We start from the raw sequence: 55,925 nt of genomic DNA on the forward strand, positions 1-55,925 counted from the left end.
GGTCTGATCGTCGGCGCGCTGGGCCGGCTGGTCGTGCCGGGCCGGCAGAACATGCCGATGTGGCTGCACATGGTGATCGGTGTCGGCGCCGCGCTGCTGGGCACCGTCCTGGCCCGCGCGCTCGGCATCGCCACGCAGACCGCCGGCATCGACTGGGCCGAGCTGGCCGTGCAGGTCGTGCTCGCCGCCATCGCCGTGGCCCTGGTGGCCGGCGTCGGCCGCCGCCGCAGCGTCTCGCGTTACTGATCGACGCATCACGCGCCTCGACGGGCGCCCGGCCTCACGGCCGGGCGCCCGTCGGCGTATTCGGCGCATTGAACCCTGTCGGTGCGCCGGGTCCGCCCGCCGCGCCGGGTTTCGGGGAGAAGCAGCAGGTCAGGGTACGTCTGAACAATTCGTCATCGGAGTCGGTTTGGATTTCCGGGCGGTCGGGAACTTAGCGATCACGACAGTAACCACACAAAAACGTGTGACCGGATCTTAAGGAGGAGGGCGACCATGGAGCTCACCGTTTGGGGCATCATCACGGCGCTGGTCGTTGGTCTGATCGTCGGCGCGCTGGGCCGGCTGGTCGTGCCGGGCCGGCAGAACATGCCGATGTGGCTGCACATGCTGATCGGCGTCGGCGCCGCGCTTCTGGGCACGATCGTGGCCCGGGCCTCCGGCTTCGCCGAGACCGCCGGTATCGACTGGCGCGAGCTGATGCTGCAGGTGCTCTTCGCCGCGATCGGCGTGGCCCTGGTGGCCGGTGTCGGCCGTCGCCGCGGCGTCTCGCGCTACTGACCCCGCACCACGCGCCTCGACGGGCGCCCGGCCTCACCGGCCGGGCGCCCGTCGGCGTATGCGGGTCCTGAACTGCCCGGACGGCATCGATGTCGGCCGGGCCTCCGGCTGCGATACGGTCGCCTGTGCCCTCCGTCACGAACACCCCCTGTTGTAAAGGAAATTTTCCTACTAAGGTGCGGCGGAGAAGGTTAGTGCCAAACGGCCCTGAGGGAGATATGGCGTGAACAGGTGGAAGCGGCTGGCTCCGGTCACCGCCATCGTGGCGTCGGCTGCGTTGGTGCTGACCGCGTGCGGTGGCTCCGGCGACGACGACAAGGCCGCCGACAACAGCAAGCTCACTGTGTGGATGATGGGTGAGGGCGGCGACGCCCAGACCAAGTTCCTCGACAGCGTCGAGGCGGAGTTCAAGAAGAAGCACCCCGAGACCGACGTCGTGGTGCAGTACATCCCCTGGCTCGAGGCGCCGAAGAAGTTCCAGGCCGCGCTCGCCGGTGGGGAGGGCCCGGACGTCACGGAGCTGGGCAACACCGAGACCCAGGGCTGGGCCGCGCAGGAGGCCCTGGCCGACGTCTCGGACAAGTTCAACGGCTGGTCCGAGGGCAAGGACATCCTGCCCGACCTGGTCAAGAACGCCCAGCTCGACGGCAAGCAGTACGGCGTGCCGTGGTACGCCGGCGTGCGCGCCGTCTACTACCGCACCGACTGGTTCGCCGAGGCGGGCGTGAAGACGCCGACGAACTGGGACGAGATGGTCGCCGCCGCGAAGGCCGTGCAGGCCAAGAAGCCGGGCACCTACGGCATCGCCCTGCCCGGCAACTCCGAGCTGCCGTTCTACTCCTTCCTCTGGGGTGCCGGCGGGGAGATCGCGACCAAGGAGGGCGACAGCTGGAAGTCCGGCTACAACACCCCCGAGGCGCAGAAGGCGGTCAAGTTCTGGACCGACCTGGTCACAGTGCACAAGGTCGCCCCGCCGGCCGCCGCCGGGTGGAACGAGGTCGACGCCCGTACCCAGTTCGCCACCGGCAAGGCCGCCATGGCGTTCGCCGGTAGCTGGCAGGGCGGCGCGATGAAGAAGGACAACCCCGACATCGAGAAGGTGTGGGGCACGTTCCCGATCCCCGGCCCGGACGGCAAGCCCGCCCCGGCGTTCGCCGGCGGCTCCGACATCGCCATCTGGAAGGACAGCGAGCGGCAGGCGCTGGCCTGGGACTACATGACCGTGCTGCTGAGCAAGCAGAAGGACAAGGAGTTCGCCAGCAGCCTCGGCTTCTTCCCGGTCTACCAGGACCTGGTCAGCAGCGGCGACTACGCCAACGACAAGGTGATGGCCGCGTTCGCCACCGCCATCCAGAACACCAAGCTGACCCCGCTCACCCCGAAGTGGGTCGAGGTCAGCCGCACCAAGACGGTGACCCAGGCGATGAACAGCTCGGTCATCAAGGGCCAGAAGACGGTCGAGAAGGCCACCGCCGACGCGGCCACCGAGATGGAAGGCATTTTGAACAGCAAGTGAGCCTACTGACAAAGAGCCCCGGCGAGGCCGCCGCGCGGGAGACCCCCGCGCGGCGGCGCCGTCGCCGGGTGGACCACCTTCCGTACCTGCTCCTCCTGCCCTGCCTGGCGATCATCGCCGTGCTGCTGCTCTGGCCGCTCGGCCAGGTCGTGTGGATGTCCTTCCACAAGCTGGACAGCGTCCGGCAGCTGCGCGGCGACCGCGAGTGGCCGTGGGTCGGCCTGGCCAACTACGCGCAGATCCTCGGCGACCCGTTCTTCCGTACGGTGCTGCGCAACACGGTGCTGTTCGCGCTCGCCAACGTGGCGCTCACGATGATCCTCGGCACCCTGGTCGGGCTGCTGCTCAACCGCCTGGGCAAGAAGATGGCCACGTTCGTGGCGAGCTGCGTGATGCTCGCCTGGGCCACCCCGGCGCTGACCGGCACGATCGTCTGGAAGTGGATCTTCGACGATACGAGCGGCCTGGTCACGTGGCTGTTCAACAAGCTGCCGGACGGGCTGTCCACCGCCCTGTTCGGGCGCAGCGACTGGACCGGGTACGGCTGGTTCAACGACCCGCTGCTGTTCTTCGCCATCCTGACGCTCGTGGTGGTCTGGCACTCGTTCCCGTTCATCGCGGTGAGCGTCCTGGCCGGGCTCAAGAGCGTGCCGACGGAGTTGCAGGAGGCGGCCCGGGTCGACGGCGCCGGGCCGTGGAAGGTCTTCTGGTCGGTGACGTTCCCGGTCCTGCGGCCGGTCTTCGGCATCCTCGTGGTGCTCTCCACGATCTGGGACTTCAAGGTCTTCACCCAGCAGTTCGTGCTGGCCGGCGGCACCCAGGACCGGTCCACGTTCATGCTGTCGATCTACTCGTACGCGGAGGCGTTCTCGCCGCCGCCCAAGTACGGCCTCGGCTCCGCAATCGCGGTCATCCTCACCGTGATCCTGCTCGTGGTGACCGCCCTGTACGTCCGCATGGTGCTGCGGCAGGAGGACGAATGATGAAGAAGATCGCCCTCAACGGCGCGGGCCTGCTGGTCGCTCTCTTCGCCGCGTTCCCGGTCTACTGGATGGTGGCGACCTCGCTGAAGCCCAACCGGGAGATCTTCTCGTCCACGCCCCGGCCGGTGCCGGCGGAGCCGACGCTGGAGCACTACCGGGAGATCCTCACCGGCAACCTGATCCCGGGCGTCACGTTCGCCGACTTCTTCCTCAACAGCGCGCTCGTCGCGCTGGCGACGGTGCTGCTGAGCGGGCTGGTCGCGCTGCTCGCCGCGACGGCCGTGGCCCGGTTCCGGTTCAAGCTGCGCACCACGTTCCTGATCATGCTGCTGGTGGTGCAGATGATCCCGCTGGAGGCGCTGGTCATCCCGCTGTTCCTGATGATCCAGCGGCTCGGCCTCTACAACACGCTGCCCAGCCTGATCCTCACGTACCTCGGCTTCTCGCTGCCGTTCGCGGTCTGGATGCTGCGCGGCTTCGTCGCCGCGGTGCCGAAGGAACTGGAGGAGGCCGCCGCCATCGACGGCGCCAGCCGGGCCCAGACGTTCCGCAAGGTGCTGTTCCCGCTCGTCGCGCCCGGCCTGGTCGCCACCAGCATCTTCTCGTTCATCACCGCGTGGAACGAGCTGATCTTCGCGTTGACCTTCATCAACGACCAGCAGAAGTACACGCTGCCGGTGGCGATGACGTTCTTCTTCGGCCGGGACGACACCGCCTGGGGCTCGGTGATGGCCGCGTCCACGCTGTTCACCCTGCCGGTGATCGTCTTCTTCCTGCTGGTGCAGCGCCGGATGGTCTCCGGACTGGTCGCCGGAGCGGTGAAGGGCTGAGGGCGGGCGGCCGTCAGGCCGCGGCGAACACCTCGGCCCGCACCTCGGTGGCCGGGTCGCCCTTCACCCGGGCCCAGGAGCCCTGCTCGGCGGTCCACTCCAGGTTGCCGAAACGGACCTTCTTCACGCCGTGGTCGTCGGCGTGCGAGACCAGCCAGTGCGCGTACCGCCAGCCGTTGCGGTCGTCGCCGGCCGGCACGGTGAGCGCGGTCAGGTCGGTCGCCGTGGGCAGCCGGGGCAGCCCCCAGTCCAGCGACAGGCTCTCCAGCACGGCACTGGCGGCGGCCGGGCCGCGCATCGTCGGCGGCGAGGAGACGGTGCAGGCCACCGCCCCTGTCGCGTGGCCGAGCAGCGCCCGGGTGAGGACCTCCGACTCGTCGGCCCACTTCTCGTACGCCTCGGGGAACGCCGACCGCTGCACCCGCTGGGCGGCGTCGGTGACCCGCATCCGCTCCCAGCCCTTGACCTTCTTCAGCGCGGCGTAGAACTTGTTCGCCGCGTACCGCGGGTCCTGGACCTGCTCCGGGGTGCCCCAGCCCTGGCTCGGGCGCTGCTGGAACAGGCCGAGCGAGTCGCGGTCGCCGTGGGCGATGTTGCGCAGGTGCGACTCCTGGTACGCGGTCGCCAGCGCCACCACCACCGCCCGCTCGGGCATCCGGCGCTGCATCCCGATGGCCGCGATGGTGGCCGCGTTCGCCATCTGGTCGGCGCCGAGCACCACCTCGCCGTCCGCCTTCACGGTGCAGGTCCGGCTGGACAGGGGGAGCCGCAGGTGCTCGCCGAACTGCTTGGTCACGACATAGACCGCGAGCAGTGCCAGCACGCACACCGCCACCCCAGATGCCACGATCGCCGCTCGCGTCCGCACCCGCACCCCCTGTCCCGACAGTCCGACAAGCGTACGTCCCACCCGCACCGGCGCGTCTCGGCCGACCGGCGGGCCCCACCTCGGCCGCAATGGCTCCAGCGGGGCCCGCCGCGCACCTCAGTCCCCGGCGGGCACCCAGGCGGCGGGACGCTTCTCCCGGAACGCCATGACGCCCTCGCGTCCCTCGTCGGAGAGGAAGTACCCGGTCGACAGCGCGGCCAACTCGGCGATCTCGGCCCGCAGGTCGGTCCCGGCGGGCCGGCGCAGCAGCTCCTTCGCCCCGGCCAGCGCCCCCGGCGCGCCCTTCACCAGCGACTCGCAGTAGCGCCCGACGGCGGCGTCCAGCTCGTCGGCCGGCACCGCGGCGGTGACCAGGCCGATCTCGGCGGCGCGGCGGCCGTCGAACGTGTCGCCGGTCAGGTACAGCTCGGCGGCGGCCCGCTGGCCCAGGCGCGGCAGCACGGTCGCCGAGATCACCGCCGGGATCACGCCGATCCGCACCTCGGTGAACGCGAACGTCGCCTCCTGCGCGCAGACCGCCAGGTCGGCGGCGGCGATCAGGCCCAGCCCACCGGCCCGGGCCGGCCCGGCGACCTTCGCCACCACCGGCTTCGGGCACTCCCGCACCGCCACCAGCACGTCGCCGAGCATCCCGGCGGGCACCGTGCCGCTGGCGTACGCGGCGGCGGTCTCCTTCAGGTCGGCGCCGGAGCAGAAGACCGGGCCGGTGTGGTCGAGCACGATCGCGCGTACCGCGTCGTCGGCGACCGCGTCGGCCAGCCCGGCCAGCAGCTGGGTCATCAGGGGCGTGGAGAGCGCGTTGCGGTTGTGCGGGCTGTCCAGGGTGAGGGTGGTCACCCCACGGGCCGTGGCGACTCGCACGAGAGCGTCCGGAGAGGTCATGCCGGGCACACTAGTGGCCATGCCCGGCGTCCTTCCAGAAGGCGAACCCGTCCCGCGCGACGGATCGCTGCCCGCCACCGCCCGTCGCGCCGTCGGCGCGCGCGGCTTCGGCGTGTACGTCCACGTGCCGTTCTGCGCCAGCCGGTGCGGTTACTGCGACTTCAACACGTACACCGCCTCGGAGTTGGGCGGCGGGGCGAGCCGGGAGACTTACGCCGACTCGGTGCTTGCCGAACTGGCGCTGGCCGCCCGGGTGCTGGGCGACTCGCCACCGCCCCGGGTCGACACCGTCTTCGTCGGCGGCGGCACGCCCACCCTGCTGCCCGCCGACGACCTGGCCCGGATCCTCGACGGCATCGACCGGGTCTGGGGGCTGGCCGCCGACGCCGAGGTGACCACCGAGGCCAACCCCGAGTCGGTGAGCCCGGAGTCGCTCAAGACGCTGCGGGCGGCCGGCTACACCCGGATCTCGCTCGGCATGCAGTCCGCCGCGCCGGGCGTGCTCGCGGTGCTGGACCGGCGGCACAGCGCGGGCCGGGCCACCGCCGCCGCGCTGGAGGCGCGCGACGCCGGGTTCGAGCACGTGAACCTGGACCTGATCTACGGCACCCCGGGCGAGACGGCCGACGACTTCGCCGCCTCGCTGGCCCAGGTGGTCGACACGGGCGTGGATCACGTCAGCGCGTACGCCCTGATCGTGGAGGACGGCACCCGGCTGGCCGCGCGGATGCGGCGTGGCGAGCTGCCGTACCCCTCCGACGACGTGGCGGCGGACCGCTACCTGGCCGCGGAGGCCGCGCTCGGCGAGGCCGGGTTCTCCTGGTACGAGGTGTCGAACTGGGCCCGCTCGGCGGCGGCCCGGTGCCGGCACAACCTGCTCTACTGGACCGGCGCCGACTGGTGGGGCCTGGGCCCGGGGGCGCACAGCCACGTCGGCGGCGTGCGGTGGTGGAACGTCAAGCACCCCAGCGCGTACGCGGCGCGGCTGGCCGAGGGTGCCTCGCCGGCGCTGGCCCGGGAGCGGCTCAGCCCCGAGGAGCAGCACATGGAGGACGTGATGCTGCGGGTGCGGCTCGCCTCCGGGCTGCCGCTGGACGTGCTGGACGAGCCCGGCCGGGCGGGCGCCGAGCGGGCCAGGGACGCCGGGCTGCTCGACGCCGGGGCGTACGCGCGAGGGCTTGTGGTGCTGACGCTGCGCGGACGGCTGCTGGCCGACGCGGTGGTACGCGACCTGCTGCCGTGACCGGCACCGGCCGGCCGCCCCCTCGGCCGGCCGGCGGTGTCACTTGATGAAGTTGTAGGTCATCGGGTAGCGGTAGAGCACACCCTCGTTGGCCTTGATCCCGCCGATGATCCCGAAGATCAGCGGCACCAGCCAGACCAGCATCGGGACGAAGAACAGGATCCCGCAGGTGATGACCGTGACGACCCAGGCGAGGACGCTGGCGATGGTCCAGGTGATCTGGAAGTTCAGCGCCGCGACCGCGTGGGCGCGGACCGTCGGGGACTGCTGACCGCGGGTCATCATCGCGATGAGCGGGGCGACCCAGCCGAGCAGACCGCCACCGACGATGACACCGGCGGCGCCGCCGAAGTGCGCCACCAGGGCCCACGTCTTCTCGTCGTTGTTGGCGTAGGAGGCCGGGCCGTACCCGCCACCGGCGGGGGAGCCGGGCATGCCGCCCGGCGGGGGGTAACCACCCGGCGGGGGGTAGCCGCCGCCCGGGGGCGGGTAGCCGCCCGGGGGCGGATAGTCACCGGGCGGGGGATAGCCGCCGGCGCCCGGCGCCCCGGACAGTGGAGCGGTGGGCGGTTCGCTGCCCGGCGACGAGCCGTAGGGCGCCGACGGGTCGGGCTGGGGGCCGGAGTCCCCTGCCCCTGGAGGGCGAGGAGGTTCTGTCATGGTCGCCACGGTAGGGGCACCGGTCAACCCGCACCAGAGCGACACAGACCGACGATGACCGGCTGTTCGGCCCTGGTGGGCGGCGCTGTGTGGTGGGCCGCACCGCAGGTCCGTCAGGCGATCATCGCGTCGGCGGGGGTGCCGACGTAGACTGGCACTCGCTACAGTCGAGTGCCAGCCGCCCGGCGGATGCCGCGTGCCGGCCCGGCCGAGGTGCGTCAGGAGGTGGGGAATGGGTCTCGACGACCGCAAACTCGCCGTGCTGCGCGCGATCGTCGAGGACTACGTCGCCACGCAGGAACCGGTCGGCAGCAAGGCCCTGGTCGAGCGGCACCAGCTCGGCGTCTCGCCCGCCACCGTGCGCAACGACATGGCGGTGCTGGAGGAGGAGGGCTACATCCGGCAGCCGCACACCAGCGCCGGCCGGGTGCCCACCGACCGCGGCTACCGCCTCTTCGTCGACCGGCTGTCCCGGGTCAAGCCGCTCAGCCCGGCCGAGCGCCGGGCGATCGAGCGCTTCCTGGTCGGCGCCGTCGACCTGGACGACGTGGTGCACCGCACGGTCCGGCTGCTCGCCCAGCTCACCCGTCAGGTGGCGGTGGTGCAGTACCCGAGCCTGGCCCGGTCCAAGGTGCGTCACCTGGAGCTGGTGCCGATCTCCACCACCCGGCTGATGGTCGTCATGATCGCCGACACCGGCCGGGTCGAGCAGCGGCTGGTCGAACTGCCCGCCCCGGTGCCCGCCGACGACGTGACCGACCTGCGCCGGCTGGTGAACGAGAAACTCGTCGGCTGCCAGCTCGCCGAGACGCCTCCGCTGGTGCAGGCGCTCGTCGAGGAGTCCGCGCCGCATCTGCGCCCGGCCATGACGACGCTCTCCACAGTGCTGCTGGAAACCCTCGTGGAACGGCACGAGGAGCGCCTCGCGCTGGCCGGCCAGGCCAACCTCACCCGGGGTGGCCTGCTCGACTTCCAGGGTTCGCTGCGGCCCATCCTGGAGGCGCTCGAAGAAGAAGTCGTACTGCTCAAGCTGATCGGCGAGACCGAGCCGAGCACCACCCGGGTGCTCATCGGCGACGAGAACGAATTCGACAACCTGCGGGCCGCCTCGGTGGTCAGCACCGGCTACGGACCGGGCAGCACGATCGTCGGCGGGCTCGGCGTGCTCGGGCCGACCCGGATGGACTACCCCGGCAATATCGCCATGGTGAGGGCCGTGGCACGCTACGTGGGCGAACTGCTGGCCCAGAACTGACCAGTCAGGGCCGACGGCCGGTTCCGGCCGACGACCGGAGCGACGCGAGACGAACATGAGGACACCTAACGCAGTGGCCAGGGACTACTACGGCATTCTCGGCGTGAGCCGGGACGCCTCCGACGACGAGATCAAGCGCGCCTACCGCAAGCTGGCGCGGCAGTTCCACCCGGACGTCAATCCGGACCCGGAGGCCCAGGAGAAGTTCAAGGACATCAACGCCGCGTACGAGGTCCTCTCGGACGACCGGAAGCGGCAGATCGTCGACCTGGGCGGCGACCCGCTCGCCCCGGGCGGCGGTGGCATGGGCGGCCCGGGCGGGCCCGGCGGCGCCGGTCCGTTCGTCGGCTTCCAGGACATCATGGACGCGTTCTTCGGCGGCGCCGCGGGCGGCAGCCGGGGGCCGCGTCCGCGTACCCGCCCCGGCGCGGACGCGATCCTGCGCCTGGAGCTGGACCTCAACGAGACCGCGTTCGGCGTCGAGGCGCCGATCACCGTCGACACCGCGGTGCTCTGCACCACCTGCTCCGGCGCCGGCACCGCCGCCGGCACCCACCTGGCCACCTGCGAGGCGTGCGGCGGCCGGGGCGAGGTGCAGTCGGTGCAGCGGACCTTCCTCGGTCAGGTGGTCTCCGCCCGGCCGTGCACCGTCTGCCAGGGCTACGGCACCACCATCCCGCACCCCTGCCCCACCTGCGCGGGTGACGGCCGGGTACGCACCCGCCGCTCGCTGACCGTCAAGATCCCCGCCGGGGTCGAGGACGGCATGCGGATCCGCCTGGCCCAGCAGGGCGAGGTCGGCCCGGGTGGCGGCACCGCCGGTGACCTCTACGTCGAGATCCACGAGCGGCCGCACGACGTCTACTCCCGCAAGGGCGACGACCTGCACTGCCGGGTCACGGTGCCGATGACCGCCGCCGCGCTCGGCACCCGGCTGACCATCAAGACGCTGGACAGCGAGGAGACGGTCGACGTCAAGCCCGGCACCCAGCCCGGCAGCACGCTGCGGCTGCGCGCCCGGGGCGTACCGCACCTGCGCGGCACCGGCCGGGGTGACCTCTACGTGCACCTGGACGTGCGTACCCCGACCAAGCTCGACGCCGACCAGGAGCGGATGCTGCGCGACTTCGCCAAGACCCGCGGCGAGGAGGTCGCCGAGCTGACCAAGCAGGGCGGCTTCTTCTCCCGGATGCGCGACGCCTTCAACGGGCACGCCTGAGGTGTCCGCGCCGCTGTTCCTGGTCGAGGCGCTGCCCACCGGTGACACGCTGACGCTGGACGGCCCGGAGGGCCACCACGCGGCCACCGTGCAGCGGCTGCGCGTCGGCGAGGAACTGGTGCTCGCCGACGGCCGGGGCGGCACCGCCGCCGCGGTGGTCACCGCCGTCGGCCGCGGCACGCTCGACCTGCGGGTCACGAGCCGGGGGTACGCGGACGCGCCGGTGCCCCGGCTCGTCGTGGTGCAGGGCATCGCCAAGGGCGACCGGGGCGAACTCGCCGTGCAGGCGATGACCGAGGTCGGGGTGGACGAGATCGTGCCCTGGGCGGCGTCCCGCTCGGTGGCGCAGTGGCGGGGCGAGCGGGGCGAACGGGCCCGGCAGAAGTGGGTCGCGACCGCCCGCGAGGCGGCCAAGCAGGCCCGCCGCCCGTGGCTGCCGGTGGTGGCCGGCGCGCCGGACGAGTCCACCGCCTCGGTGGCCCGCCGGATCGCCGGTGCGGCCGGGGCGTTCGTGCTGCACGAGGGCGCGCAGGACCGGCTGACCACAGTCGACCTTCCGGCCGCCGGGGAGATCGTGCTGGTGGTCGGCCCGGAGGGCGGCATCGCCGACCACGAGCTGGCCGCGTTCGCCGAGGCGGGCGCCCGCACGGTCCGCCTGGGCCCGTCAGTCCTGCGCACCTCGACGGCAGGCGTGGCAGGCCTGACAGTCCTGGCCACCCGCCTGACCCACTGGTAAACCCGCGCGCCCCCTCTTTGGTGCGCGCTGATCTTGCAGTTTCGGCCCGCGCGGCGCCCCTTTTGCGGCGTTTTGCCCGGGCCGGAAGTGCAAGATCGCCGGGGTCAGGGGTGGGGGTCAGGAGCGGAGGTAGGAGGCGCCGTTCAGGTCGATGATGGTGCCTGCCGCCCACTCGGCCTCGGGGCTGGCCAGCCAGTGCACCGCCGCGGCGATCTCCTCCGGCCGGGCCACCCGGTGGAACGGGGACTGGGCGCGCACCGCCTCGCCCCGCTCGCTCTTCAGGTGCTCGTTCGTCATGTCGGTCTCGACGAAGCCGGGCGCCACGCAGGCCACAGCGATGCCGTACGGCGCCAGGGCCACCGCCAGCGACTGGGCCATCGCGTTCATCCCGGCCTTGCTGGCCCCGTACGCCGGGTTGGCCGGCTCGCCCCGGAACGCGCCCCGGGACGAGACGTTGACGATCCGGCCCCCGCGGTCACGCATGTGCTGCGCGGCGCACCAGGCGGCGTTCGCGGCGCCGACCAGGTTGGTGTCGAGCACCTCCCGCCACCGCGCCCGCCACTGCTCGTAGCTGCTCTCGAAGACCGGGTGCGGTGGATCGGCCGGCCCGAACACCCCGGCGTTGTTCACGAGTACGTCGAGGCCGCCGAGTCGCTGGGCCGCCTCGTCCACCATGGCGCGTACCGCGTCGGGGTCGGCCAGGTCGGCGCGGACCACCACGTGCCCGTCGCCGGGCAGTTCGGCGCGCAGCCGCTCCGCCAGCTCGGCCGAGTCCCGGTGGTGGATCGCCACCCGGTCTCCACCGGCGGCGAACGCCCGCGCCACCGCCCGCCCGATGCCCCGCGAGGCCCCCGTCACCAGCACCGCCCGTCCCGACATGGCGGCCATCCTGCCGCATCCTGCCGGTCCGCCCGGCGGTGCCCCCGCCACGCTCGCGGCGACGTCCTTACACTGCTGCGATGGACTGCCTCTTCTGCCGGATCGTCGCCGGGGAGATTCCGGCCACCATCGTCCGCGAGACCGCCACCACCCTGGCCTTCCGGGACATCGACCCGAAGGCGCCCACGCACGTGCTGGTGATCCCCAAGGAGCACTACGCGGACGTGGCCACGCTGGCCCAGGGCGCGCCCGAACTGGCCGGCGAGGTGCTCCAGACCGCCGCCGTGGTCGCCGAGGAGGAGGGCCTGACCGTGGACGGGTTCCGGCTGATGTTCAACACCGGCCCGTACGGCGGCCAGGAGGTCTTCCACGTGCACGCCCACCTGCTCGGTGGCGCGCCGCTCGGCCCGATGCTCTGCCGATGACCGACGTGTCCGACCGGCTCGGCCGGATGGTGCGCCAGGCGCAGGCCACCGGGCGGATCCCGGCGGTGTCGGCCGCCCTGCACCGGGCCGACCGGCCGCTCTGGACCTGCACCGTGGGCGACACCGGCAACGACACCCCGCTGGGGCCGGAGACGGTGTTCCGGATCGGCTCGGTCACCAAGACCTTCACCGCGGCGCTCGTCATGCAGTGCCGCGACGACGGCCTGCTCGACCTGGACGACCCGATCGGGCGGCACCTCGACCTGCCCGCGCACGGCGACGCGACGGTACGCCGGCTGCTGTCGCACACCGCCGGCCTGCAGCGCGAGCCGCACGGCGACGTGTGGGACAGCCTGCGCGCCCCGGCCGTCGACGAGATGCTGGCCGACCTGGCCCGGGTCGAGCGGGTACTACCCACCGGCCGGCGCTTCCACTACTCCAACCTCGGCCTGGCGCTGCTCGGCGAGGCGGTCGCCCGGCTGCGCGGCGGCACCTGGGCCGAGGTGCTGGCCGACCGGGTGCTCACCCCCCTCGGGCTGACCGCCACCGGCCCGTACCCGACCGAGCGGGCCGCGACCGGGTTCCTGGTCGACGCGTACTCCGACGAGGCCCACCCGGAACCACCCGCCGACTTCGGCGCGGTGGCCCCCGCCGCGCAGCTCTGGAGCACCGCGTCGGACATGGCCCGCTGGGCCGCGTTCCTGGCCGACCCGGCGGCGGTGGACCCGGACGGCGCGGTGCTCGCCGCGACGACTGTCGAGGAGATGCGCTGGCCGCTCACCCCCACCGACGAGTCGGTCTGGTCGGCCGGCTTCGGGCTGGGGCTGATCCTGATCCCGCAGCCGGAGCGGGTGACACACGTAGGCCACGACGGCGCGATGCCCGGATTCCTCGCCGCCGTGTACGGGCGGCGCGGCGGGCAGGGCACCGCCGGGGCGATGGGCGCCGCGGTGCTCGGCTCGTCCGGTACCGGCGTCGAGGTGTTCGACCTGTCGCACCGGCTGCTGGCCGCCGCCGCCGAGCACGACCCGGCGGAGATCGAGCCGTGGCGTCCCGGCCCGCCCGCCCCGGACCACCTGCGCGGCGTGCTGGGCCGCTGGTGGGGCGAGGGCTTCGAGTACGTCTTCTCCTGGCACGACGGGACGCTGCGGGCGCGTGGCGCGGACGACCCGGCCGGGAAGCCGCCCGCGGTGTTCGCGCCGCTGCCGGACCGGCCGGACGTGTTCCGCACGGTCTCCGGCCGGGAGGTGGGGGAGCTGCTGCGACTGACCCGCGACGAACGCGGCGTGGTGGTCCGGATGCACTGGGCGACCTACCGTTTCACCCGCACCCAGGAGACCTTCGACGGGTACGACTTCCGCGCCGGCGCCTGACCGCCGGGCACCGGAAATGGGCGCGGTGCGTACGGTGCCGACCCGATACGATGGAGGTAACCGAACGCCGCGCCAGCAGGGCCCGGCGCCCGAGAAGCGGAGAGCAGGTGGCGCAGGGCCCGACGGGCCCGACCTATGACCGGCACCCCACCTCCCGGCACGCCGCGTGTGCAGACCAGGATCACGGTCCCCGACCAGAAGATCATGGTGAACCTGCTCGGCGCGGGCGACGAGATCCTGCGGCTCGTCGAGCGCTCGATCGACAGCGACGTCCACGTCCGCGGCAACGAGATCACCATCACCGGCGCCCCCGCCGACAACGCCCTCGCCGAGCGTCTCTTCAGTGAGCTGCTCGAACTGATCGAGAAAGGCGAGACCCTGACCACAGACGCGGTACGGCGTACCGTCGGCATGCTCGAGCAGGGCGGCGCCGAGCGGCCCGCCGAGGTCCTGACGCTCAACATCCTCTCCCGGCGCGGTCGCACCATCCGTCCCAAGACGCTGGGGCAGAAGAAGTACGTCGACGCGATCGACGCCCACACCATCGTCTTCGGCATCGGCCCGGCGGGTACCGGCAAGACGTACCTGGCGATGGCGAAGGCCGTGCAGGCGCTCCAGGCCAAGCAGGTCAACCGGATCATCCTGACCCGGCCGGCGGTCGAGGCGGGGGAGCGGCTGGGCTTCCTGCCCGGCACCCTGAACGAGAAGATCGACCCCTACCTGCGCCCGCTCTACGACGCGCTGCACGACATGCTCGACCCGGAGACCATCCCGAAGCTGATGGCCGCCGGCACGATCGAGGTCGCGCCGCTGGCATACATGCGCGGAAGAACGCTTAATGACGCGTTCATCATCCTGGACGAGGCGCAGAACACCACGCCCGAGCAGATGAAGATGTTCCTCACCCGGCTCGGCTTCGGCTCCAAGATCGTCGTCACCGGTGACGTCACCCAGGTGGACCTTCCCGGCGGGACGACCAGCGGCCTGCGGGTGGTCCGGGAGATCCTGAACAACGTCGAGGACGTGCACTTCGCCCAGCTCTCCAGCTCCGACGTGGTGCGCCACAAGCTGGTGGGCGACATCGTCGACGCGTACGCCCGCTGGGACGCCGAGCGGGAGAACCAGCAGGCGCAGAGCGTGCACGCCGTACCGGGGCGCACCGCCCAGGGCGGCCGGGCCGGCCGGCGCCGCTGACCCACCGGCGGAAGCCGTCACATCATCAGAGGAAGACAGTTGTCCATCGAGATCGCCAACGAGTCGGGTGTCGACGTCGACACCGACGCCGTGCTCGCCGTCGCGCGGCACGCCCTCGACGAGATGGGGGTCAACCCCCTCGCCGAGCTGTCCGTGCTGCTCGTCGACATCGAATACATGTCGGAGCTGAACCACCGCTGGATGGGTGGCGACGGCCCGACCGACGTGCTCGCCTTCCCCATGGACGAGGGCAGCGTCGACCACGGCCCGGGGGAGAGCAACCCGGCCGGCGGTGAGCCCGCCCTGCTCGGCGACATCGTGCTCTGCCCGGAGGTGGCGGCCAAGCAGGCCGCCGTGGCCGGGCACTCGGCCGCCGACGAGCTGCACCTGCTCACCGTGCACGGCGTGCTGCACCTGCTGGGCTACGACCACGCCGAGCCCGAGGAGGAGCGGGAGATGTTCGGTCTCCAGGCCCGGCTGCTGGCCAGCTGGCGGTCGACCCGGTCGCGGTGATGGACACCTTGGCGGCGGTCCGCACCCCCGCCGGTCTGCCTGATCTTCAACTCCTGGTCTTCGCTGCCGGGCTGGTGGTGCTCGCCGGCCTGATCGCGATGACCGAGGCGGCGCTCGCAGCGGTCTCGCCGGCCCGTGCCGCGGAGCTGACCCGCGACGGTGCCCGCGGCGGGCGTGCGCTCCAGGCGGTCGCCGGTGACGTGGTCCGCCATCTGAACCTGCTGCTCCTGCTGCGCCTGCTGGCCGAGCTGACCGCCACCACGCTCGTCGCGCTGGTGGCCGTCGACACGTTCGGCGCGGGCTGGCGGGCGGCGCTGGTGACCGCGGGCGCGATGACTGTGGTGAGCTTCGTGGTGGTCGGTGTCGGCCCGCGGACGATCGGCCGTCAGCACGCGTACGCGGTCGGCCGCGCGGTCGCGCCGCTGGTGCGCTGGCTGGGCCGCGCGCTCAACCCGCTGGCGTCGCTGCTGATCCTGATCGGCAACGCGGTCACTCCCGGCAAGGGCTTCCGCGAGGGACCCTTCGCGACCCAGGTGGAGCTGCGGGAACTGGTCGACCTGGCCGAGCAGCGCGGTGTGGTGGAGCACGGCGAGCGTCAGATGATCCACTCGGTCTTCGCGCTCGGCGACACCATCGCCCGCGAGGTGATGGTGCCGCGTACCGAGATGGTGTGGATCGAGGAACGCAAGACGCTCGCGCAGGCGCTGGCGTTGTTCCTGCGCTCCGGGTTCTCCCGCATCCCGGTGATCGGCGAGAACGTCGACGACGTGCTCGGTGTGCTCTACCTCAAGGACCTGATCCGCCGGGTGCAGGGCGACCAGGCCGCCCGGCAGATGCCGGTGGCCGAGCTGATGCGCCCGGCCACGTTCGTGCCGGAGTCCAAGCCGGTGGACGACCTGCTCTCCGAGATGCAGGCGGCCCGCAACCACCTGGTCATCGTGGTCGACGAGTACGGCGGCACCGGCGGGCTGGTCACCATCGAGGACATCCTGGAGGAGATCGTCGGGGAGATCACCGACGAGTACGATGTCGAGCGCCCGCCGGTCGAGCACCTGCCCGACGGGGCCGTCCGGGTGACCGCGCGGCTGCCGGTGGAGAATCTGGGCGAGCTGTTCGACACCGAGCTGCCCACCGACGAGGTGGAGACGGTCGGTGGCCTGCTCGCCCAGGCGCTCGGCCGGGTGCCCATCCCGGGCGCCGAGGCCGAGGTGGCCGGCCTGCGGCTGGTGGCCGAGGGCACCACCGGCCGGCGCAACCGGATCGACACGGTTCTGGTGAGCCGGGTCGACCGGGGTGACGCGCCGGAGGGCACCAACCGCAGCGAGCCGCCCGATTCGCGTGGCGACAACAACCGTTCCGAGGAGAGGCAACCCGCCGATGCCTGAGTCACCCGCCGTACCGGCCGCCCTGCCCACCCCCGCCGATCCGGCCGAGCTGAGCGCGGAGGACGCCAAGCTCGTGATCCTGGCCCGGGGAGCGCGGAGCCGGGTGGCGGCCGTGGAGGGCGCCGCGGTCCGCGACCAGGACGGCCGGACGTACGCGGCGGCGAGCGTGGCGCTGCCGTCGCTGACCCTGACCGCCCTTCAGCTCGCGGTGGCCTCGGCGGTGGCGGCGGGCGCGAGCCGGCTGGAGGCGGCGGTGGTGGTGACCGAGGCGTCGACGCTGGACGGGGCCGGGCACGCCGCGGTGCGTGACCTGTCCGCCGACGCGCCGGTGCACGTGGCCGCGCCGGACGGCACCGTCCTCGGCACGGTGGTCGAGTGACAACGCCCGAGGCGCGTCCCTACCGCGCCGGTTTCGCCTGTTTCGTCGGTCGGCCGAACGCCGGCAAGTCGACGCTCACCAACGCGATCGTCGGCACGAAGATCGCGATCACCTCGAACAAGCCGCAGACCACCCGGCACATCATCCGGGCGGTGCTGCACCGGCCGGACTCGCAACTCGTGCTTGTCGACACCCCGGGTCTGCACCGGCCCCGGACGCTGCTCGGCGAGCGCCTCAACGACCTGGTCCGGGAGACCTGGAGCGAGGTCGACGTGATCGGCCTGTGTGTGCCGGCGAACGAGCCGGTCGGCCGGGGCGACCGGTTCATCACCGGTGAGCTGGCCAGCCTCAAGGCCACGGTGCTGGCGGTGGTCACCAAGACCGACCTGGTCGACAAGAAGCGGCTGGCCGAGCAGTTGCTCGCGGTGAGCGAGCTGGGCGAGTTCGCCGACGTGGTGCCGGTCAGCGCGGTCTCCGGTCATCAGGTCGACACGCTCGTCGACGTGATGACCGGCTACCTGCCCGAGTCGCCGCAGCTCTACCCGGACGACATGCTCACCGACGACCCGGAGCAGGTGCTCGTGGCGGAGCTGGTCCGCGAGGCGGCGCTGGAGGGCGTACGCGACGAGCTGCCGCACTCCATCGCGGTGGTGGTCGAGGAGATGATCCCGGAGGGCAACCTCACCAAGATCTACGCCGACGTGTACGTGGAGCGCTCGAGCCAGAAGGCCATCGTCATCGGCCACCGGGGCAGCCGCCTCAAGCACGTGGGCACCACCGCCCGGCGGCAGATCGAGGAGCTGCTGGGCACCCGGGTCTATCTCGACCTGCACGTCCGCGTGGCGAAGGACTGGCAGCGCGACCCGAAGCAGTTGCGCAAGCTCGGCTTCTGACCGGCGGCCGGGGCAGGCCCGGCAGCGGATGATCAGGATCAGCCAGACCTATGGGACATCTCACTTTCCATAGGCGTTCTCGGCTGTTTCACAGTGTCCGGGAGCAGGGTAGGGACCATTGTCTCTGCCCCCGGACCCCGCCGCGAGCTGATGCGAAACCGCTACCTGGACCTGCTCCGCTTCCTGGCCATCCTGCGCGTCGTCACCTACCACGTCACCGGCTACGCCACGCTCACGCTGGTGTTCCCGGCGATGTCGGTGATGTTCGCCCTGGCCGGGTCGCTGATGGCGGCGTCACTGGACCGCAGCGGGGTACGCGCGGTCGGGCGCCGGCTGCGCCGCCTCCTGCCGTCGCTGTGGGTGGTCGCCGCGGTCTTCGTGCCGGCCATGCTGCTCACCGGGCTGACGTTCAGCCCGAAGGTGCTGCTCTGGCTGTTCCCGATCAGTGATCCGCCGGCCAACTACTGGGGCGGGCTGGCGCTCAGCCCGATCTGGTACCTGCGGGACTACCTGTGGTTCGTCCTCGCCTCACCGCTCGTGCTGTGGCTGTTCCGCCGGGCGCCGCTGCCCACGCTCGCCGCCCCGTACCTGCTGCTCGTCGCGATCGAGGTGGGCGTCCTGGCGAGCCCGCCGACGGTGCTGCGGGAGTTCGGCCTCTACTTCGGCGCCTGGCTGCTCGGCTTCGCCCACCACGACGGGATGCTGCGCCGGATGCGCAACCGGGTGCTGCTGCCGGTGGCCGCCGTGGTCGGCGCCGCCGGGCTGGCGTGGATCGTCACCCACCCGGGGCCGCGCGGATTCGACATCAACGACATCCCGCTGGGCAACGCGCTCTGGTCGGCCGCGTTCATCCTGGTGGCGATCGGCCGGGCGCCGGCCGGCGTGACCTGGGTCGACCGCGTGCCGGCGCTCGGCCGGGCGGTGACCGTGGTGAACCGGCGCGCGCTGACCATCTACCTCTGGCACATGCCGTTCGTGGTGCTCCTCACCCCGCTCGTCGGCCTGGTCGGCTGGTCGCCGCGCGACCCGGTGGGCCTGTGGCTGCGGGTGGGGCTGGTCTTCGCGCTCGTCGGCGTGGTGACGCTCATGGTCGGCTGGGTCGAGGACGTGGCCGCCCGGCGTACCCCCGAACTGGTCCCCGGCAAGCCGCGGCGGACCGTGGCCGACCGGGCGGCGGCCGCGCCGGCCAGCCCGGCCCCCGCCGGGGCGGAGGACGCGCTGGTGAGCGTCGGCGCCCGGGTGCCGGGCCCGCGCCGCCCGGCCGAGGACCCCGGCCGGGGAGAGGGCGTTCCGGCGTCCCGGCGGGACGCGCCCGGCGGCGACTGAGCGATTACCGGGCGCGGCCCGCTCAGCGCGTGCTGACAGTGACGTTGCCGCTGGTGGCGGACGCTTCGAGCGTCACCGACGCGGTCGGGTCGTCGGTGACGCGTACGTCGGTGTCGCCGGACGTCGCGGTGGCGCGCACCCGGTAGCGGCCGGCCGGTACGGCGAGGTCGACGTCGCCGCTCGTGGCGTGCGCCCGGGCCGGAGCCGGCTGGTCCAGCTCGACGACGATGTTGCCGGAGGTGGTCTCCACGTCGACGGCGGAGGCGAGCCGGCGGGCCTCGATGTCGCCGGAGCGGGCCCGCAGCCGTACCGGAGCGGCCGCCTCGACGACCCGGATGTTGCCCGACGTGGTGGACGCGCGGACCTCGCCGGTGGCGCCCCTGATGGTCAGGTCGCCGGAGCTGAGCGTGAACTCGACGGTGCCCACGTCGGTGAGGTCGACGTTGCCCGAGCCGGTGCCGCCGCGGATCACCACGCCGGGCGGTGCGGTCACCTCCCAGGAGATGCTGCACCGGTGCCCGCAGTCCGTGGGCAGGACGAGTTCGTCGCCCTTGATCTCGTACCGGCTGGTCGGCTCGTCGCCCTGGTAGCGGACCACGCGCTTGACGCGTACCTGGTCGGCGGGGCCGTTGGCCCGCACCACGACGTCGCCGGCGCCGTCGTCGTCCACGGTGATCTTCGTGATCCTGGTCCGCTCGGTGTTGTCGTAGTCGAGCCGGCGGAACGAGAGGGTGTCACACCCGGAGAGAACGATGAGCGTGGCGGCAGCGGTCGCGGCCACCGCGGTGCGGAGCGAAGCCATGGCCAGCACACTAGGTCCGGCCCGGCACCCGGCACATCGGGGATCGCCCGCCGGTGCACCCCGAGCCGACCCTGAGATCGCACCCGGAGGGAGAATGGCCTGATGGCCGGGTACCGCCGACAGCTCTACCGCGACGACGCGGTGGTGCTGCGTGTGCAGAAGCTGGGCGAGTCCGACCGCATCATCACGCTGTTCACCCGCCGGCACGGCCGGTTGCGCGCGGTGGCCCGGGGCGTGCGGCGCACCACGAGCCGGTTCGGCGCACGGCTGGAACCGTTCGGGCACGTCGACCTCCAGCTCGCCGGCGACCCCAAGGGCAACCAGGGCAGCTCGCTGCACACCGTCAGCCAGGTCGAGGCGATCGAGCTGTACGGCAAGCGGTTCCTCGGCGACTACCCCCGCTACACCGCGGCCAGCGCGATCGCCGAGACCGCCGAGCGGCTCACCCCGGTCGAGCGCGAACCGTCGCTGCGGCTGTTCCAGCTCACCCTCGGCGCGATGAAGTCGCTCGCCCGCGGCGAGCACGCCACCACGCTGGTGCTCGACGCGTACCTGCTGCGCGGCATGGCGTTCGCCGGCTGGGCGCCGGCGCTCGCCGCCTGCGCCGTCTGCGGCGAGCCGGGCCGGCACCGCGCGTTCTCCGTACCGGCCGGCGGCGCCGTCTGCCCGGACTGCCGGCCCCCCGGCGCCGCCCACCCCGCGCCCGCCACGCTGGAGCTGATGTCCGCGCTGACCTCCGGCGACTGGGGGTACGCGGACGCCGCCGAGACCGGCGTACGCCGGGAGTGCAGCGGGCTGGTCGCGGCGCACCTCCAGTGGCATCTGGAGCGCGCGCTACGCTCGCTGCCGCTGGTCGACCGGGGTGCCCCGGCGGCCGGCGCGGTCCCGCCGCCCGGCGTCGCGGGGCCGGATGTGGTCCCGCCGCGCTCCGGCGCCGGGCCCGTCGCCGGTGTGAACAGGGAGATGACCGAGTGATCCGATCGACGAGGGCGACCCGCCGCGAGCCGGTGCCGCCGACCCCGCACCCCTCCGGCGCCCGTCCGCCGGCGCTGCCGCCCGCCGCGGTGCCCCGGCACGTCGCCATCGTGATGGACGGCAACGGCCGCTGGGCCAAGGAGCGCGGGCTGCCCCGCACCAAGGGGCACGAGCAGGGCGAGCACAGCCTGTTCGACGCGGTCGAGGGCGCGATCGAGATGGGGATCCCCTACCTGTCGGCGTACGCGTTCTCCACCGAGAACTGGCGGCGCTCGCCCGACGAGGTCCGCTTCCTGATGGGCTTCAACCGCGACGTCATCCGCCGCCGCCGCGACCAGCTCGTCGACCTGGGCGTACGGGTGGTCTGGTCGGGCCGCGCGGGCCGGCTGTGGAAGAGCGTCATCTCCGAGCTGCAGACCGCTGAGGAGATGTCGCGCGGCAACTCGACGCTGACGCTGCAGTTCTGCGTCAACTACGGCGGCCAGGCCGAGATCGCCGACGCCGCCGCCGGGATCGCCCGCGACGTCGCGGCCGGCAGGCTCGACCCGGCCAAGGTGAACGAGAAGACGATCGCGCGGTACCTCTACCACCCCGAGGTGCCCGAGGTCGACCTGTTCCTGCGCCCTTCCGGCGAGCAGCGCATCTCCAACTTCCTGCTCTGGCAGACCGCGTACGCCGAACTGGTCTACCTGGACACGCTCTGGCCCGACTTCGACCGCCGTCACCTCTGGTACGCCTGCGAGCTGTACGCCCAGCGCGACCGCCGCTTCGGCGGCGCCCTGCCCAACCCGGTCGCCCCGGGCGCCTGACGTCACGCTTACCGACGTGCCGCGCTGGGTACCGATACCGGTAGACAGCAAACGCGGAGGTGAACCACATGATTCAGAAGCGGATCGCGCAGTGGGCGTTCATGGCGGTCGCCGTGCCGCTGGCGGCGGCCGGCGCGCGCCGGCTCAGCCACACCCTGGAGGCCCGTCGCGGCCCGTCCGGGGTGAGCCGTCTGCTGACCAAGGGCGCCGACCTGGTCCGGCCGCAGAAGGCCAAGCGTCGCCGGTTCTTCTGACCGCGACGTCCGGCCCTGGTGGCCGCGGCCGACATCCGGCCCGACCGCGACGCCCCGCATCCGGCTTTCCCGCCGGGCGCGGGGCGTTCCGCTCTACGATCGGCGCAGGGCGCGCCGCCGGGTGCGCGCCCGCCACGGGGGTGGAGGATGCGCGATCTCCGGTACGAGATGACTGCTGCCCTGGCCGCCGCCGACCTGGTGGAGCCGGCCCGCCGGGACGCCGTCGCCGCACTGTGCGCCGACGTCGCCCAGCGGTGGTGCGCCGACCTCGGGCACACCCCCGCCGTCCGCTCCGGTGAGATCGGCGAGCTGGCGGCGGGCGAACCGGCCGCCGGCTGGGCACCCGACCCGGACGGTCAGCGGGCCTGGTGACCCGTCCGGCCGTGCTGCCGGTGCGGCTCACGCCTCCACTTCGGAGCGGTCGCCCGCCCACAGCGTGTGGAACGAGCCGGCCCGGTCCACCCGGTGGTACGTGTGCGCGCCGAAGTCGTCCCGCAGGCCCTGGATCAGCGCGGCCGGCAGTCGCTGCGCCCGCAGCGCGTCGAAGTAGGCCAGCGACGACCCGAAGGCCGGGGCCGGGACGCCCGCCCGGGCCGCGTCGGCCACCACCCGTCGCCAGGCCGGTACGCCGGCGCTGACCCGCTCGGCGAACCACGGCGCGACGAGCAGCGTCGACAGGTCCGGCTCCGCGTCGTAGGCCTCCCGGATCCGGTCCAGGAAACCGGCCCGGATGATGCAGCCGCCCCGCCAGATGGTGGCCGTACCGCCCAGGTCGATGTCCCAGTCGTACTCCCGGCTGCCGGCCCGGATGTGGTCGAAGCCCTGCGCGTACGCGACGATCTTGCTGGCCAGCAGCGCGCGGCGCACGTCCTCGACGAACGCGTCCCGGTCGTCCACCTGCCACTTGTCGCCCGCGTCGGCGAACACCCGGCGGGCGGCCTCGCGCTGGTCGGCGTGGCCGGACAGCGACCGGGCGAACGTGGCCTCGGCGATGCCGGTGATCGGGATGCCGAGGTCCAGCGCGCTCTGCACGGTCCAGCGGCCGGTGCCCTTCTGCTCGGCCTGGTCGAGCACGATGTCCACGAACGGCTGGCCGGTGGCCGCGTCGGTGTGGCCGAGCACGTCGGCGGTGATCTCGATGAGGAACGACCCCAGCTCGCCGCCGTTCCACTCCCGGAAGATCTCCGCGATCTCCGCCGGGCTCGCCGACAGACCGGCCCGCAACAGGTCGTACGCCTCGGCGATGAGCTGCATGTCGGCGTACTCGATGCCGTTGTGCACCATCTTCACGAAGTGGCCCGCGCCGTCCGGCCCGATGTGCCGGCAGCAGGGCTCACCGTCCACCTGCGCGGCGATCTTCTCGAAGATCGGCCCCAGCTTGCGGTACGACTCGGCCGAACCACCCGGCATGATGCTCGGGCCGAGCAGCGCGCCCTCCTCGCCGCCGGACACGCCGGTGCCGACGAAGTGCAGCCCGTGCTCGCGCAGCGCTTCCTCCCGGCGGCGGGTGTCGGCGAAGTGCGCGTTGCCGCAGTCGACGACGATGTCCCCCTCCTCCAGCAGCGGGACCAGCTCGTCGATCACCGCGTCGGTGGGCGCACCGGCCTTCACCATCACGATCACCGCGCGGGGCCGCTCCAGCGAGCCGACGAAGTCCGCGAGCGACTCCGACGGCACGAACGTGCCCTCGTCGCCGTGCTCGGCCACGAGGCTGCGGGTACGTTCCGGCGACCGGTTGTGCACCGCCACGGCGAAGCCGTTACGGGCCAGGTTCCGGGCCAGGTTGCGGCCCATCACCGCCAGACCGGTGACCCCGATCTGCGCCGTCGCCTGCTCTGCCATGCGTACCGCCACCTCTCGTTCGTGCTGCCGTGCTGCGACCGTATCGCGGTCGCCGGGGGAGCGGGCGGGGACGTCGACAGGGCGTGATCGGCGGGTGGCCGTGCGTCTCGCGCGGGCGCGTCCGCGTTCTCTCCCGTAAATCGGGTGCGGACCTCCGGACGGCGGGATAGCGTTGCCGCATGCGTAAGTGACGCCCCACCTCCGAGCCCGGTCCACCGCCGCCAGTGCCGTGGACCCGTCCTGCTCCGGGCGTCCGCATTCCTTCCCCGCCACCGTCGGTCGCGGTGTCTGTCGTGATCGGAACGCACCGGAGCCCTCGCTCGGCGCGTCCCGGTCGGCGCGCCCGCACGACAGGAGGCCCGCGAATGCCCGCGAAGCGCAATCCGAAGAAGTCCCGCAAGCAGTCGTCGCCGCAGGTGACCACGCCGAACCTCGACGCGCTCACGGTGACGCCACCCGCGGTGGTGCTCCCCACCGAGCCGTTGGCGTCCACCGTGTCCCCGGTGGTGCTTCCCACCGAGCCGGCGGCGCCCGCCGTGTCTCCGGATGCGGTGTCGCCAGTCCTGGCTGCGCCGACGGTGTCGCCCTCGGAGTCTCCGGAGACCCCGGTCCTGCCGGGCGCATCCGCGACGCCGCCCAGATCGGGCCCACCGGCAGGGCGGCAGGCCCGGTTCACCGGGCGGAGCCAGCGCGCCGGCCAGACCCGGTTCTACGCCTTCCGCCGCAGCTGACCGACAGCCCCGCCCGAGCCTCCCCGAAGATCTTGGAGGATTCCGGCCCCCATAGGGGCCCTTCCGTACCAAGATCTCGCCCGGCTCTGGTTGATCATGAAGTTGGCGGCGACAAAACGGGCAACCGGTGCCGTCAACTTCATGATCAACGGGGCGGGGGCGGGGGCGGGGGCGGGGGCGGGGGCGGGGGTGAGGGAGGGAGGGGAGGGGCGGGTCAGCCGATCAAGGGGCGGAAGGTGCCCAGGGCGATGCTTGTGGCCAGGGCGCCGCCTGCCAGCAGCGCGGCGCCCGCCACGAGCAGGGCGTCGGCGCGGGTGAAGCGCTGCGGGCGGGCAACGGTGCGTGGGGTGCCCGCGTCGAAGCCCCGCGCGTCCATCGCCACCGCCAGCCGGGTACCCCGCCGGATCGCGCCCACCAGCAGGGTGAACGCGGTGGACGCGAACAGCCGCAGCTTCGCCACCGGGTTGCGGCCGGCGTCCACGCCGCGGGCCCGGCGGGCCATGCTGATCATCCGCCACTCCTGTTCCAGCAGCGGCACCATCCGGAACGCGGCGAGCGCCCCGATGGCGAACCGGGCGGGTGCCTTGGCGTTCTGGATCAGCGCGTCGGCCAGGTCGGTCGGGTCGGTGGTGGCGAACACGACGATGCCGGGCAGCGCCACGGCGAGCATCCGCAGCACCAGTCCGAGCGCGGTCATCAGCACGCCCTCGGTGACCAGCACCGGGCCGGCTTCGAGCAGGACCCGGCCGGAACGGTCGGCCGCGAAGAGCACCAGCGTGATCAGGATGCCGACGGCGCCGGCGAGCAGCGGCCAGGCCCGGCGGGCCAGCACCCGGTAGCGGACACCGAACAGCGGCAGCACCGCGAGTTCGACGGCGATGGCGATGGCCGGGGCCACCGGGTCGAGCGTCGCCACCAGGATCAGCGTGAAGACCACAGCGGCGGCCAGCTTCGCCACCGGGTTGCGCCGGGCCAGCGGGGCGCCGGGCGCGGCGACCGGTTCGAGGCCGATCACGTGACCACCCCGTCGGGGGAGCGGCGCAGGGTGAGCGTCCGGTCGGCCAGCGCGGCCACGAAGTCCTCGTCGTGGGTCACCGTGACCAGGCCGTGCCCGGCGTCGCGCAGCTCGGCGAGCAGGTCGACCAGCTCCAGCCAGGTCCGCCGGTCCTGGCCGAACGTGGGTTCGTCGCAGATCAGCAGGCGGGGCGCCGTGGCCAGCGCGGTCGCCACGCTCAGCCGCCGCGCCTCCCCACCCGAGAGGGTGTACGGGTTGGCGCCGGCCAGCCGGTCCAGCCGCAACCGGTGCAGCAACCCGTCCACGGTGGCGGTGACCGCCGACTCAGGCCGACCGGTGCGGCGCGGGCCGAGCGCCAGCTCGTCGCGCACCGTGGCGGTGACGAACTGGTGCTCCGGGTCCTGGAACACCGAACCGATCCGGCGGACCAGCGCGGGTGCCCGCCAGCGGTGCGGGGGAGTACGCGCGTCCCGCCCGGCGAGTTCCGCCGACGCGGTGACGGCGCCCGTGCCGGGCTTCAGCAGGCCGCCCAGGAGCAGCGCCAGTGTGGACTTCCCGGCCCCGTTGGGACCGAGGACGGCGAGCGCTTCGCCGGCGCGTACCCGAAGGTCGGTGGGGTTGAGCCGCGGCGGCAGGCCGAGCCGCTCCGCGGTGAGCAGCACGTCGCCGGGCGGCGTGGTGGCGTGCCGGGGCGGCGCGACGTGGCCGGGTACCCAGACCCCGGCGGCCGCAAGCGCCTCGCCGTGCGCGGCGAAGACCGCGTCGGGCGGCCCGTCGGCGCGCACGCCGCCGCCGGGTTCCAGCACCACGACGCGGTCGACCAGCGGCAGCGCCTCGGTGACCCGGTGCTCGACCAGGACCATCGTGGTGTCCGGGTCGAGCGCGTTCGCGACGGCCCGGCGGATCAGGCCGGCGCCGGCCGGGTCGAGGTTGGCGGTGGGCTCGTCGAGCAGCAGCAGCCCGGGGCGCAGCGCGAGCGTGCCGGCCAGCGCGAGCCGCTGCTGCTCGCCGCCGCTGAGCGCCGCGGTGGGGCGGTCCCTGTCGTACGGGAAGCCGACCCGGTGCAGCGCCTCGTCGACGCGGGACCAGATCTCCCCGGCGGGTACGCCACGGTTCTCCAGCCCGAACGCCACGTCGTCGCCGGAGCGGGCCATGACGAGCTGGGTCTCCGGGTCCTGGAAGACGATGCCGACGCGCTCGCGGGCCTTGCGCGGGTCCAGCCCGTCGATCTCGACGGTGCCCTCCTGCTCGCCGGAGTCCTCCGGCAGCAGCCCGGCCAGTGCGGCCAGCAGCGTGCTCTTACCGGCGCCGGAGGGTCCGAGCAGCAGCACCCGCTCGCCGCTCTCCACGCGCAGATCCACCCCGCGCAGAGCCCAGCGTTTCCGTCCCCCGTGCCGCCACCCGAACCCCCGGAGCACCACCCCGCTCACCGCCCACCACCCCCTCTCCCGGCCCAGCCTGCGTGATCAAGGAGTTCGCGTCCGGAGAACCGTGCCCGGCGGACGCAAACTCCTTGATCACCGGGGCGGGGCGAGGCGAGCCTCAGACCAGGGCGCGGTCGCGGCCGGCGGGGAAGCGGTCCAGGACGCCGGTGTTCGCCAGCGCGCGGGTGAGGACGTGCGCGCCCAGACCGGCGACGATCGTGGCGCTGACGATCGTGATCAGCGCATACGGGAGGCGGTAGGAGGCGAAGTCGAACGCCTTGTTCCAGTAGACGAAGTCGAAGATCGCCGCGCCGAGGCCGGTCAGCGCACCGGCCAGCACCGCCACCGGCAGTCGGAACGAGCGGTACCGGAACGCGGCGAAGGCCAGCTCGGCGCCGATGCCCTGCATCAGGCCCTGGAGGATCACGATGCTCGCCCACTGGCTCCCCAGCAGGGCGGAGATGATCGCGGCCACCGTCTCGCAGTACAGCGCGGCACCCGGCTTGCGGATGATCAGACCGGCGAGCACCGCCGGGATCAGCCACACGCCGTAGAGCACGGCCTGTGCCGGCGGGAAGAACGCGAACGCCGCGTCGGTGGCGCTCCAGAGCAGGCCCCAGGCCCAGAACACGACGCCGAAGGCGACGGCGATGACCGAGGCGACGACGATGTCGATGGTACGCCAGCGGTTGCTGTCGGTGTGGTTCACGGTTGGCTCCCAGTTCGTCGAGGTGAACCAGGAGAAGACGCACGCCGCGTCCGGTTGTCACCGGACGGCGACGCGGCTGGAGGTCGACCGAACTCCCTGCGCTGGCATTACCCAGATCAGGTTCGAGGGTCTGCGGGCACCGGCCCGCACTCTCAGCGCTGTGCGCTCCCCTGTCGGATGTGAAGTTGTCTCGTCGCAGACGCTAGCACCGACCACGGCCCGGGGCCCAGCAGGGCGAGTGTCGGTATGGTGGCGATCATGCTGGTGGATGCGCGGGGACTGACGTTCGAGGTACGCGCCGGCGGCCCCGAGGGCGGTGACCCGGTCCTGCTGCTGCACGGCTTCCCGCAGCACTCCGGGGAGTGGGACGCGGTCACGCCCGCGCTGCACGCCGCCGGGCTGCGCACGTACGCGCTCGACCAGCGCGGCTACTCGCCCGGCGCGCGTCCGGCGGACGTCGGGGCGTACCGGATTCCGGAGCTGGTGGCCGACGCGGCCGCCGTGCTGGACGCGCTCGGGGTGACCCGCGTGCACGTGGTGGGCCACGACTGGGGCGCGATCGTGGCGTGGGGCCTGGCGGCGGCGCACCCGGCGCGGGTGCGGACGCTGACCGCGGTGTCGGTGCCGCACCCGGCCGCGATGGGCCATGCGCTCGCCACCGACCCGCGGCAGAAGGTCAAGTCCGCGTACATCGCCTTGTTCCGCAAGCCCGGTACGGCGGAGAAGGTGCTGCTGGCGTGGAACGGCGCCACACTGCGCAAGCTGCTCAGCGGCGTGGGCGACGCCGGCACTGTCGCCCGGTACGCCGAGCCGATGCGTGAGCCGGGCGCGTTGACGGCGGCGCTGAACTGGTACCGCGCGATGACCGGTGCGGACATGAAGGCGGTCGCCCCGGTCGGGGTGCCCACCACGTTCGTCTGGAGCGACAAGGACGTGGCGATCGGCCGGACCGCGGCGCAGGCGTGCGCCGCGCACGTCACCGGTGACTACCGGTTCGTGGAGCTGTCCGGCGTCAGCCACTGGATCCCGGACGAGGCGCCCGGCCCGCTGGCCGAGGCGATCCTCGCCCGGTGCGCAGGAACGGAGGAGGCATGACGGTGAGCGCCGAGGCGTACCTGGCGGTGGTGACCGAGACGATCGGCCGGGTCGCCGCCGAGCAGCGGCAGAACGTCGCCGACGCAGCCGACCTGATCGCGGCGGCGCTGCAGGCCGACGGGGTGGTGCACGCGTTCGGCACCGGGCACTCCGAGGCGCTGGCCATGGAGATCGCCGGGCGGGCCGGCGGGCTGGTGCCCACCAACCGGATCGCGCTGCGTGACCTGGTGCTGATCGGCGGCGACCCGGCCGACGTGCTCGGACCGAAGCTGGAACGCGACCCGGCGGTCGCGCACCGCCTCTACGAGCTGGCGCCGATCCGTCCGCAGGACGTGTTCGTGCTGGCCTCGAACTCGGGCGTGAACGGGGCGATGGTCGAGTTCGCGTCCATCGTGAAGGAACGCGGGCACGGGCTGGTGGCGATCACGTCGGCACAGCACTCGGCCCGGATGACGTCGCGGCACCCGTCCGGCCGCAAGCTGGCCGACTTCGCCGACGTGGTGCTGGACAACGGCGCCCCCTACGGCGACGCGACGCTGCCGCTACCGGGTGGCGGCAGCGTCGGCGCGGTCTCCTCGATCACCGCGGCGTTGCTCGCCCAGCAGATCGTCGCCGAGGTGGTGGCCCGGCTGGTCGCGGCGGGGCAGCGCCCGCCGGTCTACCTGTCCGCGAACATCACCGGCGGCGACGAGCACAACGCCGAGCTGGAGGCACGGTACGCGGGCCGGATCCGCCGCGGTTCCTGAACCGGTTTCGTGATCAGCCGTACGGGGCACTGGCGCTCCTGCCGGTGGGCGTTCACCCGCCGGCCGTGCCGTCTCCCGGGGAGGTCCGCGAGTGTCGAAGGAATCCGAGAAGCAGCGCTGGCAGCGCAACTTCGCCGACCTGTTGCAGGAGCTGCGGGTCGCGCAGACCGGTGTGCAGATCCTCTTCGCCTTCCTGCTGACGCTGCCGTTCAGCAACGGGTTCGGCCGGACCACGGAGTTCCAGCGCGACGTCTACATCCTGGCGCTGCTGACCGCCGCCGCGTCCGCCGCGATGATCATCTCTCCGGTCGCGTTCCACCGGGCGCTGTTCCGGCAGGGGCGTAAGCCGGAGCTGGTCCGGTTCGCCCACCGGATGGCCACCGGTGGCCTGTTCTTCATGCTGATCGCGATGGTCAGCTCGGTCCTGCTGGTCACCGACTTCGTGCTGGACCGGCCGATCGCGTTCCTGCTCAGCGCGCTCACCGGCGTGTGGTTCCTGATCTTCTGGGCGATCCTGCCGTTCAGCCGGCGCAACTGGGGTGAGGACGACATCGACGACGAGGACGACAGCCCTCAGTCGCTGACCGACTGACGGTCCGCCAAATCGGACGTGCACGCAGCGCTACCCCTGGGTAACACCCGGGGGTAGCGTCGTTTTCGTCGCACGCGTCGACGCAGCCGGACCGCGAGGAGGCAGCCGTGACCACGACACAGAACAGCCGGCCCGAGTCACCGGACGGCGCGGGGCCGCTGCCCACCGAGGCGGGCCAGGTCTCCGAGAAGGAGGCCCGCCAGGTCGCCGAGGCGGCCCGCGAGTCGGCCTGGGACCGGCCCAGCTTCGGCAAGGAACTGTTCCTCGGCCGGTTCCGGCTCGACCTGATCGACCCGTGGCCCCGCCCCGACCCGGCCGAGGCGGCCCGCGCGGACGAGTTCCTCGGCGCGCTGCGCGCGTACCTGACGTCCGAGGTGGACGGCGAGGCGATCGAGCGGGACGCGCGCATCCCCGACGAGGTGTTCCACGGCCTGGCCGGGCTCGGCACGTTCGGCATGAAGATCGACCGGAAGTACGGCGGGCTGGGGCTGAGCAACCTGCACTACTGCCGGGCGCTGATGCTCGTCGGCTCGGTGAACCCGGCGGTCAGCGCGCTGCTCTCCGCGCACCAGTCGATCGGCGTGCCGCAGCCGCTGAAGATGTTCGGCACGCCCGAGCAGAAGGACCGGTTCCTGCCCCGGCTCGCCGCCGGTGAGGTCTCCGCGTTCCTGCTCACCGAGCCGGACGTCGGCTCCGACCCGGCCCGGCTCGCCACCACCGCCGAGCCGACCGCGGACGGCACCGGCTACCGGCTCAACGGCGTGAAGCTCTGGGCCACCAACGGCACGCTCGCCACGCTGCTGGTGGTGATGGCCCGGGTGCCGGCCGGTGAGGGGCGGCGCGGCGGCATCACCGCGTTCGTGGTGGAGGGCGACAGCGACGGCATCACCGTGGAGCGGCGCAACTCCTTCGTCGGACTGCGCGGCCTGGAGAACAGCCTCACCCGGTTCCACGACGTGTTCGTGCCGAAGGAGAACGTGATCGGCGGTGAGGGCAAGGGCCTCAAGATCGCTTTGACCACGTTGAACACCGGCCGGCTCTCGCTGCCGGCCATGTGCGTCGGCGCCGGCAAGTGGGCGCTCAACGTGGCCCGCGAGTGGGCGGCGGACCGGGTCCAGTGGGGCCGCCCGGTGGGCGAGCACGAGGCGGTGGCGAAGAAGCTCTCCTTCATCGCCGCCACCACGTACGGCATGGAGTCGATGCTCGACCTGTCCTGCATGCTCGCCGACGACGACCGCAACGACATCCGGATCGAGGCGGCGCTGGTCAAGCTCTACGCCAGCGAGATGGCCTGGCGGATCGCCGACGAGCTGATCCAGATCCGCGGTGGCCGCGGCTACGAGACGGCCGACTCGCTCGCCGCTCGCGGGGAACGGCCGGCCGCCGTCGAGCAGCTCCTGCGCGACCTGCGGATCAACCGGATCTTCGAGGGCTCCACCGAGATCATGCACCTGCTGATCGCCCGCGAGGCGGTCGACGCGCACCTGTCCGTCGCGGGCGACATCATCGACCCCGACGCCGGGCTGGGACGCAAGGCGAAGGCGGGCGCGCGGGCCGGCGCCTTCTACGCGAAGTGGCTGCCCACGCTCGCCGTCGGCAAGGGGCAGACGCCCGGGGCGTACCAGGAGTTCGGGCCGTTGGCCGGGCACCTGCGCCACGTCGAGCGGACCTCCCGCAAGCTGGCCCGGTCGACGTTCTACGCGATGTCCCGGTGGCAGGGGAAGATGGAGCGCAAACAGGCGTTCCTCGGCCGGGTGGTGGACATCGGCGCGGAGCTGTTCGCGATGAGCGCGGTCTGCGTCCGGGCCTACGCCGAGCGGGACGCGCACCCGGAGAACGTCGAGCTGGCCGATCTGTTCTGCCGTCAGGCGCGGCTGCGCGTCGACGAGCTGTTCACCGGCCTGTGGTCGAACACCGACTCGGTGGACGTGGCCGCCGCCAAGCGGATCGTCGCCGGCCGGTACGCCTCGGTGGAGGAGGGCGTCGTCACCCCGCCCGCCGACCTGCCCTGGGTGGCCCGCTGGGAACCGGGGCCGTCCACCGAGCAGGACGTCCGCCGTCGCATCCCGCCGGCCGGCTGACCGGACCACCCCGGCGGCCGTCCGCCCGGACGGCCGCCGCGGCGGTCAGCGCGCGATCGCCCAGGCCAGGATGCCGGCCAGGATCAGGCCGTTGAGCCCGGCCAGCACCAGGTACGCCGACGGCGGGATCTTGCGGCCCTTGCGGACGAAACTCACCAGCACGGCCGCGTATCCCAGCAGCAGCACGGCGACGACGATCAGGAAGTACAGCACCGGCACACCTTACCGGCCGCCACGCAGCCCCAGTTCGCGCAGCTCCAGCGCGGCGAGCGCGTCGACTGTCGCGTCGTCGCCGCGCCGCCACGCCTCGGCGACGTCGGGCGCGATCCGGGTCAGCTTCGACAGCGGCTGACCCGCCAGTGCGCGCAGCGCCAGCAGGTCCCGGCCGGCCGGGACGCCCGCCAGGGCCTTCGCCGCGCCGGCCCGGCGCATCCAGCGCAGGCGCAGCGGCAGCCAGCCGAACAGCACCAGGCCGAGCGGGAACACCAGCACCGCGACGGTCAGCCCGAGCGCGAGCTGCCCGACCAGCTCCTGCTGGTCGCGGCCCGCCTCGGCGACCGCGCGGGCGGCGTCGGCGGCGCGGGTGAACGGCGCGGTCAGCTCGTCGCCGACGATCGGCACCCGGCGGACCTTGCCGCCGGCCTCGGCCAGGTTATCGGCGAGCCCACCACCGGCCCCCTCCAGCTTCTGCCCGGGTACGGCGAGCTTCTCGACCACGTCGTGCAGCCACAGCGCGAAGCGGATCGCCGCGTACACCCAGACGACCACGAGCAGGTCGGTGAGGAACTGGCGGACGGCGATGGGAAAACGGTCGGCGTAGATCTTCACGCCGGACAGCGTCCCACGGCACGGGCGCGTCGGCACCTGGCCGATTTCCCGCTCAGTGCGACCCTTCACCGGCGTGACTGACCGCGTCCGCCACGATGTGCGCGACGTGGTCGTCGACCAGCGCGTACGCGATCTCCCGGCCGCGCCGCGACCCGCGCACCACCCCGGCGCCGCGCAGCACCCGCAGGTGCTGGGAGACGAGCGGCTGCGGCGCGCCGAGCTTCTCGACCAGCTCGTGCACGCAGCGTTCGCCCTCGGCCAGCTCGCTGACGATCGCGAGCCGGATCGGGGCCGAGAGCGCGCGCAGCAGGTCACCCGCACCCTCGAAGGCGTCGTACCCGTTCGTGCCGGTCACCCTGTAACGGTAACCAATCCCAGCTGCGCCGGCGGGCAGGGCCTCACCGCAGCAGCACCTCGTGCTCGACCGGCTCCGGCGGCGGCGTGGCCCGGTCGGCCCGCACCCGGCGCCGCAGCGCCCGCACACCGGCCGCCGCGAGCGCGACCAGCAGGAACGAGCCGATCGCCACGAGCACCACCGACGCGCCGGGCGCGGTGTCGGCGGTGGCGGCCACCCAGACCCCGGTGCCGGCGGCGAACAGGCCCAGCGCCATGGCCGCCGTCATGGTGGAGCGGAAGCCCCGGGTCACCTGCTGCGCGGTCGCCACCGGCACCACCATCAGCGCGCTGATCAGCAGCACCCCGACCGCCCGCATCGCGATGGTCACCGTGACCGCGGTACCGACCGCGATGACCAGGTTCAGCGTCCGCACCGGCAGGCCGGACACCCGGGCGTACTCCTCGTCGTGGCACACCGCGAACAGCGCCGGACGCAGCACCAGCATGGTCACCAGCAGCACCACGCCGAGGACGCCGATGGTGATCAGGTCGGTGCGGGAGGTGGTGGTCAGCGACCCGAACAGGTACGCGTTGAGCGACCCGCTGCTGGCGTCGGAGAGCCCGACCAGCATCACGCCACCGGCGATGCCGCCGTAGAACAGCAGCGCCAGCGCCAGATCGCCGGAGGTGCGCCCGTACGCGCGGACCAGCTCGATCACCACCGCGCCGAGCGTCGCGGCGATCACCGCCACCAGCACCGGGGAGTGGTTGAGCAGCAGTCCCGCGCCGACGCCGGTGAGCGCCACGTGCCCGAGCCCGTCGCCGATCAACGCCAGCCGCCGCTGCACCAGGTAGATGCCGAGCGCCGGGGCGGCCAAACCGATGATCAGCGCGCCGACCAGGGCGCGGAGCATGAAGTCGTACTGGAAGAGATCCATCTCAGATGCCTGTCCAGAGCCGGGCGGGCTCCTCGTCGCAGTGCGGGTGCACGTGCTCGTGGTCCGGGTCGGCGTGGTGGCCGGCCGGTTCGGGCACCGCGCCGTCGTGGGCGATCCCGCCCTGGTGCACCACCACGGCCCGGCTGATCAGCGGGCGCAGCGGGCCCAGCTCGTGCGCGACGAGCAGCACCGTGCCGCCGCCGTCGCGGAACGCGCGCAGCGCCCCGGCGAACGCCTCCTGGCTGGCCGCGTCCACCCCGGCGGTCGGCTCGTCGAGCACCAGCAGCTCCGGCCCGCCGGCCAGCGCGCGGGCGATCAGCGTGCGCTGCTGCTGGCCGCCGGAGAGCGTGGACACCGGGTCACCGGCCCGGTCGGCGAGCCCGACCGCGTCCAGCGCCGCCGCCACCGCCTCCCGGTCCGCCCGCCCGGCCGGACGCAGTACGCCCCGGCGGGCCAGCCGCCCGGACGCCACCACCTCGCGCACGGTGGCGGGCACTCCGCTGCCCGCGCCGAGCCGCTGCGGCACGTACCCGATGCGGTGCCACTGCCGGAAGCGGCGCTGCGGCGTGCCGAACAGGGCGACCGACCCGGCGCCGACCGGCACCAGGCCGAGCGCGGCGCGCACGAGCGTCGACTTGCCGGAGCCGTTGGCACCGAGCACGGCGACCACCTCTGAAGCGGTCACTGTCAGCGAGACGTCACGCAGCACCGGGCGGCCGTCGTAGCCGACGGTGGCGTGCGCGATCTCGATCACGGGTGAGGTCATGAACAGTCCAGAGCGGTTCGCAGGGTCTGCAGGTTGGTGCGCATCGCGGAGAGGTAGTCGCCGTCGGCGGGCGGGCCCTCCAGCGGGTCCAGGACCGCCGTCTTCGCCCCGACCTCACGTGCGATCGTCTCGGCGACCTTCGGGCTGACAAGCGTCTCGAAGAAGATCGTGCCGGCCTGGTGCTCCCGGGCCTCCTCGGCGACCTCGGCGAGGCGCTTCGGGGACGGCTCGGACTCCGGGGTGAGCCCGCTGATGCCGATCTGCTCCAGCTGGTAGCGCTCGGTCAGGTAGCCGAACGCGGTGTGGCTGGTGACGATCTCCCGGCGCTGGCAGGTGCGCAGGCCGTCGGCGTACTCGGTGTCGAGCTTCGTCAGCTCGGCGCGCAGCGCGCCGGCGCGGGCGGTGTAGTCGGCGGCGTGGTCCGGGTCGGCCTTGCCGAGCCGCTCGGCGAGCTTGTCGCCGATGGTGGCCAGCCGGGTCGGGTCGAGCCAGACGTGCGGGTCCTTGCCGCCGCCCTCCTCGGCGTGCCCGGCCTCGCCCTCGTGGTCGTGGTCGTGCCCACCGGCGGCGGCGTCCCGCAGCGGCGTGACGCCCGCCACGTCGAACGCGCGGTCGCCGCCGTTCTGCTCCACCGCCTCGTCCACCGCCGGCTGGAAGCCGCTGAGGTAGACGACCACGTCGGCGTCGACCACCTGGCCGACCTGCCGCGGGTTGAGCTCCAGGTCGTGCGGCTCGGCGCCCGGCTTGGTGAGGTTGCTGACCGCGACCGTGTCGCCGCCGATCCGCTCGGCGAGGAACTGGAGCGGGTAGAACGCGGCCACCACGTCGACCCGGCCGGGCTCGCTCGCGCCGCCCGAGCCGTCGGCGCAGGCGGTCAGGCCGGCGGCGGCGAGCAGGGCGGTGGTTGCGGCGGTCAGGATGCGGCGCGGTGCACGAACGGTCATGGGCTCAACTGTCCGCGACAACGAAAACTATTGTCAAAAACGCATGATTGCATGTCAGCGCAGGTCAGCTCGGCTCTGCTTCGTGCGGTCAGTCGACCATGAGCTTCGCCAGCGCCACCGCGATCAACAAGGTCAACATCACCAGCCGGAGCATCCGGGTCGCCGGCGCCTGCACCGGCCAGGTGACCGACATCAGCCAGACCAGCCCGCCGGCCAGCACGAGCAGCAGGACGCCACCCGCCGGGCCGGGCGCGAACAGGCCGACAAGCACCAGGGCCAGCGCGGCCAGGAACACCGCCGTCGGGTTGAGCCGTGCCAACCGGGACAGCACGGGACTCTGCGTACGCTGCATGCCACGAACTCTACGAGGAGGAACCCCGTGCTGGTCACCAACCGCTTCGTGGTGGAAGCCGAAACGGTGGACGAGTTCACCCGTGCGGCGCACGCCGCGCTGGCCGCGCTCGCCGCCCGCCCCGGCTACCTGCGCGGTGAACTGCTGCGGGCGCTCGACGACCCGGACCACTGGCTCCTGGTCACCGAGTGGGAGTCGGTCGGTGCGTACCGGCGGGCGCTCGGCGGATTCGACGTCAAGGTCACCGCCGTGCCGCTGCTCGCCCGATCGGTGGACGAGCCGTCGGCGTACGAGACGCTCGCCGGCGCCGCCCCGGAGGGGGAGGTCGTCGTCGTCGCCAGCGATCGTGCCGCAGGCCCGTACCGCTGAGTGCCGGGGCACTACCCTGGCGCGTATGACCGCTCCCGGACCGGCCGCGCCACCCCCGTCGTCAGTTCCGCCCGCGCCGCCGGCGGACCCCGGGGTGCCCACGCCGCCGCAGGGACCCGGCGCCGTGCCGCCGTTCGCCGCCCCGCCCACCGAGGGCGGGCGGACCCGGCTCTGGCTCGGCCTCGGCGCGGGCGCGCTCGCAGTGCTGATCTGCTGCGGCGGAGGCGGCGCCGCGGTGGTCGGCCTGGCCGTGAGCAACGCCCAGGCGATCGGCGAGCAGGGCCGGGCCGTCACGAACGACTACTACCAGGCGCTCGTGGCCCGGGAGTGGTCCAAGGCGTACGACACGCTCTGCGACGACATCCGGCGACGCGAGCCCCGGCGCGAGTTCGAGCGGCGAGTGGCGACCGAGCCGCAGATCTCCGGCTACCGGGTCGGCGAGGTCGACCTCAACACGCTCACCGTGCCGGTGGACGTCACGCTCGCCGGCGGCCGCCGGGAGGCGCAGACCGTGACGCTGGCACCCGACCAGCAGACGGGCGGCGTGGAGGTCTGCGGGGTGAGCTGACCGGCCCCCGGTATTCTGCTGGGCTCGGGACGGACACGGTCGTACCGTTGTCCCGAACAGCCCGGTTCTATCCATCTCAACCGCGCCGACCGCCAGCCGGCGTAGGAGGAAACATGCCAGCCGACCGTATCGACGCCGTCACCAGCCTCGCCAAGCGCCGGGGCTTCGTCTTTCCCTCCAGCGAGATCTACGGGGGCACCCGGTCGGCGTGGGACTACGGTCCGCTCGGCGTCGAGCTGAAGGAGAACGTCCGCCGGCAGTGGTGGCGGACCATGGTGCAGCAGCGCGACGACGTCGTCGGCCTCGACTCGGCGGTCATCCTGGCCCGCAAGGTCTGGGAGGCCAGCGGCCACATCGCCGAGTTCGTCGACCCGCTCACCGAGTGCCAGTCCTGCCACAAGCGATTCCGGGCCGACCACCTGGAAGAGGCGTACGAGGCCAAGCACGGCAAGCCGCTGACCTCGCTGACGGAGCTGAACTGCCCCAACTGCGGCAACAAGGGCACCTTCACCGAGCCGAAGATGTTCAACGGCCTGATGAAGACCTACCTGGGCCCGGTGGAGAGCGACGAGGGCATGCACTACCTGCGCCCGGAGACCGCCCAGGGCATCTTCGTCAACTACAAGAACGTCGAGACGGTCGCCCGCAAGAAGCCGCCGTTCGGCATCGCGCAGACCGGCAAGTCGTTCCGCAACGAGATCACCCCCGGCAACTTCATCTTCCGGACCCGCGAGTTCGAGCAGATGGAGATGGAGTTCTTCGTCGAGCCCGGCACCGACGAGCAGTGGCACGAGTACTGGCTCTCCGAGCGCTGGAACTGGTACCTCGACCTCGGCCTGTCCGAGGAGAACCTGCGCTTCTACGAGCACCCCAAGGAGAAGCTCTCCCACTACTCGAAGCGCACCGTCGACATCGAGTACCGGTTCCGGTTCGGCGGCAGCGAGTTCGCCGAGCTGGAGGGCATCGCCAACCGCACCGACTTCGACCTGTCCACGCACAGCAAGCACTCCGGCGTCGACCTGTCGTACTTCGACCAGGGCAAGGGCGAGCGCTGGATGCCGTACGTGATCGAGCCGGCCGCCGGCCTCACCCGCGCGGTGCTGGCGTTCCTGCTGGAGGCGTACGACGAGGACGAGGCGCCGAACACCAAGGGCGGCGTGGACAAGCGCACCGTCATGCGGTTCGACCCGCGTCTGGCCCCGGTCAAGGTCGCCGTGCTGCCGCTGTCGCGCAACGAGGCGCTGTCGCCGAAGGCCAAGCAGCTCGCCACCGACCTGCGCAAGCGCTGGGTGGTCGAGTTCGACGACTCGCAGGCGATCGGCCGCCGCTACCGCCGGCAGGACGAGATCGGCACGCCGTTCTGCGTCACTGTCGACTTCGACACGCTCGACGACAACGCGGTCACGGTCCGGAACCGGGACACGATGGCCCAGGAGCGCGTCTCCCTGGACCAGGTCGAGCGCTATCTGATCGAGCGCCTGCCCGGCTGCTGACGTCGCACGGAGAAGGGCGCCGTCGCCGACGGCGCCCTTCTTCATGTTCCCCGCACGGGACGACAGGTCGACGTGTCTGAATCCCGCGAGCCGGTTGTCGTTAGCCGGCGGGAGCACGGGGTAGCAGATCCCTCACCGGCAGCGGAGGGGGCGAGATGCGGCAGGCGACCAGCGGACCGTCCGCCACCCCGGCGCCCGCGGTGGTGACGCATCGGTGGCCCACCGCACTGGTCCTGGCCAGCGCCATGTTCCTGGTGCTGTTCGACAGCCTGGCGGTGGCCACCGCGCTGCCGCGCATCGGTGACGAGTTCCGCCTCGGCCCGGCCCGCCTCCAGTGGGTCGTGACGCTGTACTCGCTGAGCATCGGCGGCCTGCTGCTGCTCGGGGGCCGGCTCTGCGACCTGTGGGGGCGACGCCGGCTGATCGTCGTCAGCCTCGCGCTGGCCACTGTCGGCTCGGCCCTGGCCGGGCTGGCGACCGCGCTGTTCCCGCTGCTGCTCGGCCGGGTGCTGCAGGGCGCCGGGGCGGCCCTCGCCATCCCGGCGACCCTGGCCTCGGCGGCGACGTTCTTCCCCGATGAGCCGTGGCGCAGCCGGGTGTTCGCGGTCGTCGCCGCCGCCGCGAACACGGCCGGCCTGGCCGGGGCGATCGTCGGCGGCCTGATCACCTCGCACCTGGGCTGGCGCTGGGTCTTCCTGGCCACCGTGCCGGTCGGACTGGTGGCGATGGTGGCGGCCCGGCTGCTGCTGCCGGCGAGCCGGCCCGAACCGGGCGGCCGGCAGCGGCTGGACCTCGCCGGGGCGGTCCTCGCCACCGGCATGCTGCTCGCGCTGATCTTCGGTGCCAACCGGATCGCCGAGTCGGGTCCGGACCCGGTCGGGCTCGGCGCGGTCGCCGCCTCCCTGGTACTGCTGTTCCTGCTGGTGAGCGTCGAGCGGCGGGTGGCCGACCCGCTGGTCCGGCCGTCCCTGCTCCGGTCGCGCCCGCTGGTCGCCGGTTGCCTCGCCTTCGCCGCGCACTCGGCGGCGTACGCGGTGGTGGTGGTCGTGGGCAGCCTCTACCTGCAGGAGATCCACGGTCTGTCCCCGGCGGGCGCCGGGCTGGTGCTGGCCCCGGTGCTGCTCGGCGCGCTGGTCAGCGCCGCTCCGGCCGGCGCGCTGATCCGCAGGTTCGGCGCGCGGCGGGTCGTGGCTGTCGCCCTGGGCCTGTGCGCGGTCACGCTCGCGCTGGTGGCGGTCAGCGCGGGCGGCCCGCTGATCCTCGTCACGGCCATCCTGGTCGCCTGGGGGCTCAGCGCCGGTCCGATCTACGTCGGGCTGACCCGGGTGTGTGTCGGTGACGCGCCGCCGGGCGACCAGGGAACGGCCTCGGCGGTGTTCGAGTCGACCACCCACGTGGCCGGGGCGATCTCCGTGGCGGTCTTCCTCACGCTGCTCGCCGCCGGGGTCGGCTACGGCGTCGTGCAGTTCGTCGGCGCCGTAGCGGGCGGGCTGGGCGTCCTCGCGCTGCTGCTGATCATGCCGGCGGGGGAACCCGGGGCCGCGCCGTCGCCCGCGCCGCAGCGGGTGGCGGCCCGGTAGGCGTCGATACCCGAGAACGCCTCCCTACACTGGTCAGGTGACTGCCCCGACCCTGCCCGCGTTGACCATCGGCCCGCACCGGGTGTGGCCGCCGGTGGTGCTCGCGCCGATGGCCGGGATCACCAACGTCGGCTTCCGCCGGCTCTGCCGTGAGCAGGGCGGTGGCATCTACGTCTGCGAGATGATCACCACCCGCGCGCTCGTCGAGCGGAACCCGAAGACGCTGCGCATGATCGCCTTCGGCGCCGAGGAGCACCCTCGCAGCCTCCAGCTCTACGGCACCGACCCGGAGATCACCGCCGCCGCCGTACGGATCGTGGTCGAGCGCGACCTGGCCGACCACATCGACCTCAACTTCGGCTGCCCGGTGCCCAAGGTGACCCGCAAGGGCGGCGGCTCGGCCCTGCCGTGGCGTCGCCGGCTGTTCGCCCGGCTGGTCAAGGCCGCGGTGGACGCCGCGTCACCCGCCGGGGTGCCGGTCACCGTGAAGATGCGCAAGGGCATCGACGACGACCACCTGACGTACGTCGAAGCGGGGCTCGCCGCGCAGGACGCGGGCGTCGCGGCGGTCGCCCTGCACGGGCGTACGGCCGCGCAGCGCTACTCCGGCACCGCCGACTGGGACGCGATCGCCACGCTCAAGTCGGCGCTCGACGTGCCGGTGCTCGGCAACGGCGACATCTGGGAGGCCGACGACGCGCTGCGGATGGTCGCGCACACCGGCGTCGACGGTGTGGTGATCGGGCGCGGTTGCCTGGGCCGGCCGTGGCTGTTCGCCGACCTGGAGGCCGCGTTCAACGGGAGCGCCGAGCGGCGGCTACCGAGCCTCGGCGAGGTGGCGGTGACGATGCGGCGGCACGCCGAGCTGCTGGTGGAGCAGTTCGTGGCGGGCGCGCGCAACCCGGCCCGGGGCGAGCGGGACGGCTGCACCGACTTCCGCAAGCACGTCGCCTGGTACCTGAAGGGCTTTCCGATCGGCAGCGAACTGCGCCGCTCGCTCGCCATGATCGAGAGCCTGGCGCAGCTCGACGACCTGCTCGGCAAGCTCGACCCGGCCGTACCGTTCCCGGTGGAGAACCTCGGCCAGCCGCGCGGCCGCACCAACTCCCCGGGCAAGGTCTTCCTGCCCGACGGCTGGCTGGCCAGCCGCGACGACGACACTCCGCCCGACGGCGCCGAGCTGGACGACTCCGGCGGCTGACCCGCTGACCCCGGACACGCCGAAGGGCCCGACCCCTGTTCTGGGGTCGGGCCCTTCGCCATTGTCACTCGGTCAGGAGCTGTAGCCGCGGCTGGCGATCCAGTGCGCCAGGGCGTCCACGTCCATGCGGTACGAGGCCTGGTTCGGGTTGGCCGAGTCGGCGATCGTCACGACCTTCCCGCCGTCGCGGTAGCCGACCACGCTGATGTAGTGGCCACCCTCGAACGAGTGGGCGTTGCCGTCGGTGTCGGTCGCGGTGCCGGCGATGTTCGCCACCACGGCCCGGCCGTCGTCGACCGTGCGCACCACGTCGGCACGCAGCTTCTCCACCTTGTCGCCGGCCTTGTCCACCGGGATCTCGGTCGACTTGTAGACGTCCTTACCGGTCTCCTTGTTCAGCACCGGCGTGATGTCGTTGATGGAGTTGGTGCCGTCCTCGGTGGTGCCCATCTCCTCGGCCATCGCGTGCACGTCGATGTTCTTGCCCTGCACGCTCAGCGCGTTCCGGGCCGCGGCCGGGCCACAGAAGTAGAAGTTGGGCTGCGCCTCGTAGCGCACGTCCAGCTCCCGCTCACCGTGCTTGCGGTCGGTGGTGACCTGGGCGGCGGCACGCTCGGCCGGAGTGGCCTGGGCGGCGATGGCGGGGCCGGCGATGCCACCAGCGGTGGCGGCGATACCGGCGACGGTCAGAACGGTCTTGCGCAGCAGAGTGGTAGCCATGATCAGTTGCCTCTCTGTCGGGGGTACGCGGCGATGGGGGATGCCGCGAAGAAAGATCAGGTGGCCCGGTATGTGCGTCGGGCCGGTGACCTGCACGGGCGGCCAGGGGGACGGCCTGCTCCGGCGGCTCGGGGATGTAACGACCGGGGGCCCGGGGTCATTCCCGGGGCGCTGCCCGGCGGTGGGGCCGGCTCGACAGGCGCTGTCGGCCTGCTCGGCGGCCCGGTGATGTAACGACCGGCGTCCCGGCCCGATTCCCGGCCCGAGGGGGCGGGCGGTCGGCGGGTGCGGCGCGGTCTGCCATGTACAACGCCCCGCACCCACCCCCGATTCCACGCCACCGGTGACCCCCACCACCCGAAATCCGGACATCGCCCCCACCGGGCCCGCCGCCGACACCGACCCCGCCCGCCCTCACCGCAGCCACCCGGCCCGGCCACGCCCGAGGGGCTCCCCTCACCGGGGTGAGGGCGTCGATCATGAAGTTGGCGGTGTCTTGTGTCCGGTTTGTCGCCGTCAACTTCATGATCGACGGGTTCGGCGACCCCGCGCGGGTCAGGGAGTGGTTGGGGAGGGGTGGGGAGTGGGCTGGGTGGGGATCTGGGCTGGGGTGGTGGGCCAGGGGATTTCGGGGGACTGGTGGAAGGTGATGCCGGCGGTGGACCAGCGCGGGCCGTGGCCGGCGAGCCGGCTGCGGAACCGGGACCAGTCATGCGTCTCGCGGGGTGACCAGCCCAGCTCGGCGACGGCGGGCAGACGCGGGAAGAGCATGAACTCGACCTCGGCCAGCGTGGTGACCGACTCGGTCCACAGCGGGGCCTCCACCCCCAGCACCGCCTCGGCCGGTACGCCCCGCACGTGAGTGGCCGGATCCCACTCGTATGCCCGGCGTACGTCGATCAGGCCCGCCCAGTCGTGTCCGATCGGGGTGTCCGGGGCGTACTTCATGTCCAGGTACGCGTGGTTGCCGGGGGAGAGGATCAGCCGGGCGCCCCGGCGTACCGCGTCGGCGGTCTCCGGGTCGTCCCCGTTCGTACCCCACCACTGCAGGACGCGCCCGTCGACGTGTTCGGCCGGGGCGAGCTGGTGCCAGCCGACGACGGTCTTGCCGGTGGCGGCGACCAGCCGTTGCGCCCGCGCCACGAACGCGCGGTAGCTGTCGGCCGGCACCTTGAACGCCTCGTCGCCGCCCAGGTGCAGCCACGGCCCGGGCGTCAGCGCGGCCACCTCGCCGAGCACGTCTGCGACGAAGGCGTACGTCCGCTCGTCGGCGGGGTCGACGAAGCTGAAGCCGACCTCGGTGCCGGTGTACGGCGGCGGCGCGACCTTGCCGGGCGCCAGTTCGGGGTACGCGACGAGCGCCGCGTTTGTGTGGCCCGGCAGGTCGATCTCGGGCACCACTGTCACGTGGCGGCGGGCGGCGTACGCGACGATCCGGCGGTAGTCGTCACGGGTGTACCAGCCGCCCGGGCCGCCACCGACCGCTGTCGTGCCGCCGACCTCGGCGAGCCGGGGCCAGGAGTCGACGGCGATCCGCCAGCCCTGGTCGTCGGTGAGGTGCAGGTGCAGGTGGTTGAGCTTGTAGCGGGCCAGGTGGTCGATCACCCGCAGTACGTCCTCGACCGGGAAGAAGTGGCGCGCGACGTCGAGCATCGCGCCCCGGTAGGGGAAGCGGGGCCGGTCGACGATCGTGCCGCCGGGGATCGCCCAGCGCGCGGCGACAACGGCCGGGTTCTCGATCGGCGCGGGTAGCAGCTGCCGCAGTGTCTGCGCGCCGTGGAACAGCCCGGCCGGGGTGGCGGCGGTGATCCGCACGCCGCCGGCGGTCACGTCGAGGCGGTAGCCCTCATCCCCGAGCCGCACGTCGCCCGGCCCGCCGGAGCCGCCGGACTCGCTGGAGCCGCCGAAGCCGCCCGATCCGCCGAAGCTGCCGGAGCCGCCCGATCCGCCGGCCCCGGTGGAAGCCGCCGCGGCCAGCGTGAGCGTCAGCGGGCCGCCCTCGGCGGTGTCGGCGACCGGGAGCGGGAAGCCGGTGGCCGGGCGCAGCCACCCGGCGAGCTGTTCGGCCACGTCCCGCCCGGCGGGGCTGACCCGCAGCACCGCGTCCGCGCTCAGTGTGAAGTCACCCGCCGGGTCGGGGCGCACCTGCTCGGGCGCCGGCACCACGTCGTCGAGCCGGACCGGCGCCGGACCGGCGAGCGCCCCGGCGGCCCGGCCCGCGGCGACCCGGGCCAGCTCGGCGGAGGACGCCGCCACACCCGGCAGGCCGTCGGCGGGCGCCGCCACACCGGGCAGGTCGGGGGAGGAGGGCGCTGCCGCACCGGGCAGGTCGGGGGAGGAGGGCGCTGCCGCACCGGGCAGGCCGACGGGGGACGCCGCCGGGGCGGGCGCGCCGGGCGAGGCCGCATCCGGCGGCGGCAGGTCGCCGGAAGGGCTGGTGGGAGGGGTGTCGGACGGCTCCGGCCCGATCTGCGGGGCGGCGGGGTTTGTCGGCACGGCGACGGCTCCGAGGGTGTATTCGCGCGGGATATGGCAAAGGTCAGGTTCCGCGAGATGCAGTGACGTCAAGAGTACGAGGGGAAGCGGAATTGCGTGATCGTGCTCGTGGAAGCGTTCCCAAAAACCCGTACGAACGCGGATTGTGGTGACCGTTGTGCCGAAAGTCACCGAACGCTCCCAGGTTTCTCGAAACTCGCCTAGCCTTCGGCCCACCGACGCTGACGAGCCGGGATTGCCGGTGGTCACTACCGGGGTATGTCCGAACTGAACCTTCGTTAAGTGTCAATGGCGCGCGTGGGAGGCTCTGGTGGCAGCGCACGATCCGGTCGAGCAGAAGTACGTCTACGACTTCGCCGAGGGCAACAAGGATCTCAAGGATCTGCTCGGCGGCAAGGGGGCCAACCTGGCCGAGATGACGAATCTCGGCCTGCCGGTTCCGCCCGGCTTCACGATCACCACGGAGGCCTGCAAGGCGTACCTGACGACCGGGCGCGAGCCGGACGGCCTGGCCGCGCAGATCGAGGCGCACCTGGAGTCCCTGGAGCGCGAGATGGGCCGGCGCCTCGGCGACCCGGACGACCCGCTGCTGGTCTCGGTACGCTCCGGCGCCAAGTTCTCCATGCCGGGCATGATGGAGACCGTCCTCAACGTCGGCCTCAACGACCGCAGCGTCGAGGGACTCGCACGACAGGCCGGTGGCAGTGCTGACCGGGCCGCCTCCGGCGGCGCAGACAGGTTCGCCTGGGACTCGTACCGGCGGCTGATCCAGATGTTCGGCAAGACCGTCTGCGAGGTGCCGGGCGAGGAGTTCGAGCACGCGCTGGACGAGATCAAGAGCGCCAAGGGTACGCACAACGACCTCGACCTGGACGCCGACGACCTGCGCGGGCTGGTCGACGCGTACAAGAAGATCTTCGCCAAGCACACCGGCCGCGAGTTCCCGCAGGAGCCGCGCGAGCAGCTCGACCTCGCCATCCGCGCGGTCTTCGACTCGTGGAACGCGGAGCGGGCGATCCTCTACCGCCGGCAGGAGCGCATCCCGGCCGACCTGGGCACCGCGGTCAACGTGGTGACGATGGTCTTCGGCAACCTCGGTCCGGACTCCGGCACCGGCGTCGCGTTCACCCGCGACCCGGGCAGCGGCGCGCAGGGCATCTACGGCGACTACCTCGCGAACGCCCAAGGCGAGGACGTGGTCGCCGGCATCCGCAACACGGTGCCGTTGCAGGAGCTGGAGCAGCTCGACAAGACCTCCTACGACCAGTTGCTCGGCATCATGGCCCGGCTGGAGGAGCACTACAAGGACCTCTGCGACATCGAGTTCACCATCGAGCGCGGCAAGCTCTGGATGCTGCAGACCCGCGTCGGCAAGCGCACCGCCGCCGCCGCGTTCGTCATCGCCGGGCAGCTCGTCGACGAGGGCCTGATCGACCTGGACGAGGCGCTGCACCGGGTCAACGGCGCGCAGCTCGCCCAGCTGATGTTCCCGCGCTTCCAGCTCGACCACGAGTTCGAGGCGGTCGCCAAGGGCATCGGCGCCTCCCCGGGCGCGGCGTCCGGCAAGGTGGTCTTCACCTCGGCCCGGGCGGTCGAGCTGGCCGCCGAGGGGGAGTCGGTGATCCTGGTCCGCCGGGAGACCAACCCGGACGACCTCAACGGCATGATCGCCGCCCAGGGCATCCTCACCTCGCGGGGCGGCAAGACCAGCCACGCCGCCGTGGTGGCCCGCGGCATGGGCAAGACCTGCGTCTCCGGCGCCGACGAGCTGGACGTGAACGTGCCGGCGAAGAGGTTCACAGTGGGCGACCACGTGGTGAACGAGGGCGACGTGGTCTCGATCGACGGCACCACCGGCAAGGTCTACCTCGGTGAGGTGCCGGTCATGCCGTCCGAGGTGGTGCAGTACTTCGAGGGCGAACTCGACCCGGAGAACACCGACGACGCGCTGGTCCGCTCCGTACACCGGATCATGACGCACGCCGACGCGGCGCGGCGGCTGCGGGTACGCACGAACGCCGACACCGGCGCGGACGCGGCCCGGGCGCGGCGCTTCGGCGCCGAGGGCATCGGCCTGTGCCGCACCGAGCACATGTTCCTCGGCGACCGGCGCGAGCTGGTCGAGCGGCTCATCCTGGCCTCCGGCGACAAGGAGCGGGAGGACGCGCTGGCCGCGCTGCTGCCGCTGCAGCGGGCCGACTTCATCGAGATTTTCCGCGAGATGGACGGCCTGCCGGTCACCGTGCGGCTGATCGACCCGCCGCTGCACGAGTTCCTGCCTCCGCTGGAGCAGCTCGCGGTGAACGTCGCGGTCGCCCAGGAGCGCGGCGAGGACGTCGCCAAGGAGGAGGCGCTGCTCGCCGCCGTGCGGCGGATGCACGAGGAGAACCCGATGCTGGGCCTGCGCGGCGTACGCCTCGGCCTGGTCATCCCCGGCCTGTTCGCCATGCAGGTCCGCGCGATCGCGGAGGCCGCCGTCGCGGTCGTCCGCGACGGCGGCACCGCCTGCCCGGAGATCATGGTGCCGCTCGTCGGGGCCGTGCAGGAGCTGGAGACGGTACGCACCGAGGCCGAGCGGATCATCGCCGAGGTGGTCGGGGACAGCGGCGTCGAGGTGCTGATCGGCACGATGATCGAGGTGCCCCGGGCGGCGCTGACCGCCGGACAGATCGCCGAGGCGGCCGAGTTCTTCTCCTTCGGCACCAACGACCTGACCCAGATGGGCTGGGGCTTCTCCCGCGACGACGTGGAGGGCGCGTTCTTCTGGCGGTACCTGGAGCTGGGCATCTTCGGCATCTCACCGTTCGAGTCGATCGACACCGACGGTGTCGGCCGGCTGGTGCGCATCGCCGCCGAGGAGGGCCGGGCGGCCCGTCCGGGGCTGAAGCTCGGCGTCTGCGGCGAGCACGGCGGTGACCCGGACTCGGTGCACTTCTTCCACGAGGTCGGGCTGGACTACGTCTCCTGCTCTCCGTTCCGGGTGCCGGTGGCCCGGCTGGAGGCGGGCCGGGCGGCCATCACCACCACGGGTTCGGACTCCCGCTGACCGGGCGCGGGGCCGCCGGTGTCCGCCGGCGGCCCCGCGTACGCCCGGCGCGCCTTTCCGGCCTCCTCGGCGTAACCTGAGCTTCCGCCACGTGTCGATCAGGAGGGGTGGCCGCATGACCGCCGTCTGGGAGAACCTGACCATCGACGCCCGGGACCCGTCCCGGCTCGCCAGTTGGTGGGCGGAGGCCCTCGGCTATCAGGTGATCACCGACAAGCCGGACGAGGTGGAGATCCGCCGGACCCCCGACACGACGCCCGGGCTCGTCTTCGTACCGGTCGCCGGGCCGAAGGAGGGAAAGAACCGGCTGCACATCGACCTGCGCCCGGCCGACATGGAGGCCGAGGTGGAGCGCCTCGTCGACATGGGCGCCCGGCACGTCGACATCGGCCAGGGAGACGTGGAGTGGACGGTGCTCGCCGACCCGGAGGGCAACGAGTTCTGCGTTCTCCGGGAGCGCGAGGAGTGAGCCGGTCTTGCGAGCCCCGCAGTCGCGACCTCAGCGGTCCGGGAGCGCGAGGAGCGAGCCGGTTTTGCGAGCCCCGCAGTCGCGACCTCAGCGGTCCGGGAGCGCGAGGAGTGAGCCGGTTTTGCGAGCCCCGCAGTCGCGACCCCCTGCCAGTCCGGGAGAAGTGAGCGGCGACGCGGCGCGGCTGGTCGACGAGGCGCCCAAGGACACCGGGTACGGCCGGTCGCCGTTCGAGCGGGACCGCGCCCGCGTGCTGCACTCGGCGGCGTTCCGCCGGCTCGCCGCGAAGACGCAGGTGCACACCGCCGGCACGAACGACTTCCTGCGTACCCGGCTGACCCACTCGCTGGAGGTCGCGCAGATCGCCCGCGAGATGGGCGCCCGGCTGGGCTGCGACCCGGACGTGGTGGACACCGCCGGGCTGGCCCACGACCTGGGCCACCCGCCGTTCGGGCACAACGGCGAGTACGCGCTGGACGAACTGGCGGCCGCCTGCGGCGGCTTCGAGGGCAACGCGCAGACGCTGCGGGTGCTCACCCGGCTGGAGGCCAAGGTGCTCACCCCGGACGGACGTTCGGCAGGGCTGAACCTGACCCGGGCCGCGCTGGACGCGGTGAGCAAGTACCCGTGGCCGCGCCGCCCCGGCGAGCGCAAGTTCGGCGTGTACGCCGACGACCGCCAGGTCTTCGACTGGCTGCGCGAGGGCGCCCCGCCCGGCGCGCGGCGTTGCCTGGAGGCCCAGGTGATGGACTGGGCCGACGACGTGGCGTACTCGGTGCACGACGTCGAGGACGGCATCCACGGCGGGTACGTCGACCTGCGCCCGCTGCTGGCCGACGCGGACGAGCGGCGGGCGCTCTGCGCCGACGTGGCCGCCACCTACTCGGGTGAGGCGCCGGAGGACCTGGGCGAGGTGCTGGCCGACCTGCTCGCCGATCCGGTGCTCGCGCCGCTGGCCGCGTACGACGGCAGCCACCGTGCGCTCGCCGCGTTGAAGGCCACCACGAGCGTGCTCACCGGCCGGTTCGTCGCCGGCGTGGTGGAGGCCACGCAGGAGCGCCACGGCCCCGGTCCGCACCGCCGCTACGACGCCGACCTTGTGGTGCCGCGCCGGATCCGGGCGCAGTGTGCGCTGCTCAAGGGCATCGCCCTGCGGTACGTGATGCGCCGTCCCGGCGCCGAGGACCGCTACGGGCGGCAGCGGGACGTGCTGACCGGGCTGGTCGCGGCGCTGCTGGACCGGGCGCCGGACGCGCTCGACCCGGTGTTCGCGCCGCTGTGGCGGGACGCGGCGGACGACGCCGCCCGGCTGCGCGTGGTGGTCGACCAGGTCGCCTCGCTCACCGATCCGGCCGCGCTGGCCTGGCACGCCCGTCTGGTGTCGCCGAGCTGACCGGATCACCCTGCCGGAGCTTAGGCTAGCCTAAGCGGCATGACGGATCGCCCGAAGAAGCTCACCGCCGCCACGGTCGTCCGGACCACGCGGCCCACCCCGCACCTGATCCGCCTCGTGCTGGGAGGTCCGGAGCTGGCCGGGCTGCCCGTGGGCGCGTACACCGACCACTACGTGAAGTTCGTTTTCCCACCGGCCGAGGTGACCTATCCGCACCCGGTCGACCTGGCGACGATCAAGCGGGAGTTCCCGGCGGAGCAGTGGCCGCGCCTGCGCGCGTACACCGTCCGGGCCTGGGACGCCGCGGCGGGTGAGATGACAGTGGACGTGGTGCACCACGGCGACGAGGGTCTGGCCGGGCCGTGGGCGGCGGCGCTGCGTCCCGGCGACAGGGTGTTGTTCACCGGGCCGGGCGGTGCGTACGCGCCGGACCCGGCCGCCGACTGGCATCTGCTGGCGGGCGACGAGAGCGCGCTGCCGGCCATCGCCGCCGCCCTGGAGCGGCTGCCCGCGGGCGCTCCCGCGAAGGTGTACGTCGAGGTCGGCGGCCCGTCCGACGAACTGCCACTGGCCGGTGCGGACGGGGTCGAGGTGCGCTGGCTGCACCGCGACGGGCGCCCGTACGGCGCGCCGCTGGTCGAGGCGGTCCGGGCGCTGGAGTTCCCGCCCGGCCGGGTGCACGCGTTCGTGCACGGTGAGGCCGGCGCGGTGAAGGAGCTACGGCGGCTGCTGCGCGTGGAGCGCGGCGTGCCGCGGGGTGACCTGTCCATCTCCGGCTACTGGCGGCGCGGCCTGGACGACGAGGGCTGGCGGTCCACCAAGCCGGCCTGGAACGCCGCGGTGGAGGCCGAGGAGGCCGCCGCCGTCGTGTCCTGACCCGCCCCGCCCTCCCCGCCCCCGCCCCGCCCCGCCCCGCCCTCGCCGCCCCGCTCCCGACGCCGATCTTGGAGTTGTGGCACCTCTGATACCAGCGTGAAGCCGGCATTCCGGGCGCCACAACTCCAAGATCGACGGAGGCGGAGTGGGGCGTTTCGTCCTACCCGGGCGGCTGCGCTGCCCAGGATGGGGCCATGGGGGAAGACGTGGGCAAGCGGGTCGACCGGGTGGTGCTCGGGCTCGGCGTGGCCGGCGTGCTGGCCGTGGTGGCCTGGGGCGTGTTCGCCCGGGGCTCGCTGGCCCGGTTCGGCGAGTCCGGCCTGGCCTGGACCGTGAGCACGTTCGGCTGGTTCTTCGTGGTCGCGGCGGACGCCTTCCTGGTGTTGGCGGTGGTCGTGGCCGCCTCCCGGTTCGGCCGGATCCGGCTCGGGGCCGACGACGACGAGCCGGAGTTCGACACGCTGGCCTGGATCGCCATGATGTTCAGCGCCGGCATGGGCATCGGCCTGGTGTTCTTCGCCGTCGCCGAACCGATCCAGCACTACGCGACGCCGCCGCCCGCGTCCGGCGTCGAGCCGCAGACCGGTGCTGCCGCGGCGACGGCCATGCAGTACACGCTCTTCCACTGGACGCTGCATCCGTGGGGCATCTACGCGATCGCGGCGCTGGCGCTGGCGTACTCGACGTTCCGCAAGGGGCGTGGTAACCGGATCTCGTCCGCGTTCGCGCCGCTGCTCGGGGACCGGACCGAGGGCCCGCTCGGTCGGGCGATCGACCTGCTCGCCGTCTTCGCCACCGTGTTCGGCTCCGCGACCAGCCTCGGTCTGGGCGCGCTCCAGGTGGCGGCCGGCCTGGATCTGGTGGCCGGCGTGCCGGACAGCCGGGCCGTCGAGCTGACGATCATCGGCGCGCTCACACTCGCGTTCGTCGTCTCCGCGTTCTCCGGCCTGCACCGGGGCGTGAAGTGGCTGTCCACCACGAACGTGCTGATCGCGGTCGTGCTGATGCTGTTCGTGTTCGTGGTCGGTCCGACCGTCTACACGCTGGAGGTGCTGCCGGCCTCGGTCGGTGACTACCTGAGCGGCCTGGTGCGCATGTCTACGCGTACCGGGGCGTTCTCCGATCCTGCCTGGCTGGGCTCGTGGACGATCTTCTACTGGGCGTGGTGGATCTCCTGGGCGCCGTTCGTGGGCACGTTCATCGCCCGCATCTCGCGCGGCCGCACGGTCCGCCAGTTCCTGATCGGGGTGCTGCTGATACCCAGCGGCGCGAGCACCGTCTGGTTCGCGGTGATGGGCGGGACCGCCCTGCGTACGCAGACCACCGGCACCCGCGATCTGGTGGCGGACGTGGACGCCGGGTCCGAGCAGGGGCTGTTCGGGCTGCTCGACGCGCTGCCGCTGGCCACGCTGACGAGCGTGCTCGCCATGGTGCTGATCGGTCTCTACTTCGTCACCAGCGCGGACTCGGCGTCGCTGGTGCTCGGCTCGCTCAGCTCGCGGGGCGCGTTGCGGCCACACCGCGGGGTGGTGGTGCTCTGGGGCGTGCTGATCGGCGCGGTCGCGGCGGCGTTGCTGCTGGCCGGCGGCCTGGCCGCGCTGCAACAGGCGACCATCCTGGTCGCGTTGCCGTTCGTCGTGGTGATGTTGGGCCTGGCCGTCGCGGTGCTCCGGGAGATGGCCGCCGATCCGATGCTGCGCGCCGGGCCCCGGCCCCGCCGCTCCGGCCTGGCCGCCGCGGTGAACGCGGCCCGGTCGTACGAGGAGGAGGAACCGGCCCCCGTCACGCGCTGGTTCCACCGCCCACGCTCCTGAGTGGGGGTACCTCTGTTTGTAGTATGAGTGCTACATTCCGAGGCATGACTGCGGTCGAACTTCCCGGGGCCGTCGCGTCCCCCCGACCGCCCGACGAGGATCTCGTCCTCGACGTGCGGGATCTGCGTATGCGCTACGGCGCCGTCGACGTGCTGCACGGCGTCGACCTGACCGCCCGGCGGGGCGAGGTGGTGGCGCTGCTCGGGCCCAACGGCGCGGGCAAGACCACCACCATCGAGATCCTCGAAGGCTTCCGGCTGCCCTCGGCCGGCACGGTGCGCGTGCTCGGCACCGACCCGGCGCGCGGTGACGAGCGGTGGCGCGCACGACTGGGCGTGGTGCTGCAGTCCTGGCGCGACCACGGCAAGTGGCGGGTACGGGAGCTGCTCGCCCACCTCGGCGACTTCTACGCGCCGTACGCCACCGACCGGATCGCGCGCCCGTGGCCGGTGGACGAGCTGCTGGAGACGGTGGGCCTGGCCGCGCACGCCGGCAGCCGGGTGTCCCGGCTCTCCGGTGGTCAGCGTCGCCGGCTCGACGTCGCTGTCGGCATCGTGGGCCGGCCGGAACTGCTGTTCCTGGACGAGCCCACCGTCGGCTTCGACCCGGCCGCCCGGCGCGAGTTCCACGAGCTGGTGCACCGCCTGGCCGACCTGGACGAGACCACCATCGTGCTGACCACGCACGACCTGGCCGAGGCGGAGAAGCTGGCCGACCGCATCCTCATCCTGGCCGGCGGCCGGATCATCGCCGAGGGGTCGCCCGACCAGCTCGCCCGGCGTGTCGCGGGGGACGCCGAGGTGCGCTGGACCCGGGACGGCGAGCGGTACGTGCACGCCACCGCCGACGCCACCGCGTTCCTGCGCGACCTGCTCCGTGAGCACGGCGACCGGATACGCGAGCTGGAGGTGCGCCGGGCCAGCCTGGAGGACGCGTACCTGGCGCTGGTGCACGAGGAGGAGACAGGCATCCGTACCGGCCGGGCCGAGCGGGTGTGGCAGCAGGAGGCGAACCGATGAACCCGACCACCAACGCGCTACGGGCCGGGCTGCGGCGCGGCGTGATCGAGCTGCGCGCCACGTTCACCAACGGCCAGGATCTCTGGACCTACTTCTTCCCCACAGTGGTGCTGCTGATCGCCGTGTTCTGGATGCGCGGCTCGACTGTGCCCGGCACCGACTTCTCGCTCGGCGCCCGTACGCTGCCCAGCGCGCTCGGCATGGGCCTGCTCTTCGGCGGCCTGCTCGGGCTGGCCAACCAGCTCGTCATCGACCGGGAGGACGGCACGCTGCTGCGCGCCAAGGCGATCCCGGACGGCATGCTCGGCTACCTGGTCGGCAAGATCGTGCTGGTCTCGGCGGTCGCACTGATCGGCGTGGTCATCCAGCTCACGCCGGGGCTGTTCTTCCTCGACGGGCTGCGGCTCGGCGACCCCGGCGCCTGGCTCACGCTGGCCTGGGTGGTGCCGCTCGGGCTGGTGGCGACGCTGCCGCTGGGCGCGGTGATCGGCTCGCTGGTGGAGAACCCCCGCAACATGGGCCTGGTGATGCCGATCTTCGGTCTCATCGCGCTGTCCGGCATCTTCTACCCGATCAACGGCCTGCCCGGCTGGCTCCAGGGCGTCGCCCAGGTGTTCCCGCTCTACTGGCTAGGCTTGGGCATGCGCTCGGCGCTGCTCCCCGGCGACCTCGCGGCCGTCGAACTCGGCGGCTCCTGGCGGCACCTGGAGACGGTCGGCGTGCTCGGCGCCTGGGCGGTGCTCGGGCTCGTGCTGGCCCCGGTGGTGCTGCGCCGGATGGCCCGCCGGGAGTCCGGCTCGCGGGTCGCGGCCCGGCGGGAGCGGGCCATGCAGCGGGTCGGATGAGAGGGCGTCGATGAGCGAGACCGTGCACAACCGCATCGCGGTGCTGCGCGCCGAACGGGGCATCTCCCGCCGGCAACTGGCCGACGCGCTCGGTGTGCACTACCAGACCGTCGGTTACCTGGAGCGCGGCGAGTTCCGGCCCAGCCTGCACCTGGCGCTGCGCATCGCCGCGTACTTCGAGGTGCCGGTCGAGGTGGTCTTCTCGATCGAGCCGTTCCCGCGTATCGGCGACCCCGCGGCGGCCCGCTCGGCCTGAGCCGGCGGGGACGGGCGTGGCCGGCCACACGCCCGTCCCCCCGGCCGCCGGAACGTCGGTCCGGCAGGGCAGGATGTACGCCGAGGGGGTGGCGGTCATGGCGGGGCGGATCCGGGACGAGGACATCGCGCTGGTCCGCGAGCGTACCGCCATCGCGGACGTCATCTCCGAGGTGGTGACGCTCAAGTCGGCCGGCGGCGGCAACCTCAAGGGGCTCTGCCCGTTCCACGACGAGAAGAGCCCGTCGTTCAACGTCTCGCCCGCCCGCAACGTGTTCTACTGCTTCGGCTGCGGGGTCGGCGGCGACGCGATCAAGTTCCTGATGGACGCCGAGCACCTCAGCTTCGTCGAGTCCGTCGAGCGGCTGGCCGCCCGCGCCGGCATCCAGTTGCGCTACGTCGAGGACGACAGGTCGGCGCCGCGTCCCCGCCCGCAGCAGGGGCAGCGGCAGCGCCTGGTGGCCGCGCACGCCGCCGCCGTCGACTTCTACCGGGCCCAGCTCACCACCGCCGGCGCGCGCCCGGCCCGCGAGTTCCTCGCCGGGCGCGGCTTCGACCGGGCCGCCGCCGAGCGGTACGGCTGCGGCTTCGCCCCCGACGGGTGGGACCTGCTCACCAAGCACCTGCGTCAGCAGGGCTTCACCCACGACGAGCTGGTCACCGCCGGGCTGTCCCGCCCGGCCCGCTCCGGTTCGCTGATCGACAGGTTCCGCCGCCGCCTGATGTGGCCGATCCGGGACATCACCGGCGACGTGATCGGCTTCGGCGCCCGCAAGCTGTTCGACGACGACGACGGCCCGAAATACCTGAACACCCCCGAGACGCCGATCTACAAGAAGTCGCACGTGCTCTACGGCATCGACCAGGCCAAGCGGGAGATCGCCAAGCAGGGCAAGGTGGTGGTGGTCGAGGGCTACACCGACGTGATGGCCTGCCACCTGGCCGACGTGCCGACGGCGGTGGCTACCTGCGGCACCGCGTTCGGCGGCGACCACATCTCGGTGCTGCGCCGGGTGCTGTTCGACAGCGACGAGCGGGCCGGTGAGATCATCTTCACCTTCGACGGCGACGCGGCCGGGCAGAAGGCCGCGCTGCGCGCCTTCGAGGACGACCAGCGCTTCGTCGGGCGTACCTTCATCGCGGTCAGCCCCGACAACATGGACCCGTGCGATCTGCGCC

58 protein-coding genes and 1 riboswitch (1 of these 59 only partly in view) are annotated in these 55,925 nt (G+C 72.9%); of the genes, 40 read left to right on the forward strand and 18 right to left on the reverse strand.

The features are described from left to right. The 5 genes from OC439_RS22370 to OC439_RS22390 all read left to right on the forward strand — a co-directional run. Positions 1-246 (forward strand): GlsB/YeaQ/YmgE family stress response membrane protein (locus OC439_RS22370; protein ID WP_262015141.1); only part of this gene is annotated, 246 nt, incomplete at its 5' end. A 252-nt stretch (positions 247-498) separates the two neighbouring features. Then, positions 499-783: a GlsB/YeaQ/YmgE family stress response membrane protein gene (locus OC439_RS22375; RefSeq protein ID WP_030503112.1), complete on the forward strand. Its 285-nt coding sequence runs from the start codon at positions 499-501 to the stop codon at positions 781-783. A 223-nt stretch (positions 784-1,006) separates the two neighbouring features. Then, positions 1,007-2,299 (forward strand): sugar ABC transporter substrate-binding protein, encoded by a 1,293-nt coding sequence (locus OC439_RS22380; protein WP_262015142.1) that lies wholly within the window; start codon positions 1,007-1,009, stop codon positions 2,297-2,299. Beyond that, entirely contained in the window at positions 2,296-3,282 is a 987-nt protein-coding gene (locus tag OC439_RS22385; RefSeq protein ID WP_262015143.1) for a carbohydrate ABC transporter permease, read from the forward strand. Before OC439_RS22380 ends, OC439_RS22385 begins: the two co-directional genes overlap by 4 nt. Continuing rightward, positions 3,279-4,112, forward strand: a complete 834-nt coding sequence (locus OC439_RS22390; RefSeq protein WP_013287980.1) for a carbohydrate ABC transporter permease — start codon at positions 3,279-3,281, stop codon at positions 4,110-4,112. The genes OC439_RS22385 and OC439_RS22390 overlap by 4 nt, the downstream gene beginning before the upstream one ends. Before the next feature lie 13 nt (positions 4,113-4,125). Here the strand turns inward: OC439_RS22390 and OC439_RS22395 are convergent, their stop codons facing one another. Next, positions 4,126-4,986 carry a hypothetical protein gene (locus tag OC439_RS22395; protein ID WP_262015144.1) on the reverse strand — a complete coding sequence of 287 codons (861 nt, stop codon included), beginning with the start codon at positions 4,984-4,986 and terminating at the stop codon, positions 4,126-4,128. A 111-nt stretch (positions 4,987-5,097) separates the two neighbouring features. Further along, on the reverse strand, positions 5,098-5,883 hold the full coding sequence (locus OC439_RS22400; protein WP_262015145.1) for an enoyl-CoA hydratase-related protein: 786 nt from the start codon (positions 5,881-5,883) through the stop codon (positions 5,098-5,100). Between the two features lie 19 nt (positions 5,884-5,902). Between OC439_RS22400 and hemW the strand changes: the two genes are divergently transcribed. Then, a complete protein-coding gene (gene hemW / locus OC439_RS22405) occupies positions 5,903-7,126 on the forward strand; it encodes a radical SAM family heme chaperone HemW (protein WP_262015146.1) in 1,224 nt (407 codons plus the stop codon). A 39-nt stretch (positions 7,127-7,165) separates the two neighbouring features. On the opposite strand, the gene OC439_RS22410 is transcribed toward hemW, so the two are convergent. Beyond that, entirely contained in the window at positions 7,166-7,786 is a 621-nt protein-coding gene (locus OC439_RS22410) for a DUF4870 domain-containing protein (protein WP_262015147.1), read from the reverse strand. Positions 7,787-8,018: 232 nt separating this feature from the next. Here OC439_RS22410 and hrcA point away from each other — a divergent pair, with 232 nt between their 5' ends. The 3 genes from hrcA (at position 8,019) to OC439_RS22425 (ending at position 10,996) form a co-directional block, all read left to right on the forward strand. Continuing rightward, positions 8,019-9,041, forward strand: coding sequence for a heat-inducible transcriptional repressor HrcA (hrcA, locus tag OC439_RS22415; protein WP_262015148.1), 1,023 nt, complete (start codon positions 8,019-8,021; stop codon positions 9,039-9,041). Positions 9,042-9,114: 73 nt separating this feature from the next. Beyond that, positions 9,115-10,260 (forward strand): molecular chaperone DnaJ, encoded by a 1,146-nt coding sequence (gene dnaJ / locus OC439_RS22420; RefSeq protein ID WP_175438744.1) that lies wholly within the window; start codon positions 9,115-9,117, stop codon positions 10,258-10,260. Between the two features lies 1 nt (position 10,261). Next, complete coding sequence (locus OC439_RS22425) at positions 10,262-10,996, forward strand: 16S rRNA (uracil(1498)-N(3))-methyltransferase (RefSeq protein WP_262015149.1); 735 nt, start codon at positions 10,262-10,264, stop codon at positions 10,994-10,996. A 117-nt stretch (positions 10,997-11,113) separates the two neighbouring features. Here OC439_RS22425 and OC439_RS22430 read toward each other — a convergent pair whose 3' ends face one another. Continuing rightward, positions 11,114-11,875 (reverse strand): SDR family NAD(P)-dependent oxidoreductase, encoded by a 762-nt coding sequence (locus OC439_RS22430; protein WP_262015150.1) that lies wholly within the window; start codon positions 11,873-11,875, stop codon positions 11,114-11,116. Positions 11,876-11,955: 80 nt separating this feature from the next. Between OC439_RS22430 and OC439_RS22435 the strand changes: the two genes are divergently transcribed. From OC439_RS22435 to OC439_RS22470, 8 genes are all read left to right on the forward strand, one after another. Further along, positions 11,956-12,300 (forward strand): histidine triad nucleotide-binding protein, encoded by a 345-nt coding sequence (locus OC439_RS22435; RefSeq protein WP_013475524.1) that lies wholly within the window; start codon positions 11,956-11,958, stop codon positions 12,298-12,300. Then, complete coding sequence (locus OC439_RS22440) at positions 12,297-13,673, forward strand: serine hydrolase domain-containing protein (protein WP_262015151.1); 1,377 nt, start codon at positions 12,297-12,299, stop codon at positions 13,671-13,673. The genes OC439_RS22435 and OC439_RS22440 overlap by 4 nt, the downstream gene beginning before the upstream one ends. A 135-nt stretch (positions 13,674-13,808) precedes the next feature. Beyond that, positions 13,809-14,867, forward strand: a complete 1,059-nt coding sequence (locus OC439_RS22445; protein ID WP_262015152.1) for a PhoH family protein — start codon at positions 13,809-13,811, stop codon at positions 14,865-14,867. Positions 14,868-14,906: 39 nt separating this feature from the next. Continuing rightward, complete coding sequence (gene ybeY / locus OC439_RS22450) at positions 14,907-15,380, forward strand: rRNA maturation RNase YbeY (protein WP_013287968.1); 474 nt, start codon at positions 14,907-14,909, stop codon at positions 15,378-15,380. Continuing rightward, positions 15,356-16,765, forward strand: coding sequence for a hemolysin family protein (locus tag OC439_RS22455; RefSeq protein ID WP_262015211.1), 1,410 nt, complete (start codon positions 15,356-15,358; stop codon positions 16,763-16,765). The genes ybeY and OC439_RS22455 overlap by 25 nt, the downstream gene beginning before the upstream one ends. After that, positions 16,758-17,144 (forward strand): cytidine deaminase, encoded by a 387-nt coding sequence (locus tag OC439_RS22460; protein ID WP_135241577.1) that lies wholly within the window; start codon positions 16,758-16,760, stop codon positions 17,142-17,144. The genes OC439_RS22455 and OC439_RS22460 overlap by 8 nt, the downstream gene beginning before the upstream one ends. Further along, entirely contained in the window at positions 17,141-18,037 is an 897-nt protein-coding gene (era, locus tag OC439_RS22465) for a GTPase Era (RefSeq protein WP_262015153.1), read from the forward strand. Before OC439_RS22460 ends, era begins: the two co-directional genes overlap by 4 nt. Before the next feature lie 150 nt (positions 18,038-18,187). Then, on the forward strand, positions 18,188-19,363 hold the full coding sequence (locus OC439_RS22470; RefSeq protein ID WP_262015154.1) for an acyltransferase family protein: 1,176 nt from the start codon (positions 18,188-18,190) through the stop codon (positions 19,361-19,363). A gap of 22 nt (positions 19,364-19,385) precedes the next feature. Here the strand turns inward: OC439_RS22470 and OC439_RS22475 are convergent, their stop codons facing one another. After that, on the reverse strand, positions 19,386-20,165 hold the full coding sequence (locus tag OC439_RS22475; RefSeq protein WP_262015155.1) for a DUF4097 family beta strand repeat-containing protein: 780 nt from the start codon (positions 20,163-20,165) through the stop codon (positions 19,386-19,388). Positions 20,166-20,267: 102 nt separating this feature from the next. Here OC439_RS22475 and recO point away from each other — a divergent pair, with 102 nt between their 5' ends. From recO to OC439_RS22495, 4 genes are all read left to right on the forward strand, one after another. Beyond that, positions 20,268-21,140, forward strand: a complete 873-nt coding sequence (gene recO / locus OC439_RS22480) for a DNA repair protein RecO (RefSeq protein WP_194802343.1) — start codon at positions 20,268-20,270, stop codon at positions 21,138-21,140. 32 nt (positions 21,141-21,172) lie between these two features. Next, positions 21,173-21,949 (forward strand): isoprenyl transferase, encoded by a 777-nt coding sequence (locus OC439_RS22485; RefSeq protein WP_199733322.1) that lies wholly within the window; start codon positions 21,173-21,175, stop codon positions 21,947-21,949. A gap of 68 nt (positions 21,950-22,017) precedes the next feature. Continuing rightward, positions 22,018-22,203: a hypothetical protein gene (locus tag OC439_RS22490; RefSeq protein WP_194802342.1), complete on the forward strand. Its 186-nt coding sequence runs from the start codon at positions 22,018-22,020 to the stop codon at positions 22,201-22,203. A 147-nt stretch (positions 22,204-22,350) separates the two neighbouring features. Next, positions 22,351-22,575 (forward strand): thioredoxin reductase, encoded by a 225-nt coding sequence (locus tag OC439_RS22495; protein WP_128138750.1) that lies wholly within the window; start codon positions 22,351-22,353, stop codon positions 22,573-22,575. A gap of 27 nt (positions 22,576-22,602) precedes the next feature. Here OC439_RS22495 and gndA read toward each other — a convergent pair whose 3' ends face one another. Beyond that, on the reverse strand, positions 22,603-24,045 hold the full coding sequence (gndA, locus tag OC439_RS22500) for an NADP-dependent phosphogluconate dehydrogenase (RefSeq protein WP_262015156.1): 1,443 nt from the start codon (positions 24,043-24,045) through the stop codon (positions 22,603-22,605). 365 nt (positions 24,046-24,410) lie between these two features. Here gndA and OC439_RS22505 point away from each other — a divergent pair, with 365 nt between their 5' ends. Continuing rightward, positions 24,411-24,776 (forward strand): hypothetical protein, encoded by a 366-nt coding sequence (locus OC439_RS22505; protein ID WP_262015157.1) that lies wholly within the window; start codon positions 24,411-24,413, stop codon positions 24,774-24,776. Positions 24,777-24,990: 214 nt separating this feature from the next. Here the strand turns inward: OC439_RS22505 and OC439_RS22510 are convergent, their stop codons facing one another. The 3 genes from OC439_RS22510 to OC439_RS22520 all read right to left on the reverse strand — a co-directional run bounded on the left by OC439_RS22510 (position 24,991) and on the right by OC439_RS22520 (position 27,924). Further along, positions 24,991-25,791 carry an energy-coupling factor transporter transmembrane component T family protein gene (locus OC439_RS22510; RefSeq protein WP_262015158.1) on the reverse strand — a complete coding sequence of 267 codons (801 nt, stop codon included), beginning with the start codon at positions 25,789-25,791 and terminating at the stop codon, positions 24,991-24,993. Further along, complete coding sequence (locus OC439_RS22515) at positions 25,788-27,221, reverse strand: ABC transporter ATP-binding protein (protein ID WP_262015159.1); 1,434 nt, start codon at positions 27,219-27,221, stop codon at positions 25,788-25,790. Before OC439_RS22515 ends, OC439_RS22510 begins: the two co-directional genes overlap by 4 nt. A 112-nt stretch (positions 27,222-27,333) precedes the next feature. Next, the gene (locus OC439_RS22520; protein ID WP_262015160.1) at positions 27,334-27,924 is read right to left on the reverse strand and encodes an ECF transporter S component; all 591 of its coding nucleotides are present in this window, start codon (positions 27,922-27,924) and stop codon (positions 27,334-27,336) included. A gap of 75 nt (positions 27,925-27,999) precedes the next feature. Then, a riboswitch (TPP riboswitch) is annotated at positions 28,000-28,106 on the reverse strand. Positions 28,107-28,182: 76 nt separating this feature from the next. Here OC439_RS22520 and OC439_RS22525 point away from each other — a divergent pair. From OC439_RS22525 to OC439_RS22540, 4 genes are all read left to right on the forward strand, one after another. Next, positions 28,183-29,019, forward strand: a complete 837-nt coding sequence (locus tag OC439_RS22525) for an alpha/beta fold hydrolase (RefSeq protein ID WP_262015161.1) — start codon at positions 28,183-28,185, stop codon at positions 29,017-29,019. Beyond that, the gene (locus OC439_RS22530; protein ID WP_262015162.1) at positions 29,016-29,765 is read left to right on the forward strand and encodes an SIS domain-containing protein; all 750 of its coding nucleotides are present in this window, start codon (positions 29,016-29,018) and stop codon (positions 29,763-29,765) included. Before OC439_RS22525 ends, OC439_RS22530 begins: the two co-directional genes overlap by 4 nt. A 91-nt stretch (positions 29,766-29,856) precedes the next feature. After that, positions 29,857-30,357, forward strand: coding sequence for a DUF6328 family protein (locus tag OC439_RS22535; RefSeq protein ID WP_194802334.1), 501 nt, complete (start codon positions 29,857-29,859; stop codon positions 30,355-30,357). Positions 30,358-30,464: 107 nt separating this feature from the next. Further along, positions 30,465-32,438: an acyl-CoA dehydrogenase family protein gene (locus OC439_RS22540; protein WP_262015163.1), complete on the forward strand. Its 1,974-nt coding sequence runs from the start codon at positions 30,465-30,467 to the stop codon at positions 32,436-32,438. A 45-nt stretch (positions 32,439-32,483) separates the two neighbouring features. Here OC439_RS22540 and OC439_RS22545 read toward each other — a convergent pair whose 3' ends face one another. From OC439_RS22545 to OC439_RS22575, 7 genes are all read right to left on the reverse strand, one after another. Next, positions 32,484-32,651, reverse strand: a complete 168-nt coding sequence (locus OC439_RS22545; protein WP_262015164.1) for a hypothetical protein — start codon at positions 32,649-32,651, stop codon at positions 32,484-32,486. A 9-nt stretch (positions 32,652-32,660) separates the two neighbouring features. After that, positions 32,661-33,266 (reverse strand): hypothetical protein, encoded by a 606-nt coding sequence (locus OC439_RS22550; protein WP_262015165.1) that lies wholly within the window; start codon positions 33,264-33,266, stop codon positions 32,661-32,663. 52 nt (positions 33,267-33,318) lie between these two features. Then, on the reverse strand, positions 33,319-33,621 hold the full coding sequence (locus OC439_RS22555) for an ArsR/SmtB family transcription factor (protein WP_013287947.1): 303 nt from the start codon (positions 33,619-33,621) through the stop codon (positions 33,319-33,321). Positions 33,622-33,664: 43 nt separating this feature from the next. Then, on the reverse strand, positions 33,665-34,540 hold the full coding sequence (locus tag OC439_RS22560) for a metal ABC transporter permease (RefSeq protein ID WP_262015166.1): 876 nt from the start codon (positions 34,538-34,540) through the stop codon (positions 33,665-33,667). 1 nt (position 34,541) lies between these two features. Continuing rightward, positions 34,542-35,306 (reverse strand): metal ABC transporter ATP-binding protein, encoded by a 765-nt coding sequence (locus OC439_RS22565; RefSeq protein WP_262015167.1) that lies wholly within the window; start codon positions 35,304-35,306, stop codon positions 34,542-34,544. Next, on the reverse strand, positions 35,303-36,250 hold the full coding sequence (locus OC439_RS22570; protein WP_262015168.1) for a metal ABC transporter substrate-binding protein: 948 nt from the start codon (positions 36,248-36,250) through the stop codon (positions 35,303-35,305). The genes OC439_RS22565 and OC439_RS22570 overlap by 4 nt, the downstream gene beginning before the upstream one ends. Positions 36,251-36,338: 88 nt before the next feature. Continuing rightward, a complete protein-coding gene (locus tag OC439_RS22575; RefSeq protein WP_262015169.1) occupies positions 36,339-36,602 on the reverse strand; it encodes a DUF6703 family protein in 264 nt (87 codons plus the stop codon). A 27-nt stretch (positions 36,603-36,629) separates the two neighbouring features. Here OC439_RS22575 and OC439_RS22580 point away from each other — a divergent pair, with 27 nt between their 5' ends. From OC439_RS22580 to dusB, 5 genes are all read left to right on the forward strand, one after another. Then, positions 36,630-36,971, forward strand: a complete 342-nt coding sequence (locus tag OC439_RS22580; RefSeq protein WP_262015170.1) for an antibiotic biosynthesis monooxygenase family protein — start codon at positions 36,630-36,632, stop codon at positions 36,969-36,971. Between the two features lie 94 nt (positions 36,972-37,065). Beyond that, on the forward strand, positions 37,066-37,539 hold the full coding sequence (locus tag OC439_RS22585; protein WP_262015212.1) for a hypothetical protein: 474 nt from the start codon (positions 37,066-37,068) through the stop codon (positions 37,537-37,539). A 113-nt stretch (positions 37,540-37,652) separates the two neighbouring features. After that, positions 37,653-39,032, forward strand: coding sequence for a glycine--tRNA ligase (locus OC439_RS22590; RefSeq protein WP_013475540.1), 1,380 nt, complete (start codon positions 37,653-37,655; stop codon positions 39,030-39,032). A gap of 155 nt (positions 39,033-39,187) precedes the next feature. Further along, the gene (locus OC439_RS22595; RefSeq protein ID WP_262015171.1) at positions 39,188-40,612 is read left to right on the forward strand and encodes an MFS transporter; all 1,425 of its coding nucleotides are present in this window, start codon (positions 39,188-39,190) and stop codon (positions 40,610-40,612) included. Positions 40,613-40,649: 37 nt separating this feature from the next. After that, entirely contained in the window at positions 40,650-41,813 is a 1,164-nt protein-coding gene (dusB, locus tag OC439_RS22600) for a tRNA dihydrouridine synthase DusB (RefSeq protein ID WP_262015172.1), read from the forward strand. A 72-nt stretch (positions 41,814-41,885) separates the two neighbouring features. Here dusB and OC439_RS22605 read toward each other — a convergent pair whose 3' ends face one another. Further along, positions 41,886-42,533: a C39 family peptidase gene (locus OC439_RS22605; protein WP_262015173.1), complete on the reverse strand. Its 648-nt coding sequence runs from the start codon at positions 42,531-42,533 to the stop codon at positions 41,886-41,888. A 555-nt stretch (positions 42,534-43,088) separates the two neighbouring features. Continuing rightward, the gene (locus OC439_RS22610) at positions 43,089-45,029 is read right to left on the reverse strand and encodes a beta-N-acetylhexosaminidase (RefSeq protein ID WP_410054948.1); all 1,941 of its coding nucleotides are present in this window, start codon (positions 45,027-45,029) and stop codon (positions 43,089-43,091) included. A gap of 310 nt (positions 45,030-45,339) precedes the next feature. Here OC439_RS22610 and ppdK point away from each other — a divergent pair, with 310 nt between their 5' ends. From ppdK to dnaG, 9 genes are all read left to right on the forward strand, one after another. Next, a complete protein-coding gene (gene ppdK / locus OC439_RS22615; RefSeq protein WP_262015174.1) occupies positions 45,340-48,075 on the forward strand; it encodes a pyruvate, phosphate dikinase in 2,736 nt (911 codons plus the stop codon). A gap of 115 nt (positions 48,076-48,190) precedes the next feature. Next, positions 48,191-48,544, forward strand: a complete 354-nt coding sequence (locus OC439_RS22620) for a VOC family protein (RefSeq protein ID WP_262015175.1) — start codon at positions 48,191-48,193, stop codon at positions 48,542-48,544. 163 nt (positions 48,545-48,707) lie between these two features. Further along, positions 48,708-49,937 carry a deoxyguanosinetriphosphate triphosphohydrolase gene (locus OC439_RS22625; protein ID WP_262015176.1) on the forward strand — a complete coding sequence of 410 codons (1,230 nt, stop codon included), beginning with the start codon at positions 48,708-48,710 and terminating at the stop codon, positions 49,935-49,937. 39 nt (positions 49,938-49,976) lie between these two features. Then, positions 49,977-50,813 (forward strand): siderophore-interacting protein, encoded by an 837-nt coding sequence (locus tag OC439_RS22630; RefSeq protein WP_262015177.1) that lies wholly within the window; start codon positions 49,977-49,979, stop codon positions 50,811-50,813. Between the two features lie 194 nt (positions 50,814-51,007). Further along, entirely contained in the window at positions 51,008-52,627 is a 1,620-nt protein-coding gene (locus OC439_RS22635; protein ID WP_262015178.1) for a BCCT family transporter, read from the forward strand. Positions 52,628-52,671: 44 nt separating this feature from the next. Next, complete coding sequence (locus OC439_RS22640) at positions 52,672-53,646, forward strand: ABC transporter ATP-binding protein (RefSeq protein WP_262015179.1); 975 nt, start codon at positions 52,672-52,674, stop codon at positions 53,644-53,646. Further along, positions 53,643-54,491, forward strand: a complete 849-nt coding sequence (locus tag OC439_RS22645) for an ABC transporter permease (protein ID WP_262015180.1) — start codon at positions 53,643-53,645, stop codon at positions 54,489-54,491. Before OC439_RS22640 ends, OC439_RS22645 begins: the two co-directional genes overlap by 4 nt. Positions 54,492-54,501: 10 nt before the next feature. Next, a complete protein-coding gene (locus OC439_RS22650; protein ID WP_013287928.1) occupies positions 54,502-54,747 on the forward strand; it encodes a helix-turn-helix transcriptional regulator in 246 nt (81 codons plus the stop codon). Positions 54,748-54,820: 73 nt separating this feature from the next. Next, positions 54,821-55,925, forward strand: partial view of a DNA primase gene (gene dnaG, locus OC439_RS22655; protein ID WP_262015181.1) — the 5' portion only. It continues 791 nt past the right edge of the window; only the first 1,105 of its 1,896 coding nucleotides appear in the window; it begins with the start codon at positions 54,821-54,823; the stop codon falls past the right edge of the window.

Source organism: Micromonospora sp. Mcm103 (assembly GCF_024519755.1).
GTDB classification, from domain to species: Bacteria; Actinomycetota; Actinomycetes; order Mycobacteriales; family Micromonosporaceae; genus Micromonospora; species Micromonospora aurantiaca.

Bases quoted from the DNA above. Each gene is read 5' to 3' on its own strand.
- OC439_RS22375 (WP_030503112.1), top strand. From the start codon at position 499: ATGGAGCTCACCGTTTGGGGCATCATCACGGCGCTGGTCGTTGGTCTG.
- OC439_RS22390 (WP_013287980.1), top strand. From the start codon at position 3,279: ATGATGAAGAAGATCGCCCTCAACGGCGCGGGCCTGCTGGTCGCTCTC.
- OC439_RS22400 (WP_262015145.1), bottom strand. From the start codon at position 5,883: ATGACCTCTCCGGACGCTCTCGTGCGAGTCGCCACGGCCCGTGGGGTG.
- hemW (WP_262015146.1), top strand. From the start codon at position 5,903: ATGCCCGGCGTCCTTCCAGAAGGCGAACCCGTCCCGCGCGACGGATCG.
- OC439_RS22410 (WP_262015147.1), bottom strand. From the start codon at position 7,786: ATGACAGAACCTCCTCGCCCTCCAGGGGCAGGGGACTCCGGCCCCCAG.
- hrcA (WP_262015148.1), top strand. From the start codon at position 8,019: ATGGGTCTCGACGACCGCAAACTCGCCGTGCTGCGCGCGATCGTCGAG.
- OC439_RS22430 (WP_262015150.1), bottom strand. From the start codon at position 11,875: ATGTCGGGACGGGCGGTGCTGGTGACGGGGGCCTCGCGGGGCATCGGG.
- OC439_RS22435 (WP_013475524.1), top strand. From the start codon at position 11,956: ATGGACTGCCTCTTCTGCCGGATCGTCGCCGGGGAGATTCCGGCCACC.
- OC439_RS22440 (WP_262015151.1), top strand. From the start codon at position 12,297: ATGACCGACGTGTCCGACCGGCTCGGCCGGATGGTGCGCCAGGCGCAG.
- OC439_RS22445 (WP_262015152.1), top strand. From the start codon at position 13,809: ATGACCGGCACCCCACCTCCCGGCACGCCGCGTGTGCAGACCAGGATC.
- OC439_RS22460 (WP_135241577.1), top strand. From the start codon at position 16,758: ATGCCTGAGTCACCCGCCGTACCGGCCGCCCTGCCCACCCCCGCCGAT.
- OC439_RS22470 (WP_262015154.1), top strand. From the start codon at position 18,188: ATGCGAAACCGCTACCTGGACCTGCTCCGCTTCCTGGCCATCCTGCGC.
- OC439_RS22475 (WP_262015155.1), bottom strand. From the start codon at position 20,165: ATGGCTTCGCTCCGCACCGCGGTGGCCGCGACCGCTGCCGCCACGCTC.
- recO (WP_194802343.1), top strand. From the start codon at position 20,268: ATGGCCGGGTACCGCCGACAGCTCTACCGCGACGACGCGGTGGTGCTG.
- OC439_RS22490 (WP_194802342.1), top strand. From the start codon at position 22,018: ATGATTCAGAAGCGGATCGCGCAGTGGGCGTTCATGGCGGTCGCCGTG.
- OC439_RS22495 (WP_128138750.1), top strand. From the start codon at position 22,351: ATGCGCGATCTCCGGTACGAGATGACTGCTGCCCTGGCCGCCGCCGAC.
- gndA (WP_262015156.1), bottom strand. From the start codon at position 24,045: ATGGCAGAGCAGGCGACGGCGCAGATCGGGGTCACCGGTCTGGCGGTG.
- OC439_RS22505 (WP_262015157.1), top strand. From the start codon at position 24,411: ATGCCCGCGAAGCGCAATCCGAAGAAGTCCCGCAAGCAGTCGTCGCCG.
- OC439_RS22525 (WP_262015161.1), top strand. From the start codon at position 28,183: ATGCTGGTGGATGCGCGGGGACTGACGTTCGAGGTACGCGCCGGCGGC.
- OC439_RS22530 (WP_262015162.1), top strand. From the start codon at position 29,016: ATGACGGTGAGCGCCGAGGCGTACCTGGCGGTGGTGACCGAGACGATC.
- OC439_RS22560 (WP_262015166.1), bottom strand. From the start codon at position 34,540: ATGGATCTCTTCCAGTACGACTTCATGCTCCGCGCCCTGGTCGGCGCG.
- OC439_RS22565 (WP_262015167.1), bottom strand. From the start codon at position 35,306: ATGACCTCACCCGTGATCGAGATCGCGCACGCCACCGTCGGCTACGAC.
- OC439_RS22570 (WP_262015168.1), bottom strand. From the start codon at position 36,250: ATGACCGTTCGTGCACCGCGCCGCATCCTGACCGCCGCAACCACCGCC.
- OC439_RS22575 (WP_262015169.1), bottom strand. From the start codon at position 36,602: ATGCAGCGTACGCAGAGTCCCGTGCTGTCCCGGTTGGCACGGCTCAAC.
- OC439_RS22590 (WP_013475540.1), top strand. From the start codon at position 37,653: ATGCCAGCCGACCGTATCGACGCCGTCACCAGCCTCGCCAAGCGCCGG.
- OC439_RS22595 (WP_262015171.1), top strand. From the start codon at position 39,188: ATGCGGCAGGCGACCAGCGGACCGTCCGCCACCCCGGCGCCCGCGGTG.
- OC439_RS22605 (WP_262015173.1), bottom strand. From the start codon at position 42,533: ATGGCTACCACTCTGCTGCGCAAGACCGTTCTGACCGTCGCCGGTATC.
- OC439_RS22620 (WP_262015175.1), top strand. From the start codon at position 48,191: ATGACCGCCGTCTGGGAGAACCTGACCATCGACGCCCGGGACCCGTCC.
- OC439_RS22630 (WP_262015177.1), top strand. From the start codon at position 49,977: ATGACGGATCGCCCGAAGAAGCTCACCGCCGCCACGGTCGTCCGGACC.
- OC439_RS22635 (WP_262015178.1), top strand. From the start codon at position 51,008: ATGGGGGAAGACGTGGGCAAGCGGGTCGACCGGGTGGTGCTCGGGCTC.
- OC439_RS22640 (WP_262015179.1), top strand. From the start codon at position 52,672: ATGACTGCGGTCGAACTTCCCGGGGCCGTCGCGTCCCCCCGACCGCCC.
- OC439_RS22645 (WP_262015180.1), top strand. From the start codon at position 53,643: ATGAACCCGACCACCAACGCGCTACGGGCCGGGCTGCGGCGCGGCGTG.
- OC439_RS22650 (WP_013287928.1), top strand. From the start codon at position 54,502: ATGAGCGAGACCGTGCACAACCGCATCGCGGTGCTGCGCGCCGAACGG.